48 protein-coding genes and 1 pseudogene (1 of these 49 running past the window's edge) are annotated in these 57,671 nt (G+C 61.3%); 27 read left to right on the top strand and 22 right to left on the bottom strand.

Translation table 11 applies throughout. The features are described from left to right. The 3 genes from QWI20_RS09235 to QWI20_RS09225 all read left to right on the top strand — a co-directional run. Positions 1–128, top strand: partial view of a histidine phosphatase family protein gene (locus QWI20_RS09235; RefSeq protein ID WP_369305202.1) — the final stretch only. It extends 472 nt beyond the left edge of the window; only the last 128 of its 600 coding nucleotides appear in the window; its start codon lies off the left edge, out of view; it ends in the stop codon at positions 126–128. Between the two features lie 202 nt (positions 129–330). Further along, positions 331–777 (top strand): NUDIX hydrolase, encoded by a 447-nt coding sequence (locus QWI20_RS09230; RefSeq protein WP_369305201.1) that lies wholly within the window; start codon positions 331–333, stop codon positions 775–777. 110 nt (positions 778–887) lie between these two features. Next, entirely contained in the window at positions 888–1,928 is a 1,041-nt protein-coding gene (locus QWI20_RS09225) for an alpha/beta fold hydrolase (RefSeq protein WP_369305200.1), read from the top strand. 87 nt (positions 1,929–2,015) lie between these two features. On the opposite strand, the gene QWI20_RS09220 is transcribed toward QWI20_RS09225, so the two are convergent. Further along, positions 2,016–3,185, bottom strand: a complete 1,170-nt coding sequence (locus tag QWI20_RS09220; RefSeq protein ID WP_369305199.1) for a mandelate racemase/muconate lactonizing enzyme family protein — start codon at positions 3,183–3,185, stop codon at positions 2,016–2,018. Between the two features lie 113 nt (positions 3,186–3,298). Here QWI20_RS09220 and QWI20_RS09215 point away from each other — a divergent pair, with 113 nt between their 5' ends. Further along, positions 3,299–4,207 carry a LysR family transcriptional regulator gene (locus tag QWI20_RS09215; RefSeq protein ID WP_369305198.1) on the top strand — a complete coding sequence of 303 codons (909 nt, stop codon included), beginning with the start codon at positions 3,299–3,301 and terminating at the stop codon, positions 4,205–4,207. A gap of 60 nt (positions 4,208–4,267) precedes the next feature. On the opposite strand, the gene QWI20_RS09210 is transcribed toward QWI20_RS09215, so the two are convergent. Then, entirely contained in the window at positions 4,268–5,812 is a 1,545-nt protein-coding gene (locus QWI20_RS09210; RefSeq protein ID WP_369305197.1) for a Fic family protein, read from the bottom strand. A 360-nt stretch (positions 5,813–6,172) separates the two neighbouring features. Between QWI20_RS09210 and QWI20_RS09205 the strand changes: the two genes are divergently transcribed. Beyond that, positions 6,173–6,256: a hypothetical protein gene (locus tag QWI20_RS09205; protein ID WP_369305407.1), complete on the top strand. Its 84-nt coding sequence runs from the start codon at positions 6,173–6,175 to the stop codon at positions 6,254–6,256. 103 nt (positions 6,257–6,359) lie between these two features. Here the strand turns inward: QWI20_RS09205 and QWI20_RS09200 are convergent, their stop codons facing one another. The 3 genes from QWI20_RS09200 to QWI20_RS09190 form a co-directional block, all read right to left on the bottom strand. Next, positions 6,360–6,968 (bottom strand): SMI1/KNR4 family protein, encoded by a 609-nt coding sequence (locus QWI20_RS09200; protein ID WP_369305196.1) that lies wholly within the window; start codon positions 6,966–6,968, stop codon positions 6,360–6,362. Positions 6,969–7,025: 57 nt separating this feature from the next. Then, entirely contained in the window at positions 7,026–7,532 is a 507-nt protein-coding gene (locus QWI20_RS09195; RefSeq protein ID WP_369305195.1) for a DUF4303 domain-containing protein, read from the bottom strand. A gap of 246 nt (positions 7,533–7,778) precedes the next feature. Beyond that, positions 7,779–8,228, bottom strand: a complete 450-nt coding sequence (locus QWI20_RS09190) for a hypothetical protein (protein WP_369305194.1) — start codon at positions 8,226–8,228, stop codon at positions 7,779–7,781. Positions 8,229–8,536: 308 nt separating this feature from the next. Between QWI20_RS09190 and QWI20_RS09185 the strand changes: the two genes are divergently transcribed. Next, positions 8,537–9,784 (top strand): DUF4303 domain-containing protein, encoded by a 1,248-nt coding sequence (locus QWI20_RS09185; RefSeq protein ID WP_369305193.1) that lies wholly within the window; start codon positions 8,537–8,539, stop codon positions 9,782–9,784. Positions 9,785–9,791: 7 nt separating this feature from the next. Here the strand turns inward: QWI20_RS09185 and QWI20_RS09180 are convergent, their stop codons facing one another. From QWI20_RS09180 to QWI20_RS09170, 3 genes are read right to left on the bottom strand one after another with little or no spacing between them, the layout of a single operon-like run. Beyond that, positions 9,792–10,589, bottom strand: a complete 798-nt coding sequence (locus QWI20_RS09180) for a hypothetical protein (RefSeq protein ID WP_369305192.1) — start codon at positions 10,587–10,589, stop codon at positions 9,792–9,794. Positions 10,590–10,592: 3 nt separating this feature from the next. Beyond that, entirely contained in the window at positions 10,593–10,970 is a 378-nt protein-coding gene (locus QWI20_RS09175; protein WP_369305191.1) for a hypothetical protein, read from the bottom strand. Positions 10,971–11,009: 39 nt separating this feature from the next. Beyond that, positions 11,010–11,924: a LysR family transcriptional regulator gene (locus QWI20_RS09170; RefSeq protein WP_192173641.1), complete on the bottom strand. Its 915-nt coding sequence runs from the start codon at positions 11,922–11,924 to the stop codon at positions 11,010–11,012. 460 nt (positions 11,925–12,384) lie between these two features. On the opposite strand from QWI20_RS09170, the gene QWI20_RS09165 reads away from it, so the two are divergent. Beyond that, positions 12,385–13,407 carry a zinc-dependent alcohol dehydrogenase family protein gene (locus QWI20_RS09165; RefSeq protein ID WP_192173642.1) on the top strand — a complete coding sequence of 341 codons (1,023 nt, stop codon included), beginning with the start codon at positions 12,385–12,387 and terminating at the stop codon, positions 13,405–13,407. Between the two features lie 246 nt (positions 13,408–13,653). On the opposite strand, the gene QWI20_RS09160 is transcribed toward QWI20_RS09165, so the two are convergent. Beyond that, complete coding sequence (locus QWI20_RS09160; protein ID WP_369305190.1) at positions 13,654–13,842, bottom strand: hypothetical protein; 189 nt, start codon at positions 13,840–13,842, stop codon at positions 13,654–13,656. A gap of 87 nt (positions 13,843–13,929) precedes the next feature. Between QWI20_RS09160 and QWI20_RS09155 the strand changes: the two genes are divergently transcribed. The 4 genes from QWI20_RS09155 (at position 13,930) to pgm (ending at position 21,719) form a co-directional block, all read left to right on the top strand. After that, positions 13,930–15,432: a hypothetical protein gene (locus QWI20_RS09155; protein WP_369305189.1), complete on the top strand. Its 1,503-nt coding sequence runs from the start codon at positions 13,930–13,932 to the stop codon at positions 15,430–15,432. 102 nt (positions 15,433–15,534) lie between these two features. Further along, the gene (locus tag QWI20_RS09150) at positions 15,535–16,932 is read left to right on the top strand and encodes a PLP-dependent aminotransferase family protein (RefSeq protein ID WP_369305188.1); all 1,398 of its coding nucleotides are present in this window, start codon (positions 15,535–15,537) and stop codon (positions 16,930–16,932) included. 730 nt (positions 16,933–17,662) lie between these two features. Continuing rightward, a complete protein-coding gene (locus QWI20_RS09145) occupies positions 17,663–19,900 on the top strand; it encodes an ATP-dependent DNA helicase (RefSeq protein ID WP_369305406.1) in 2,238 nt (745 codons plus the stop codon). A gap of 175 nt (positions 19,901–20,075) precedes the next feature. Next, entirely contained in the window at positions 20,076–21,719 is a 1,644-nt protein-coding gene (gene pgm, locus QWI20_RS09140) for a phosphoglucomutase (alpha-D-glucose-1,6-bisphosphate-dependent) (protein ID WP_369305187.1), read from the top strand. Between the two features lie 76 nt (positions 21,720–21,795). Here the strand turns inward: pgm and QWI20_RS09135 are convergent, their stop codons facing one another. Then, positions 21,796–22,491 carry a pirin family protein gene (locus QWI20_RS09135; RefSeq protein WP_369305186.1) on the bottom strand — a complete coding sequence of 232 codons (696 nt, stop codon included), beginning with the start codon at positions 22,489–22,491 and terminating at the stop codon, positions 21,796–21,798. A gap of 277 nt (positions 22,492–22,768) precedes the next feature. Between QWI20_RS09135 and QWI20_RS09130 the strand changes: the two genes are divergently transcribed. After that, a complete protein-coding gene (locus QWI20_RS09130; RefSeq protein WP_369305185.1) occupies positions 22,769–25,327 on the top strand; it encodes a UvrD-helicase domain-containing protein in 2,559 nt (852 codons plus the stop codon). On the opposite strand, the gene QWI20_RS09125 is transcribed toward QWI20_RS09130, so the two are convergent. Continuing rightward, entirely contained in the window at positions 25,314–25,577 is a 264-nt protein-coding gene (locus QWI20_RS09125; protein ID WP_197983975.1) for a DUF1652 domain-containing protein, read from the bottom strand. The two genes, QWI20_RS09130 and QWI20_RS09125, sit on opposite strands and share 14 nt — an antisense overlap. 408 nt (positions 25,578–25,985) lie before the next feature. On the opposite strand from QWI20_RS09125, the pseudogene QWI20_RS09120 reads away from it, so the two are divergent. Beyond that, a pseudogene (locus tag QWI20_RS09120) lies at positions 25,986–27,610 on the top strand (methyl-accepting chemotaxis protein). A 953-nt stretch (positions 27,611–28,563) separates the two neighbouring features. On the opposite strand, the gene QWI20_RS09115 reads toward QWI20_RS09120, so the two are convergent. From QWI20_RS09115 to QWI20_RS09085, 7 genes are all read right to left on the bottom strand, one after another. Next, the gene (locus tag QWI20_RS09115) at positions 28,564–29,544 is read right to left on the bottom strand and encodes a 2-hydroxyacid dehydrogenase (RefSeq protein ID WP_369305184.1); all 981 of its coding nucleotides are present in this window, start codon (positions 29,542–29,544) and stop codon (positions 28,564–28,566) included. 15 nt (positions 29,545–29,559) lie between these two features. Beyond that, positions 29,560–30,876 carry an MFS transporter gene (locus tag QWI20_RS09110; protein WP_192173651.1) on the bottom strand — a complete coding sequence of 439 codons (1,317 nt, stop codon included), beginning with the start codon at positions 30,874–30,876 and terminating at the stop codon, positions 29,560–29,562. Positions 30,877–30,947: 71 nt separating this feature from the next. Further along, on the bottom strand, positions 30,948–31,913 hold the full coding sequence (locus QWI20_RS09105; protein ID WP_369305183.1) for a sugar kinase: 966 nt from the start codon (positions 31,911–31,913) through the stop codon (positions 30,948–30,950). Further along, positions 31,906–32,727: a sugar phosphate isomerase/epimerase family protein gene (locus QWI20_RS09100; RefSeq protein WP_369305182.1), complete on the bottom strand. Its 822-nt coding sequence runs from the start codon at positions 32,725–32,727 to the stop codon at positions 31,906–31,908. Before QWI20_RS09100 ends, QWI20_RS09105 begins: the two co-directional genes overlap by 8 nt. A 107-nt stretch (positions 32,728–32,834) precedes the next feature. Then, positions 32,835–33,818 carry a LacI family DNA-binding transcriptional regulator gene (locus QWI20_RS09095; RefSeq protein ID WP_369305405.1) on the bottom strand — a complete coding sequence of 328 codons (984 nt, stop codon included), beginning with the start codon at positions 33,816–33,818 and terminating at the stop codon, positions 32,835–32,837. A gap of 1,010 nt (positions 33,819–34,828) precedes the next feature. Then, the gene (locus QWI20_RS09090; RefSeq protein WP_369305404.1) at positions 34,829–35,620 is read right to left on the bottom strand and encodes an ABC transporter permease; all 792 of its coding nucleotides are present in this window, start codon (positions 35,618–35,620) and stop codon (positions 34,829–34,831) included. 83 nt (positions 35,621–35,703) lie between these two features. Then, the gene (locus QWI20_RS09085) at positions 35,704–36,690 is read right to left on the bottom strand and encodes an aliphatic sulfonate ABC transporter substrate-binding protein (protein ID WP_369305181.1); all 987 of its coding nucleotides are present in this window, start codon (positions 36,688–36,690) and stop codon (positions 35,704–35,706) included. Positions 36,691–37,010: 320 nt separating this feature from the next. On the opposite strand from QWI20_RS09085, the gene QWI20_RS09080 reads away from it, so the two are divergent. From QWI20_RS09080 to QWI20_RS09040, 9 genes are all read left to right on the top strand, one after another. Continuing rightward, positions 37,011–38,156, top strand: coding sequence for an MFS transporter (locus tag QWI20_RS09080; protein WP_369305180.1), 1,146 nt, complete (start codon positions 37,011–37,013; stop codon positions 38,154–38,156). Between the two features lie 180 nt (positions 38,157–38,336). Continuing rightward, positions 38,337–39,017 (top strand): hypothetical protein, encoded by a 681-nt coding sequence (locus QWI20_RS09075; protein WP_369305179.1) that lies wholly within the window; start codon positions 38,337–38,339, stop codon positions 39,015–39,017. Between the two features lie 261 nt (positions 39,018–39,278). Then, complete coding sequence (locus QWI20_RS09070) at positions 39,279–40,199, top strand: DNA-3-methyladenine glycosylase (RefSeq protein WP_369305178.1); 921 nt, start codon at positions 39,279–39,281, stop codon at positions 40,197–40,199. Positions 40,200–40,328: 129 nt separating this feature from the next. Continuing rightward, on the top strand, positions 40,329–40,868 hold the full coding sequence (locus QWI20_RS09065; protein WP_369305177.1) for a methylated-DNA--[protein]-cysteine S-methyltransferase: 540 nt from the start codon (positions 40,329–40,331) through the stop codon (positions 40,866–40,868). 91 nt (positions 40,869–40,959) lie between these two features. Next, entirely contained in the window at positions 40,960–41,763 is an 804-nt protein-coding gene (locus tag QWI20_RS09060) for an isocitrate lyase/phosphoenolpyruvate mutase family protein (protein ID WP_369305176.1), read from the top strand. 108 nt (positions 41,764–41,871) lie between these two features. Then, on the top strand, positions 41,872–42,489 hold the full coding sequence (gene lexA, locus QWI20_RS09055) for a transcriptional repressor LexA (RefSeq protein ID WP_369305175.1): 618 nt from the start codon (positions 41,872–41,874) through the stop codon (positions 42,487–42,489). After that, complete coding sequence (gene imuA / locus QWI20_RS09050) at positions 42,489–43,106, top strand: translesion DNA synthesis-associated protein ImuA (protein WP_369305403.1); 618 nt, start codon at positions 42,489–42,491, stop codon at positions 43,104–43,106. Before lexA ends, imuA begins: the two co-directional genes overlap by 1 nt. Positions 43,107–43,113: 7 nt before the next feature. Then, positions 43,114–44,541: a DNA polymerase Y family protein gene (locus QWI20_RS09045; RefSeq protein WP_369305174.1), complete on the top strand. Its 1,428-nt coding sequence runs from the start codon at positions 43,114–43,116 to the stop codon at positions 44,539–44,541. Further along, positions 44,538–47,639, top strand: coding sequence for an error-prone DNA polymerase (locus QWI20_RS09040; protein ID WP_369305173.1), 3,102 nt, complete (start codon positions 44,538–44,540; stop codon positions 47,637–47,639). Before QWI20_RS09045 ends, QWI20_RS09040 begins: the two co-directional genes overlap by 4 nt. Positions 47,640–47,694: 55 nt before the next feature. Here QWI20_RS09040 and iolG read toward each other — a convergent pair whose 3' ends face one another. Continuing rightward, positions 47,695–48,693, bottom strand: a complete 999-nt coding sequence (iolG, locus tag QWI20_RS09035) for an inositol 2-dehydrogenase (protein ID WP_369305172.1) — start codon at positions 48,691–48,693, stop codon at positions 47,695–47,697. 58 nt (positions 48,694–48,751) lie between these two features. Then, the gene (locus tag QWI20_RS09030; RefSeq protein WP_369305171.1) at positions 48,752–49,777 is read right to left on the bottom strand and encodes a LacI family DNA-binding transcriptional regulator; all 1,026 of its coding nucleotides are present in this window, start codon (positions 49,775–49,777) and stop codon (positions 48,752–48,754) included. Positions 49,778–49,984: 207 nt separating this feature from the next. Here QWI20_RS09030 and QWI20_RS09025 point away from each other — a divergent pair, with 207 nt between their 5' ends. Beyond that, complete coding sequence (locus QWI20_RS09025) at positions 49,985–50,836, top strand: urea carboxylase-associated family protein (RefSeq protein ID WP_369305170.1); 852 nt, start codon at positions 49,985–49,987, stop codon at positions 50,834–50,836. 54 nt (positions 50,837–50,890) lie between these two features. Here the strand turns inward: QWI20_RS09025 and QWI20_RS09020 are convergent, their stop codons facing one another. After that, entirely contained in the window at positions 50,891–51,292 is a 402-nt protein-coding gene (locus tag QWI20_RS09020; protein WP_369305168.1) for a hypothetical protein, read from the bottom strand. A 300-nt stretch (positions 51,293–51,592) separates the two neighbouring features. Between QWI20_RS09020 and QWI20_RS09015 the strand changes: the two genes are divergently transcribed. The 3 genes from QWI20_RS09015 to QWI20_RS09005 all read left to right on the top strand — a co-directional run bounded on the left by QWI20_RS09015 (position 51,593) and on the right by QWI20_RS09005 (position 54,796). Continuing rightward, complete coding sequence (locus tag QWI20_RS09015; RefSeq protein ID WP_369305167.1) at positions 51,593–52,603, top strand: zinc-binding alcohol dehydrogenase family protein; 1,011 nt, start codon at positions 51,593–51,595, stop codon at positions 52,601–52,603. 11 nt (positions 52,604–52,614) lie between these two features. Then, positions 52,615–53,745 (top strand): mannitol dehydrogenase family protein, encoded by a 1,131-nt coding sequence (locus QWI20_RS09010; RefSeq protein WP_369305166.1) that lies wholly within the window; start codon positions 52,615–52,617, stop codon positions 53,743–53,745. 343 nt (positions 53,746–54,088) lie between these two features. After that, a complete protein-coding gene (locus QWI20_RS09005) occupies positions 54,089–54,796 on the top strand; it encodes a FadR/GntR family transcriptional regulator (protein WP_192173670.1) in 708 nt (235 codons plus the stop codon). 43 nt (positions 54,797–54,839) lie between these two features. Here QWI20_RS09005 and uxuA read toward each other — a convergent pair whose 3' ends face one another. Further along, the gene (gene uxuA, locus QWI20_RS09000; protein WP_369305165.1) at positions 54,840–55,883 is read right to left on the bottom strand and encodes a mannonate dehydratase; all 1,044 of its coding nucleotides are present in this window, start codon (positions 55,881–55,883) and stop codon (positions 54,840–54,842) included. 338 nt (positions 55,884–56,221) lie between these two features. Here uxuA and QWI20_RS08995 point away from each other — a divergent pair, with 338 nt between their 5' ends. After that, the gene (locus QWI20_RS08995; protein ID WP_369305164.1) at positions 56,222–57,511 is read left to right on the top strand and encodes an MFS transporter; all 1,290 of its coding nucleotides are present in this window, start codon (positions 56,222–56,224) and stop codon (positions 57,509–57,511) included. The last annotated feature ends 160 nt before the right edge of the window (positions 57,512–57,671 follow it).

The raw sequence follows: 57,671 nt of genomic DNA, 5'->3' as shown, positions 1-57,671 counted from the left end.
TGGTGAACCGGGAGTTCTCGGACTTTTTTGACTGGCAACTGGGCAATGGACACTGGCTGGTGCTGGACCATGTCGAGCGGGTTGCCGATTACAGAGTGCCGGTGGCAAGTCCGTTGCCAGGTGCGTGACGGGGCTTACATTTGCGGCGTGACGCCTGACGCTTTCCCGGCTAAAGCCAGTCCTACCGGGATGCACGGTGCTTCTAGTGGGACCGGCTTCAGCCGGGAAGAGGCCGGCATGAACACCAGCACATTTGCAGTTGACCCCCGACGTCTTCCCGGCTAAAGCCGGTCGTACATTAGAGTTCAGCATTCACACACTGGAAACCCCATGTCGCCACCTCGCATTCGCAACATCGCCATCTGCGTCTTTCATCGCCAAGGCAAGATTCTCGTCAATGCGTTTCCCGATCCGATAAAGCAGCAAACGCTTTTTCGTCCTCTGGGCGGCGGCATCGAGTTCGGAGAAAGACGTGCCGATGCTATCGTCCGGGAAATCCGCGAAGAGCTGAATCTTCCCATCCGTAACATTCGTCTGCTCGGCACCCTGGAAAGCCTGTTCACCTACCTCGGTAACCCCTGCCATGAAGTGGTTCAGGTGTATGACGCCGAATTCGCAGACCCTGAACTCTACGAACAAAACAGCCTGGAAGGGCAGGAGAGTAACGGTGAAAAATTCACCGCCGTGTGGCTGGACAGCGTCGAGTTGAGTCATGACGGCGTGCTGGTGCCGGAAGGATTGCATGAGTTGCTGCGATCGCTGTCGTTGCTAGCCTGACCTCTACCAGCATTGCAAAAATCGCAATGGTGAGTTGAGTTTCCTGGTGATTCACGGCCTTTGCAGTAGCCAATAGGATTCAGCATGAACTCACTCATGCAGGTCTCCTAATGACTACTTTCGATTCGGCCAACGCCTCGAACAGCAAACCCGGCGTCAGTCGCCGCGGCATCTTGCAAGCGTCTGCGGTTGGAGCAGCGTCTGCGTTGGCTGCTTCACTCGTGAGCGCTGCACCCGCCAGCGCACAGCCTTCTGCCCGGCTCAGTAGCGTCGAGTTCGATGATGCCTTCCGGATCAGGTTCCACACGCAAAAGGTCGGCGACGTCGAGGTGTTCTACCGCGAAGCCGGCGCGAAGAATGCGCCAGTGCTTTTGCTGCTCCACGGCTTCCCGACCGCCAGCCACATGTTCCGTAACCTCATGCCGCTGCTGGCCAGCCAATACCGCCTGATTGCCCCGGATTTGCCCGGTTTCGGCAACACCCTGGCGCCGCCGCGGGGCCAGTTCGATTACACCTTCGACAACCTCTACAAAGTGGTCGAGGGCTTTACCGAAGCCCTGGGGCTGACCCGATACGCGCTGTACATCTTCGACTACGGGGCGCCCACCGGCCTGCGCCTCGCGGCCGCGAACCCGGAAAAGGTGACGGCCATCATCAGCCAGAACGGCAACGCCTACCTGGAAGGCTTCAGTGATCAGTGGGACCCGTGGCAGGCCTTTTGGCGTGATCCTTCGCCGGCCAATCGCGAAGCCTGTCGCCCGTCGCTGTCGCCCAAGACCATCCGCGAGTGGCAATACGGCACCGGTGCTGATCCCGAGAAGCTCTCGCCCGACGGGTACAACCTGGACATTTTTTACATGGCCCGGCCCGGCGCGGACGAAATACAGCTGGATCTGATTCTCGACTACCGCAGCAACGTCGCGGCGTATCCCGCGTTCCAGGCGTATCTGCGCAAGCATCAACCGCCATTGCTGGCGGTGTGGGGCAAGCACGACCCGGCCTTTATCCCGCCGGGTGCGCTGGCGTTTCGCAAGGACATCCCGACTGCCGAAGTGCATTTTCTTGAGACCGGCCACTTCGCCCTGGAGACCCATGCGGCCGAGATTGCGCAGTACATTCGGGATTTCCTGTCGCGAAAGCTGCAGGCGTGAAGACGCCGGTCATGTCACGTCTGAGGTGCAATGACCGGAGCATTTCGCGGATCAGCTGTGGGGCAAGAGGGCTGACGCGATCGCCAATCAGCCTTCACCCAACTCGCGCATCACGGCGTACAGCGCGGACTTCGCTTCAAACCCGACACCCGGGATATCCGGCAATCCGACGTAGCTGTTTTCCACCCTGATCCCGTCAGCGAAACCGCCGAAAGGCTGGAACACGTCCGGGTACGACTCATTCCCGCCCAGGTGCAGACCGGCGGCGATGTTTAAGGACATCTGGTGACCACCGTGTGGCACCACGCGGCGTGACGACCAGCCCATGTCTTCCATCACCTTCAGCGTGCGCATGTATTCCACCAGTCCGTAGGACAGCGCACAGTCGAACTGCAGGAAGTCGCGATCAGGGCGCATGCCGCCGTGGCGCAGCAGGTTGCGGGCGTCCTGGTGGGAGAACAGGTTTTCACCGGTGGCCATGGGCAGTTCGTAGTGATTGGCGAGCTCGGCCTGAAGCGCGTAGTCCAGCGGGTCACCGACTTCTTCGTACCAGAAGAGGTTGTACGGCTTGATGGCTTCGGCATACTCAATGCCGGTTTCCAGATCGAAACGGCCGTTGGCATCAACCGCCAGACGACGACCGTCCCCGACCACCTCAAGGACTGCTTCGATTCGGCGGATGTCTTCGTCCAGTGGCACCGCGCCGATCTTCATTTTGACCACGTCATAACCGCGATCCAGGTAGCTCTGCATCTCTGCCTTGAGCTTGGTCTGGTCTTTGCCGGGGTAGTAATAGCCGCCTGCCGCATAGACCCAGACTTTGTCATCGGCCACGCCGTTACGGTAGCGGTCAGCCAGCAGCCGATAGAGCGGTTTGCCTTCGATTTTGGCGACTGCGTCCCAGACCGCCATGTCGAGGGTACCGACGGCGACCGAGCGCTCACCGTGACCGCCCGGCTTTTCGTTGGTCATCAGGGCTTTCCAGATGGCGAACGGGTCCAGGTTATTGTTTTGGTGATCGACAAGGGTGTCGGGGTCCGCTTCGGTGATGCGTGCCAGAAAGCGATCACGCATCAGCGCGCCCTGGCCGTAGCGACCGTTGGAATTGAAGCCATAGCCGATAACCGGTTTGCCGTCGCGAATCACGTCGGTGATCACTGCAACGACCGAGCAGGTCATCTTGGAAAAATCGATGTAGGCGTTGGCAATGGGCGAGGCGATGGAGACGGTTTTTTCACGGATGTCGACGATGCGCATGACGGGGCTCCTCTTGTCGTTCGTGGTGTTGTTCGTGGCCCAACGTTAGGCTTTGCGACGCCACCCGCCCAATGCTATTAATGCCGCACCCTATGCACAGGAGGCATGGCCCTTTGGAACTCGTCTGGCTCGAAGACCTTTCAGCGCTGGCGGAGTACGGCAGTTTTGTCCGTGCCGCCGAAGCCCGGCACGTCACCCAGCCGGCCTTTAGCCGCAGGGTTCGCTCGCTGGAAAACTGGATGGGGGTGGAGTTGTTCGTGCGCACACCCCAAGGCGCAACGCTGACGGAAGCCGGCCGGCAGATTTTGCCCAGCGCTCAGGAGGCCGCCCGGCACCTGTACCGGATGCGCAACCAGGCTCAGGAAGTGGCCGGCATGGCAGCGCGGTCACTCAAGTTCGCGGCGACGCATTCTCTGTCGTTCACCTTCTTTCCCAAGTGGCTGCGAAGCTCGGAAAACGGCGCGCTCATTGAGGCCGTGCAGCTGCACTCCGACAGCATGGCCGTCTGCGAGCAGATGCTGATCCACGGTCAGGTGCAGTTCATGCTCTGCCATCGCCACCCGGACGTCCCTCCGTTGCTGGCGCCTGATCAGTTCATCAGCAAAAAAGTGGGTGAGGACGTGCTGGTGCCCCTGGCGAGCACGTCGACCCGATTCGGAACCGCGCCGGCGGCATTGCCGTATCTGGCTTACACCCATGAATCCGGGCTGGGCCGTATCGTCGCGCACCGACTGCGGGGCAAGGAAGATTACCTTCACCTCAAACCCCTGTTCAGCAGCCATCTTGCCGCGGTCCTCATGTCCATGACCCTGGAAAGTAAAGGCGTGGCGTGGTTGCCGGAAAGCCTCACCGAGCAGGAAGTGCTGGAAGGGCGACTGGTCCGAGCGCTCGATGAGAGCTGGGACATTCCGCTGGAAATTCACCTGACCCGGCCAAAGGCGCAGTTGAGTCAGGCGGCAGAGGCATTCTGGGGCGAGGCGGGCAGCGGTGGCGGGCTGGCGTTGGGTGGACGGGCTGGCTGAATCAATCAGCGTTGTGTACCGGCACCGAGCGTGTAAAAGGCCGAGACATCAGGTTGGAGATCACTCCTCGCTGCGGCCCGATTCTCGTTCTTCGAATGCCGAGCGCACGGCCTCCACAACTCGTTCCGCCCGATCAGTGTCGTCCAGGAGCGGATACGCTTTCTTCAATTTGCCGGAAACCTGCCAGCCGTTCTCCTTGAGAGAGCGAATGATGCGGTTCGCGTCCTGATCCGGCATTTCAAGGACCTCTTTGAGGCGCTCCTGAGCACGCTGGAATACAACCAGCACACGAGCCTCATCGGCCATCTCGGTACGGATCGTATGGGCCACGACCTGTGCCGTGTATAAGACGTGTTCGGTCAAATCGAGATAGCGCCATGCAAATTGCGCGTCGGCATAGTCATCAAACACCAGGTTACTTGAGGTGCCGTCCTCGTAGGTGACGAGCTCGCCAAACCGATAGGACGATGCGTAGCGCTGCATGAAGGGACGCGAAAACACTTCCAGTGTCCGGTCGTAGCGCGCCCGAAAATCGATTGAGCTCGTGATGGTCGCAGATACCGGCAGGATTACTCCGTCCGGTACGGCCTTATCGCGGATAAGGGTGTCATTGATCAGGAACCGGTGGATCCGGCCATTACCGTCTCGCATGGGGTGGATATACACAAAAGCGAACGCAATCGCCGCTGCTCGTGCCAGCGGCTCGGCGCCCCGTGTGGCGAGCTCGAATGCTTTCAGACCGTCGAGCAATTGGTCCAGCGCCTCAAATGGTGGCGCAATGTAGTGCACGATGTCCTCGCGCAGGGTCGCCTGCCCAACGAATACCGGCGAGCGACGCAAACCCAGTCCCAGGGACTCGTGCCCCAAAATACCGGCCTGTAAAGTGTGGAGGCTGTTGTTGCTCAAAGGATCGTTGATCTGTCCACAGTACCTGGCGATCACGTGGGCAAACCGCTGGATCCTGTCGGCCTGGTCCGCTTCTTTCTCGATCAGAAAGCTTGCACGTGATTCCTTGAACGTCAGCCAACTTGCCGTGCGCATCAGGATGTCAGCGCCGAAGGTCTGGTTCAGCTCGCGCAGTGCCGCATCCAGGTCAAATTGCAGCGCTTGCTGTACGGCATCGGTACGACGGACCAGAGGGCAGAACGCCGGCGTGCCGGGTAGATTGTCGTTGATGCGCCACCGCCGTACCCGCAGTGGCTCAACGCGAGTCAGGTACTGTTGCGATGAAACGGCATCGACATAACCGCCATTGCTCACATCGGGTACATCCAGTTTTTGGCCTGTCAGCCACTCGTACAAAAAACCGGTCCGACGGGCGTATTGGCCAAAAGGCGCTTGTCGGCACCAGGCTTCGATGGGCTCCGGTCCGACGGCAGCAAACAGACGGGCGAAAAACTCGAGGTGAATTTCTTCGTACTTGAGCCCGAACTCGAAATGTCCCGCAAACGTGTCCATTGGCTGGTAGCTGGCGGGATACCTGTTTTCGGCGTGGCCATTGCTCTCGCGGCTCATGCGCGTCTTGCTGATCACAGATTCGACACGCAGGGGTTGTGCAAGGGCGATGGCATAGCGATCGGCGAGTGTCTTGAAGCCTACCTGCATGGTCGAATCCCCTAACGAGCGCTAAAAAACGATAACGAAAAAGGGATATTACGCGAAAACAGTAACGATGCAGTGTTTGACAGTCGCCATAGGCGGGACCCTTGCCCATCTTGATACCGCCGGAACTGCAGTCCATCAGATCAGCACCTTGCTCTTTCATTCAGCGACCGTATTCAAGGAACGACTCCGGCGTATTTCCGCCTTCCGCATAATCAGAGCTGGATATGCGAACGAACAGTGCGCGATTTCCCCAATGGGCTTTGACTTCTTCCTGCACGTCTTGAAGCGTTCGCTTGCCCCGTCGCGTTTACGGTTGATGTCATTGGCGGAAAGTGGAAATCGCTCATCCTGTTCCACCCGATGTCAGGCACGCAGCGCTTCAATGAGCTGCATCGCTCGATGCCATGCGCGAATGGGGAGCAGTGCATGAGCGCATTATTCTGAAACTGCGGCGGTCCGCGGTCGCCGCCGATGGGCTATAAGGCCATGGATTGAAGTCGCTGCGTTTGCCTTTCAGGAGGGCGCAGATCCCTAGCGGCACGCGGACTTAATCTTCGTCGTCGAACACGAAGGCGTAGTCGTCATCGATCAGCTGTTGCAGGTAGTGATCGAAGCTCGGCGCAATCACTTCATAGTTATCGGGGTCATGCAGGAAGCGCATGACCTGACCCACTGTGCCGCCTGGGCCGGGATTGAAGTCGATATACAGCTTTGAAGTGCCCCCGTTGTTCATGCAATGTGAGAAACATAGCCGCTCATTCATGCCCACCGTAGGGTCAATGCCTTGACCGATCAGATCGATTTCCTGATCCAGCCAGCCTTTTTCGAACCAACCTTCATAGAGTTCTACGATGCTTTCAGTATCATGGCCGTCCGCCTCGGCAAGTATGTTTTCTACCGAACTCAGGTAGTAGGGATAGCCGGGCAGGTCGGAGCCCAGCATCAGCACCATGACCTCACCGTTCGGGTAATCCCGATAATGTGTGCCGTCGATCCGGCCTAGCAATTCCACCAAGCTCGCGGGACACAACGGATAACGCTCGGTTAGCCGCTGCACGTCTGCTGCACAAGCCCCGTGAGCATGTTTCAGCTCATCGAGTTTTTCGGCTGGCAAGGCCTTGCGCAGGCCGGTGAGGTAAGTATCGACGAGGCTCATGATTGGAGTCCTTGCAAACGTAGTGAATATCCAGTGATCCGAGTTTCCAGCCGACGCTTATTTTAGCCATGTCCTGAATTCGTTGGCCTGTTCCGGAGTGTTGAGAGCAGTCACCCAGGCAATCTCGTCCTCCACGCATTCAAAGTCAGAAACCGAAAATACATAAATGGCAGTGTCGAACGTCGCTGTCAGCTTTTTCAGAGCGATTACACATTGCTCAAATATATGCCTGCGATGCGCCACGAAATTGTTTTCGGTGGTCGCGTCGGCCATGTTCCAGAGCGTTTTCGACAGATCGTTAAAGAATTCCACGCCGTAGGCTTCGTGGCTCCATTCGGCGGGAGACCACTTGAAGTATTGCTCCTCACCCGGGTATTCGGTTTGGACACGGGCCAGATGGTCTTGAGTGTTGAAAGAGGGTGCCAGTGTTCGTGCATCGGCGTCGGAATACAGCGCGAATCCACAGACCTGAGTGTTCGGAAAGTCCGCTCGAAACTGTTCGATGGCGCTCATGGACGCACTGAGGACATCTTGTTGAAACTGCTCGATATTCAAAGTGGACATGGGTTTCTCGTCGCAGGTTTGGCTAACGATTATTGGGGCATCAGCGCGAGTCTGGGCGTTATTTCAGAAACGTAGCGTCTTTCCATAGCGCCTCACGTCGGGCTCTTCAGTCAAGCGCCAAACCACCCCATCAGGTAGACAACATTCACAGCCTATGGGGTGAGAACAGTGATGCGATCAGCTCAAAGCGCGGGCACTGCCGAAGGGGTTGCTGCCACCTGCGCCAGCAGGTCATCGAAAGCACGTTCAAATAATATATTCGGGCCGCCCGACTGCATTCCAGGCCGCAAAGCGCGCATCCATCACCCCAGACAGCTGGTCGTAATTAGTCCAGCTGTCCTCAACGCTGTAAAGGGTTTCAAGGCCGACGCCAAAGGTCAGCAGGTAGTCGTCGACGTAACGACTGTCGTTGTTCAAACCTTCGTAATAGGCAACGGCAAATGCATTGCCCGCTTCAGAGAACTCCTGGTCAGTCAGTTTTTCGTCCAGCACGGTCATTACGAACTGTGCCCCGGTGAGCGTGCGATCTTTGAAGTGGGCGAGTTCGCTCTCGGCGTCTTCCTCCAGTTCTTCGCTGGCCAGATCATTGATCAGCATCCACGCGAGAAACATACCGATATGCGTGGCGCCAGCTGACCTTGGTAGATGTTTGGGGAAGATGCCCCCGTAGTGCCAGGAGGCATCGTCGTATTTCATGTGTGCTCCAGTGATAGGGGGTAGATGTTCTTCAGTGACTGGATGATGATGCCCGCAGCGAGTCTCTTCAGAGCACTTGGTGGTCGGCAGACCGCAGCACCTGGCTAAGCCCGACCCGGGTTGAACTCAAGCTGCGTAAATACCCGGGCCACCGGGGACGTCTGGAACTCATGGTGATCATTGAGTGTACGCGGCGGACCGCCGAATATGGCGATGGCATCCACATCGACTTGCCCCGCCTGGAGAGCACCCTTGAGGGCATGCTCGACCTGCTCGGCTGAACCCAGTAGTCAGCAAGGAGCTGAATGATGAATTGGAAAGCTCTGGAACAGGCGCTGTTCGATGCCGCCAGACATACATTGCAAACACTCCTCGATGAAGGTGTCATCCCGCTGTACGCCGCGGCGTTTCACGCGAGCTACCGGGAAGAAGAGGCGATTCTGTCTCTGCCCAGCTTTGCCGCAAACAGCCTGCAAGCGCTCAGCGAGGACTGTCCCGATGAGGAAGATGAAAGCTTCAGCTCGGTGAAGTGGAACCCGGCGGACTGGCGCTGGGATTGGGAGATCTACGCTGCTGCACAGTTCACGCCGCTTGATGACGAGCTGCAAGCCCATGCCAATCGGCTTGGCCCGCGTCAATGGCAAGCGGCTGAGCGGCGCTTTCTGGTCACCGTTAGCCGTGCCGCCAGGGCGCTCGGCCGACATTTCAGTCAGCACCCTGGTGTGACGCCTGGCTTCGTGGTGATTTTCCATGACTTTGCTGGCGATATTGCCTTGGCCAAGCGCAGCATGACCCGCCAGCAGTTCAAGGATAATTTCCCGGTCGAATGGGCCATTGAAAATACCCTGCGGGAAGTCTCTGTCTGGCCGCACGACGAGCAGGCCGCGTTCTATGTCAGCCGCTTACACTGTTCGCATGGCATTTCGGGGGAAGACGCTGAGCGCTGGTTGATTGCCAACGGCCGTCTCGCACAGGCAGCGCTTATCGAGCAGCTCAACGGCCATAAAAAACCTACACCGGCAGCGCGCATTCTCGGGCTGGCCGGCATTGCTGATGAGCCCGTCGTCCAGACCCTGCGCCGACAGGCGATTACGGCCAGTGAGCAGCCGACTCGCCACTGGTGCGCGAAGGCCTTGGGGTATCTCGAGGATGTCGACTGGCTGATGCAGCAAGCGCCCGACGTCGCTGTCGCGGGCATCTGCGCGAACTTCGACAGTTTCCGCTGGCGGAGCGTGAACCCACCGGTGCTGAACTACAGGCCCCTGGAGCGTCTGCTTGATCAGCGTCCTGAACTGCGTGCTGCGGTTGAAGAGACCCTGGAAGACGCCTGCGGCCAAATCGACACCACCTCTACCGATGTCAGCGAAGCTTTGCGCGGCCTGGCTTCACCCCACGTGGTAATTCGTCGTCATGCTGCGAGTGGATTGAATAACCGTGGCCTGCTGCCCGACGACGCGCTTCGGGCAGTCGAGGCCCTACACCGGGCAACACAGGATACTGATGAGCAGGTGTGTTACCTCGCGGGCGTTGGTCTTGAGGCCATGCAACGTCGCTGATTGCTGTTCAATCGTGACCAAACGCGTGCTGGATGTCTTGCAGAAGGGTGAACGGGTCACTGACGGCGAACAGCCCAATCGACGGTTGCAAATGATCAACACGGGGCGCGGGCAAGCCGCTGGCGATGATCTGAAACTGCCTGGCCCTGTCTGGCACATCCCGCAGCCCATAAGGCGCGTGACGGTCGATATGCATCACGCCATCATTGTAGCGCTGCCCCTTGGCCTTGCAGTGCTTTAGGTCTTCAGGCTCCGGGCGCTGGCGTGAGGTGAAGTCGTATATCTCGACTATCGGGGCTTCGTGGTTCCCCAGAATCTCATGGACGTAGATCGCATAGAACCATTCGCCAATCTGTACGGACGCGGCGTCGCCCTCTCGCCAGAACGTAAGGTTTTTGGATATAGGCGGGCGTCGTACCAAGGGGGTCGGTGGCGAAGCCAGCAGTGCCTTGATGGCGTTGCTGTTGCGTTCGAAGGCGTCGCTCAGCACGACATGCTCATTCAGCCTGTCGACCGCGTCCAGCGCAGTCCGGGTCAACGGCTCATCGCAAAATCCGTGACGATGAAGCACTGCCGCCATGGTTAGGCACACCAGGTCTTTGTAGTGTGAGTTCGCCTCATCACAGGGCTCCTTCAACACACAACCCCAACGCAGGAACACCCACTTGAGCACTTGCGCAGTCAGAACCTCATGTGGGATTTTCTCAGGGGAAAGCATCTCCCTTCCAGTCAAACGCGCAACGTCATGGGTGATCGGCTCAACCAGATCGCGCGGAAGATAGCCCAGTAGTTTTTTATGATTCAACGTTCAATCCCTTGGCAGGGAGTAGTGCTGGATGCGGCAGGGATGGCTGTTACCGTCGCCTTTACAGATGCCATCCAGATATCGGTAGTCAATGCGCACCACTTGCCCTTTCTTAGGCCAGCTTCGGCGTGGAAGTACCGCCTGATAGTCCGACGTTTCCGGCGTAAACATGAGAGTCGTCCCTTGTTCGGGACAGATAACCGTGGCCGTCTTTACGCTTACTTTCAGGATCTCGGCCTGCAACTTGGGAAATGGGTTTGTCACAAGATCAGTAATGCGCAACTGTAGCCTGCAGATTTGCCACGATGATGCCAGGGCGGGCTGGCACAACAGTGAAAGCATCACAGTAAACAGCACATAGTAGGGGGCCCGATTTTTCATGGTTGGGATTGCTCTTCAATCAATGTGTCGGGCCATTCATTACAAACTATCCGGATCCCCAAAAAACATTTGAATCCGCGACCGCAACCATCTTTCCCCCGGGTCATTGTCCTGTGACCCGCGCCAGGCCATGTGCAGCTCAAACGTACGCGATTCAATCGGCAACTCTTCCGAGCGCACACCACCCGCAGCCGTCAGCACGGCAGCCGCGTAGTCCGGCACGGTCGCCACAATGTCGGTCCCGGCGATCAGCGTCGCCAGCCCGTTGAACTGGGGAACCGCCAGCACGACGTGGCGTTTGCGGCCGATTTTTTCCAGGTGTTCGTCGATGAAGCCGCCCAGGTCGCCGGCGAAGGACACCAGGGCGTGGGGGCGGGCGCAGAAGTCGTCCAGAGTGATCGGCCCCGGCATGGTGTCGGCCCGCAGCAGTTTGGGTTTGCTGCGGCGCAGCACTTTGCGCTTGGCATTGGCGGGGAGGTCGTCGGTGTAGCTGACGCCGATGGAGATTTCGCCGGACGAAAGCAGCGCCGGCATGAGGATGTAGTTGGTGCGACGCACCACCAGCACGATGCCGGGCGACTCCGAGCGCAGGCGCTTGAGCAGCGAGGGCAGCAGGGCGAACTCGACCTCATCGGACAGGCCGATGCGAAACACTGCGGTGCTGGTGGCCGGGTCGAAGTCGGCAGCGCGGCTGACGGCGGTGGAAATGGAGTCAAGGGCAGGGGACAACAGGCCAAAGATCTCGATGGCCCGCGCCGTGGGTTCCATGCTGCGTCCGGTGCGCACGAACAGCGGATCGTCGAACAGCCCGCGCAATCGCGACAGCGCCGCACTGATTGCCGGCTGACCGAGGAACAGCTTCTCGGCAGCGCGGGTGACGCTGCGTTCGTGCATCAGTGTTTCGAAAACGATGAGCAGATTGAGGTCGACGCGACGCAGGTCGTTGCGATTCATGACGGGGGTCTCGGGGGCATTGGTCGATACATTGGCGGCCCAGACGCGCGCCACGTGTTCAGCTCAGGCAGGGATATTACGGGTAAATACCGGTTGTCTGCATCGTTGAATTTTCCTGCATCCCTGTAAGTGAGCTTCGTGCCATTCCCGCCGACAGGCGCCGATGCAACCTTGACGGGTAAAAACACACCAATGTCTACATACTGGCCCTTTGTAATCCGGGCCGGCGCAGCCAGCGTGGAACAAGGGATTCATCGATATTTGGCCTCCGGGTTGCAATGTCGCGGTGCGCACCCAACAATGTGCGCCTTGCAGGCCCGGGACGGCCGCTTGAGATTGAGCGCTGCCTGCACCATCAGAATCGATGGCAGGCATGTCGACTATTAATAGCCACTGATAGTGTTACCGGCGGCGCCCGGATAGAGTTCATGGCATCAAGGTTCATAAGGCGAGGTTCGAAATGTCCCGCACGATCCGTTTTCATCAGTTCGGTCCGGCCGAGGTGCTCAAAGTAGAAGAGCTGCCGGTCGCGTTGCCTGCACCCGGTGAGGTGCAAGTGCGCGTCCAGGCGATCGGCGTCACCTGGTACGACGTGCTGTGGCGACAAAATCTGGCTTCATCCCAAGCTCGCCTGCCGGCCGGTCTGGGTTCCGAAATGGCGGGCGTCATTACCGCCATCGGCGATGGCGTGACCGACCTGAAAGTCGGCGACAAGGTTGCCAGCTTCCCTTCGGCTGACGTCAATGTGTACCCCGTCTACGGCGAGCTGATCCTGTTGCCTCGCACCTCCGTGACTCATTACCCGGACGTGCTGACGCCCAATCAGGCGGCCGTTCACTACACGCCGATGCTGGTGGCGTACTTTGCTTTCGTTGAACTGGCACGGTCCAAACCCGGGCAAACGGCGCTGGTCACCGATGCCAGCCACTGCGCGGGCCCTGCGTTTCTGCAACTGGGCAAGGCGCTCGGCATCAAGGTTATTGCCGCGACCAAGACCGACGCGTGCCGCGAATACCTGCTGAAAATGGGTGCGGACAAGGTGATCGTCACCGAAGAAGAGGATCTGCTTCTGACGATCAACCGCTATACCGACAACCGCGGCGTGGACATTGTCCTCGACGGTCTGGGCGGCCCGCAGATGTCGATTCTGGGTGATGTGCTGGCGCCACGTGGCAGTTTGATTCTCTATGGCCTGCAAGGCGGCAACCAGACGCCATTCCCGGCGTGTGCAGCGTTCCAGAAGAACATTCAGTTCTTTGTGCACTGCGTTGGCAACTTCACCGGCAAGCCTGAGCTGGGCATCAAGCAGGACGAAGAAGCGATCAAGCGTGCATTGCGCGACATCAACCAGATGACCGCAGATGGCATGCTGGTACCGCAGATCACCAAGGTGTTCCCCTTCGATCAACTGGTCGAGGCGCACCGTTTGATGGACGGTTGCCCGGTGGGCGGTCGCGTGGTGGTTGAGGTTGATCCATCCTGAGTGCAGACCATCGCGCTCATTGAATGCTCGACGCTTTTGACCTGGCGTCGGGATTGAGGTGTCGGAGACCGGGTTTCAGGTATCCGCCCTGTCAGTCACGGGTCACGTTGTATCACTCAAGCCTTCCCGAATGTTCTGGAAGGCTTTTTTGTTTATGGGGTGTTTAATTGATTGATCAATCCGCCAAGTGTGTGTGGTTGATAAATCTTTTCGAATCAATGGACTGTTCGTTGTAATAAACCTTATTTAAACATCCTCGTTTAATGCCTGTTCGGATTTGTCGAAAAGAGAACCTTCACGTGTCGGCAGTGGCTGGCTTGTAATTGTTACGGATGCGTCGATAATAGTTTCAACAATTACATGCTCAAGGAACGAGTCGATGCCTGTTGACCTGCCGCCCTCTGCTTTGCCTGATAATCGGCTTGCTGCACCCATCACTATTGGAACTCCCTCATGTATGGATATCAAGCCAACAATAGGGAACAGTGTTGCCGCGCTGATCAGTCGTCGGGTATTGAAGCCATGAGTTCAATGCACGAACAAGCCATGAATTACGTCTATCAGCAAGTGCTGCAACGCCTCTCGGGTTATTTGAATCGCAACGAACGAACCGCACTTCAGTTATTGATCCAGCGTTTGATCGTCGCTGCGGGCGGGATAGACAGGATCGGCGGTTATAAAGTGCTGGTTGCATTCAGCGGCGGGAAGGACAGCGCCTATACCGTGGCCATGTTGCGTGCCGCTCAATTGAGCATCGCCGCACGGGGGCCGGCAACGTTCAGGCTGCGGGTGGCCAATATGCGCCATGCAGGTATTACTTCGGCGGTGATGGGCAACATCGACCGCTGTTATTCGGCGCTGTTTCTGCACGACGACCCGAGGGTCGAGCTATTGGTGATCGATCATCAGTACGTGCAGATTTTCGAGCCCGATTTGCCCTTTTCGACCGCGGGTCGTGAGCAGAATCGCTCCGACGTGCTGCTGGGCGGGCATCTGACGGCTGGCGATGCGCGGACCACCTTCTGCAACAGCTGCTACCTGGGCATGGCGGACTTCATGGTTCGCGCAGCCAACTGGGGGAATGGCGTCAACGCGGTGATCAGCGGCGACTCGCTCAAGGAACAGAAGCAATACGCGACGTGGATCATGCGTCTGGCGCGCCATGGCGGGCAGAAAATCGAGCCCTGGCACACCTTGGGTTTCAGCGGGGCATTAAGCGTCATCGACAGTGTCGGGCGCGCCTATTACGAGGAGCTGTACGGCGAGTCGGCGGAAGCGTCGGGCTGCTGCCGGCCCCCGGTCTACCCGAATAGAACCATTGCCCCTACCTTGCTGACCGCCGCGGACCTCATCGGCTTTCGCACGGAGGAACACTGGGGGCTGCTCACTGATTTTCTGGGCTTTCGCTTTGATGACCTGGCGTTCAGCTTCAGTGAATCGGACTGCGCCAATCCGCTGCTGATGGCCCATCTGCGCGGCCTCAAGGCCGAATTTATTGAAGGGCGTGCCTACAGCGATGGCATCGCCGAGTACCTGGAGCTGGCGGCGGCCATGATGCGCCGCAAACGCATGCCTGCCCGATTGATTGCCCAGGCCATGGCCGCCTACGACAGCCCGGAAAAAATCGACGATCGCCGGCAGCTTGCCGAAGGCTACGGTCAGGAGGCTTTCGGCCTGGGCGAGACCCAATGGGTGTGCCTGCTGTTCTCGCCCTTTGTGGACGCCGGCGCACGGCTCGAGGATTTCCTGCGCCGCTATCACCCCGGCATGCTGGTGGGGCTCAGTGATCTGCACAAGACCCTCGCCGGGCAACTCGTCCCGGACCTGGTGCCGCACTGGCTGGTGGAAGTCAGCGGCCTGAGCCTGAAGGGGCTGCAATCGCTCTACGCCAAGCGCCACGTGGACTTCAACGACGACCGCTCGATCATCGCCCGGGTCCGCGCCAGCGATCCCGACAAGCGTCGGGTGGCGACGGTCGATCCGCACACCGGCGCCCTGACCACGGAACTGATTTCGGGGCGTTGAACCCTGCGAGGCGAACTGACGCGACGTGCTGCGTTGAGCCTCGGGCAGTCGACGCGGCGCTTTCTCAATGACCCTGCGCTTGGCGCACGGATGGGGTGTTCGATGAATAACAACAAGACCGACTTTGCCTATCAGATGGTGTACCGCTACCTGCTGAGGCTGACCAACGAACTGTCCGCCGGACCGGCCGTGCGCTTGCCCTCGTTGAGGCTCCTGGCGCGGCGGCTGCGGGTGTCGATTTCCACGGTGCAGAACGCCTACAGCCTGCTCGAAAAGGAAGGGCGCATCTGCTCCGTGCCCAAGTCCGGTTATTTCGCGCTGCCCAACCCCTACAACGACATGCCGCTGGAAGGCGATGACGTGTTCACGCGTTTTCATGCCAGCGCCCGGCGCCCGGACATGTTCGTCTTCGGCGCCGATGAACCGACGCTGTTGCTGTCGCTTCACGGCGCGTTGTTGAGCGTTGAGCGCGACCTCATGCGTCATTATCCCTGCCAGCCCGACCCGCGATTCCAGCCCTTCGGTGATGTCGAGTTGCGCACGGCGCTGGCCGGCCACTACACCTCGTCCACCGAGCATTGCTGGCACCCGGACAACGTGTTTATCGGGCCGGACAAGACCGGCGTGCTGAAGACGGTGATTGAAGCGCTGCAACTGCGCGACGGCGCCGTGCTGGTGGAGTCGCCGTGCGGCTGGAGCATTCTGCGCACGCTGCAGACGTACGGGATTCGGGTGATTGAAGTCTGCACCGACGCGCAAGGGGCCATCGACGTCGATGAGCTGGGCGCGGTGATCCAGCGGGAAGCGGTGACGATGGCGATTGTGTCGTCGCAGATGGACCCGATTCGCGGGCAATTGATGCCTTGCGCTCAGCGGGCGCGGTTGGCGCAGCTATTGAATCTGCATGGGTTGTGGGTGCTGGAGAACGATACCCATGGGGCCTTGTGTTTCGAGGAGGACCGTTCGCCGTTTCGGGATTTGATTGATCCAGAGCGGCTGTTGGTGGTGGGTGCGTTCGACAAGATGATCGGGCTGGAGGCGCCGTTCGGGTATCTGTTGAGCCGGCATTCGCGAGCGCTGTTGCATCAGCAGTGGGTGTTGCGTTCGTTCCGTTTGCCGCCGGTTCGGCAGAAGGCGATTGCGCGGTTGTATGCGTCGGGGCAGCTTGATCGGCACATGCGGGAGTTGCGTGGCTGTCTTGAGCAGCGGGTCGGCGAGTTGGCAAGCGGGGTGGAGGCGTATCTGGGGGATGAGGTGGCGTTTGTGCGTCCTCGGGGTGGTGCTTCGCTCTGGCTGGAGAGTGTGCATCGGGTGGATACGGCGCGGGTGTTCAATCGCTTGCTGGAGCAGCGGATTGTGGTGGCGCCGGGGGAGTTGTTCAGTGTGCGGGGGTTGCATCAGCAGTGTGTGCGGATCAGCGGGACGGTGGATTGGGATCAGAATATTGAGTCGATGCTGGTGGTTGTTCGCAATGCGTTGGTGCAAGAGCGGCTGGGGTAGGGTTCTTTTCAGATCAAGATCGTTAAGATCACAAGCGTCTGCCTGGGGGCAGACTGTTTCGCCTTCGGCACCTTACTTTTGAAAAGCACCAAAAGTAAGCAAAAGTGCCTGCTCTCGGTTGGGCCCTTCCTTCGTCAGGGTTCCTTCACTCCGGTCCCGCTCCGTGGGCCCGCCGCCATCCGCCATCCATGGCGGGGGGCGGCTCTCGCGGCATCCATGCCGCTCGGCCCACGGAGCGAGACCTGCGTTCAGCCTGCACCCAAGTCGCGATTGGCGGTGTCTGGGCTTTTTGTGCATGAAGATCAAAAGCGCTGCGCAGATCAACAGCTTCCCTGGTAGGACCGGCTTCAGCCGGGAAGAGGCCGGTGTGACCACCACCAATTTCACTGACTACACGCGCTGCTTTTTAGTGGGACCGGCTTTAGCCGGGAAGAGGCCGGTAGGTGCGCTATCAATCTGGATGGTTAAAACCAGCTCCTGACTGCACGTGTAAATCGTCCCCACGTTCTGCGTGGGAATGCATCCCCTGGCGCTCTGCGCCGAAATCCGTCCGCCAATCCATTTCCGTTTGCCTCGACGGCATTGAGCTGTTATCTGTACGTCCGTCCAGTGTTCCGATCGACGGCCAGCCTTTTCAGTGACTTCCATTTCCGCTATTTCCCCCGATACCCGCGCAGCTCCTGTCGAGCCTGTGGCGGTGGCGGCTGTCGATCCGGAAACGGGTTACCGGGTGGCGGTGCGGGAGTTGTGTGAGTTTACGGCGAAGGCGGGGGATCTGGATTTACGGTTTACGCCGTCGCCCACGGCGCAGGAGGGGATTGCCGGGCATCGCACGGTGGCGGTGCGGCGGGGGCCGCAGTATCAGGCTGAGGTGGCGTTGAGCGGGGTGTTTCATGAGCTGAGGATTCGGGGCAGGGCGGATGGCTACGATGCTGCGCTGAACCAGCTTGAGGAGATCAAGACCTATCGCGGCGATCTGAGCAGTCTGCCCGCCAATCATCGGCAGCTGCACTGGGCCCAGGCGAAGGTGTATGGCTGGCTGCTGTGCCAGCAGTTGCAGCTGGCCGAGGTCAATCTGGCGCTGGTGTACTTCAACATCATCAGCGAGCAGGAAACCCTCATTCAGCAGCGTTTCACGGCAGCCGAGTTACAGGGTTTTTTCGAAGCCCAGGCGGGAATCTTTCTGCAGTGGGCGCGGCAGGAACTGGCCCACCGCGATGCCCGAGACCATGAGCTCAGGGCTCTGAAGTTTCCCCATGCCGAGTTCCGCACCGGGCAGCGGGCGTTGGCCGAGTCGGTCTACAAGGCGGTCAGCACCGGGCGCTGTCTGATGGCCCAGGCGCCCACCGGCATTGGCAAAACCATCGGCACGGTGTTTCCGATGCTCAAGGCCGCCCCGACGCGCAAACTGGACAAGGTGTTTTTCCTGACCGCCAAGACCCCGGGGCGCAAGCTGGCGCTGGATGCCCTGAGTGTGATTGGTCGAAGCGCGCCGGAGCTGAGCCTGCGCGTGCTGGAAATGGTCGCGCGGGACAAGGCCTGCGAGTACCCGGACAAGGCGTGCAACGGGGATTCATGCCCGCTCGCCAAAGGTTTTTACGACCGGCTACCGGCGGCGCGCAGCGAGGCGATGATCAAGCCGTGGCTCGATCAGGCCGGCGTGCGTGAGGTCGCGCTGGGCCATCAGGTCTGCCCGTATTACCTGAGCCAGGAATTGGCGCGCTGGTCGGACGTGGTGATCGCCGACTACAACTATTATTTCGACCTCAGCGGCATGCTGTTCGGGCTGTGTCAGTTCAATCAGTGGCGGGTCGCGGTGCTGGTGGACGAGGCGCACAACATGGTCGAGCGGGCGCGGTCGATGTACAGCGCGACCCTCGATCAGCACAGCATGAATCAGGTCCGGCAGAGCGCGCCGGAGCCGGTGAAAAAAGCCTTGCAGCGGCTCAACCGCGACTGGAATGCCCTGCACAAGGAGCAAGTCGCGCCGTATCAGGCCTACGCTGCAACGCCGGGCAAATTTCTGAACAGCCTCAGCCTGTGCATCACGGCGTTTGGCGACTACTTCAACGAGCATCCCCACGCGGCCAATGGCGAGCTGCAGAGCTTCTATTTCGAGGCGATCCAGTTCGGTCGCATTGCCGAGCTGTTCGACGAGCATTTCCTGTTCGATATCAGCAAGCGTGAATTGGGCAGCAAGTCGCTGTCCCGGCTGTGCCTGCGCAATGTCGTGCCCGCGGGTTTTGTGCGTCCGCGCCTGACCGCTGCGATCAGTGCGGTGCTGTTTTCGGCAACCCTCAATCCTCGGCATTTCTATCGCGATTTGCTGGGCCTGCCCGACACCACGGCGTGGGTCGACGTGGAGTCGCCCTTTCAACGCTCGCAACTGGACGTGGAAATCGTCAGCCGCATTTCCACCCGCTACACCCATCGGCAGGCCTCGCTGGCGCCCATCGTCGAGCTGATGGCGCAGCAGTTCGAAGCGCGGCCGGGCAACTATCTGGCGTTTTTCAGCAGCTTCGATTATCTCCAGCAAGTCGCCGAGTTGATGGAGCGCAGCCACCCGGCTGTTCCTGTCTGGAAACAATCCCGGGGCATGGCCGAGGCCGAACGGCAGGCCTTTCTCGACCGCTTTACCCCAGCCAGTCAAGGCATCGGTTTTGCCGTGCTGGGCGGGGCGTTCGGCGAGGGCATCGACTTGCCGGGGGCGCGGTTGATCGGGGCGTTCATCGCGACCCTGGGCCTGGCGCAGATCAACCCGGTCAACGAGCAACTTAAACAGCGCATGAGCCTGTTGTTCGGCGCCGGTTACGACTACACCTATTTGTACCCTGGCATGCAGAAAGTGGTGCAGGCCGCCGGGCGGGTGATTCGGGGTGTGGAGGATCGCGGTGTGGTGGTGCTGATCGACGACCGCTTCGCCGAGCGCAAGATTCAGCAGCTGTTGCCGGCGTGGTGGCAGCTATGATGTGGGTGAGCTAATTGTCTCAAGGCGTTACGGATCGATAGCCGAGCGCCACGGTCCAACTGCCAGTAAACTGCCGCGCTGATGGCATTTCAGGCGAAGTTTCAGGCTGATTCCCGCCTGGTCGGGACCTTTTCTTTTTGTCTTTCCCCTATTTTTTCATCCACGGAGGTTTCGCATGAGTATCAGTCCATTCGCGGGCAAACTGGCGCCTGCAGAATTGCTGGTCGATCTTCCTCGGCTGGTCACGGCCTATTACACCGGCCAGCCCGACGCATCGGTGGCGACCCAGCGTGTTGCCTTCGGTACCTCCGGGCACCGCGGCAGTTCTTTCGAATTAAGCTTCAACGAGTGGCACGTGCTGGCCATCAGTCAGGCGATCTGTCTGTATCGCCAGGCCAATGGCATTGACGGCCCGCTGTTCCTCGGCGCCGACACCCACGCATTGTCGACCCCGGCGGCCGCTTCGGCGCTGGAAGTGCTGGCGGCCAACGGCGTCAACGTGATGATCTCCGAGGGTGACGAATACACCCCGACGCCGGCGATCTCCCACGCCATCATCTGCTACAACCGCGGGCGCACGACCGGTCTGGCCGACGGCATCGTCATCACGCCTTCGCACAACCCGCCGGAAAGCGGTGGCTTCAAGTACAACCCCACCAACGGCGGCCCGGCTGACTCGCACATCACCAAATGGATCGAGAACAAAGCCAACGAATTGCTCGCCGAGCGCATCGTTAACGTCCAGCGCATCACCCACGAAAAAGCCCTGCGCGCCGACACCACCCATCGCCATGACTACATCAACACGTACGTGGCGGATCTGAAAAACGTTATCGACATGGACGCCATTCGCGGCGCGAACCTGCACTTGGGCGTTGACCCGCTGGGCGGGGCGGGCGTGCGTTACTGGTCGGCGATTGGTGAGCACTACGGCCTGAATCTGGAAGTGGTGAACAAGTTCGTCGATCCGACCTTCCGCTTCATGAGCGTGGACTGGGACGGCAAGATCCGCATGGACCCGTCGTCCAGTTTCGCGATGCAGAGCCTGATCGGTCTGAAGGACCGCTTCCAGGTGGCCTTCGCCTGCGACCCGGACCACGACCGCCACGGCATAGTGACGCCGACCGGTGGCCTGTTGGCGCCGAACAATTACCTAGCGGTGTCGATCGATTACCTGTTTCAGAACCGGCCTGACTGGCGCGCCGATGCGGCCGTCGGCAAGACCGTGGTCAGCAGCGGCATGATTGATCGCGTCACCCGGCGTCTGGGCCGCCGCCTTTATGAAGTACCGGTGGGCTTCAAGTTTTTCGCCGAAGGTTTGTACGAGGGTTCGCTGGGCTTTGGCGGCGAGGAGAGTGCCGGTGCGTCGTTCCTGCGTCGCGACGGGACGGTCTGGACGACGGACAAGGATGGTTTGATTCCGGCACTGCTGGCCGCAGAAATCCGCGCGCGCAAAGGTCGTGACCCGAGCGAGATGTACAAGGCGTTGACCGATGAGCTGGGCGAACCGGTGTCGACCCGCGTCGAGGCGAAGGCCAACTTCGAGCAGAAGGCGCTGTTGAGCAAGCTGTCGCCGGAGCAGGTCACGTCCACTGAGCTGGCGGGGGAGAAGATCGAAAGCATCCTGAGCAAGGCGCCGGGCAATGATCAGGCGATTGGCGGTTTGAAGGTCATTACCGAGAACGGCTGGTTCGCTGCGCGGCCGTCGGGGACTGAGGATATCTACAAGATCTATGCCGAGAGCTTCAAGGGCGAGGAGCATCTGAAGCGTCTAGTGGCTGAGGCGCAGGTGCTTGTTGACGGCGCGATAGCGCCTTGAAGGTACGAAGATCAAGAGCGTCTGCCCATAGGCAGACGCCCTTGATCTTAAAGACCTTGATCTTGATCTACCGCTTCTAAGCCACATCCACCAACACAATCTCGCTGTCTTCGAGGGCCGTTACCCGCAACACACGCTCCTCCTCAACCGCCACACCATCACGGGCTTCGGCACGCAGGCCGTTGACCTCGATAACACCCGTTGCAGGCACCAGATACGCCCGGCGGCCTGCATCCAGCACGTACTCAGCCGTCTCACCGGCCTTCAGATTCGCCGCCACCAACCGGGCATTGGCCCGAATCCGCAGTTCGATATCGTCGTCCGCCTTGCCGCTCGCCAAGGTCACAAAACCCTCCCGGTCGCCTTTCGGGAAGGGCTTGGCACCCCACGAAGGCGGAGCACCGACCTCGTCCGGCATGATCCAGATCTGGAAAATCCGCGTTTCCTTCGACTCCAGATTGTATTCACTGTGCGCCACACCCGTGCCGGCACTCATCACCTGCACATCGCCCGCTTCGGTGCGGCCCCGGTTGCCCAGGCTGTCCTCGTGAGTGATGGCGCCCTCACGGACATAGGTAATGATCTCCATGTCGCGGTGCGGGTGACGCGGGAACCCAGTGCCGGCTTCGATCACGTCATCGTTCCACACCCGGAGTTGGCCCCAGTTCATCCGGCTTTCGTCGTAGTAACTGGCGAACGAGAAATGGTGATGGGCGTTCAGCCAGCCGTGGTCTGCGCCGCCAAGGGATTTGAAAGGTCGAAGTTGCAGCATGATCAGTTCCTCCGTAGCAGGGCCGGGCCTGTGGCAGGGCGCCGCTGGTGATGACTTGTCAGTCGATGGAGCAATGATCTATCAGGTAAGTATCGATAAAAAGCGTAAGTTCTCCATCAATGCAATCGGTTAATTCGATACTTACCCCGTTATAGAGCCTAGAAACACGCTGCCCTTTATCGGCTAACTCCCTGACGGCAAAGCATTTCACTGGAGCTGAAACACGAATGCGGCGACCATAGGCGTCCCGTCGAAAACGCTGATACCCGGAGCCCGCGTGCCGCACGATTTTTCCGCCGAGCTACCCAACGAGCCAAACCAACTGCCTCCCGACCTGAATACCCCTGAACGCTTGCCGTTCTTCAAGCGGCTCGTTGCACGCATGATGGGCAGCGGCTTGTCGCGCCTGCAGGCGCAGCACGTGCCGTCATGGCACCAGGGCCACGCCGATGGCTACCTCAACGGCCATGCCGAGGGCATGAACGAGGGTTACGCGGAAGGTCATCTGGATGGCATCGAAGAAGGCCGTCAGGTGCTGGTGATTCGTGACACCCGGCCCCTGGAGCACCGCGGCCCGCGGGTTGACGATCATCTGTTCGACGACTGGCGCCTGCCCCTGACCAACGAGCTGAAAAAGCGCATCAAGGCGGACGTCGCCGAGAAGCTGCCCCCTCACGCACAACCCACCACCGCGCAGTGGAAGATGATTTTCAGCGACACACCCTCGACCTATGTGATTGCCGGCGCCGGGGCGGGCAAGTCGACGTCGCTGGTGTTGCGCGTGCTGCTGCTCAACCACTACCTGGGCTTTGAGCTGGACTCGATGACCGTAGTGACCTTCACCCGCGAATCACGCAAGGATTTCATCAACAAACTCATCGAAATCATGGCGCTGTGGGGCCATGAACTGACCCTGCGTCAGGCCCGCGAGGTGGTGCGCACTTTCCATTCGCGCATCCTGCCGCTGGTGCGCAGCCTGCCGGGGTTCGAACAATTGCAGGCCTTCGAGAACCTCAGCAGCCAGTCCGGGCAGTTGTTCGACGACAGCGCCGACAGCAATCCTTTCGACCTGCGCATCAATGACGCCCAGCGCCAACAGCTGAACCTGTGCTACCGGGATCTGTACGCCGCCAATCCGCGTTTTCGCGAGGTCATGGCGCCCTTGTACCGGCAGTCGCTGCAACTCAAGGAGCTGGACCGCGATCACCCGGACGTGCAGAAGCGCATCACCGTGATGGGCCTTTCCTCCAAGCGCGACGAAGAGCTGTGCGACGTCATCGAAGACCTGTGGATTCGCGCGGGCGCGTGGCCGATTCAGGGCGTCGAGCCGATGCGCCAGACCGTCGAAGTCAGCGGCCTGACCTTCCACGTCCACGGTTATGCGGCCGAGCTGGATGCCTGGATTGTCCTGGGTTTCGACCCGAGCGAAGACCAGCACCTGCGCCGTCCGGACGCCAAGTTGCCAGTGTGGGCCGAGTGGGTGATCAAGCGCACGCTGTTTCAGGCGTTTTGCCGCAAGCCGGTCATCTGGCTGGAAAACTACCAGGCATCGCGGGGCATGATGCAGTCATTGTCTGGCGCGGCCGTGGCGGGTCCGGGTTTCGATTACAAAGTCAAAGGCGAGCTGAGCGCGGCGCCGTTGCTGGACTGTTTTGTTGCCGCTGCCAGCTTCATCGAGAACCTGGGTCTGGACGTGCCGGACGCCGTGACGCAGATGAGCTTTTCCGATCAGGACCCCGACCGGTTTTTCTTCGAAGCGCTGAGCCTGTTCTGGAAGGCCTTCGAGAATCACCTGCTGGACCAGTCACCGCCCGTGATGACCTACAACCGGATGTTTTCGCTGTTCGGTGAAAACTCGCCGGAGAACCTCAAGCTGGTCAGCGACGCAGGCCTGCGTCCGCTGTCGCATCTGATGATCGATGAGTTCCAGGACGTCTCGCCGCAGATCGTCTCGTGGATCCGCGCCAGTCTGCGGGAGATCCGCAGTCGCGGCCCGGCGCTGCATGTGGGCCGCGGTGCCCAGCGTTCATCGCTGCTGTGCGTCGGCGATGACTGGCAGTCGATCTACGGCTGGCGCGGCAGTTCGCCGAAATTCTTTATGGAATTTCCGAAGGAGTTTTCGTCGCCCGCGACCACTAAGGTCATGCTCAGCGACAACTTCCGCAGCCACCAGCACATCATTGACGCTGCCGAGCACATCGTGCGCGCCGCGCCGGCCATCAGTGGCAAGAAGGCGCGCGCCAGTGGCCCGGAGCAGGAGCTGCTGCCGGTGATCGTGCTGGACCGCGACGATGACCGATTGCTGACCAGCCTGACCGAGCATTACCACGCCGGCGATTCGGTGCTTCTGCTGTACCGCAAAGGCAGCGAACGCAGCCGCTTGCCGGAAGCCTTGCAGCACCTAGCCGATGCCGATTACAGATTGCCGCCCCAGGAACGTCGTCTGAAACAGCTGACTTATCACAGCGCCAAGGGACTACAGGCCAACGCGGTATTTCTGCTGGGAGATTGTCAGCATCTGACGCAGTCCCCGTACAAGAATCAGGTCTATCAGCTGGCGGGGCTGGGGCGGGAAGGGGATCTGGAAGCGTTCGACAACGCGCAGAAAGATGAGGTGTTGCGCCTGGCCTACGTGGCGATTACACGCGCGGTTCGCCATTGCTACTGGTTCATTGACGCTGCGGGCAATGATGATGGGAACATGCCGCGCGCCTCGGCACGGGTTGCAGGGGACAAGGCATTTTTCGACGATCGCCGAGGGGCTGCGGCACTCGGTACTTCACTCGGCGCATCAGTCGAACAGGGGCAGTACGCCCAGGTGGTCAGGCCCGATTGAGGTACAGAGAGCGCCTTGGAATGAAGGTCTCGACCTCCAGTTCAATGGCCTCGATGATGCGCTCCACGTCTGTCGCATTCATCACGGTGGCGCACGGAATGGCGGCGATGGCGATCACGGTCTCGCCGCTGGCCCGGTCAAAAAGACGGGCCACCATACTGCCGGGCGCGTCCATGTTGGCTTCGAAGCCCACCGGATGAAAATGCCAGCGCATCAGCTGGCAGGCGTTCGGAAATGTCACTTTATTCATGGACCCACCTCATTCAATCGAGCACTTCACAAGCTCCGCAGGGTAGGAAAACGGCAGGTCTGTCCAGACTTCGGCAGCGATCGACACGTCGCATGAGGAAGCCTGGCCCGCAGACCACGAGTCAGGTAAAGGTAGCACCCAGTTCTGACAATGTCGGGAAATAAATCCTGCACGATGAGAATTTCATGTTTCGTTGATCTTAGTCATGAATCGCTTATATCCAGGCGCATGGTTTAAACAAGCGCTGAATCGTTATAGCCATCTAAAAGCGCTGTGACCCAGTTAGTTACCGCACATATATGTCTCTCAATGATTAAAGTTTCCGCATGAAAGTTAATGCGCGGCCGATAGCAGGGCGAGCGTCAATAAAAAGACTCGTCGCCGCCCCCGCCTTTAAAGAGCTCATCCATGTCGATAAGAAACATGAATATTGCGCCTCGCGCATTCCTGGGATTCGCGTTCATTGCCTTACTGGTGATTGGTTTGAGCGTGTTCTCGGTCAACCGGATGGCGGTGATTCGCCAGGCCACCCTCGACATGGAGTCCAACCAACTGCCCAGTATTGGCTATTTAAGCGGGATGCTGGAGAACAGTTTGCGGTTACGCATCACTTCCTTCCGCACCTTGGTCAACCGTGAACCGGCCTCCCTGCGTGAAACCGATGCGCGTATTGCCGAGCTGATCGGCAAGTTGCAGAGCGCCAAAAAAGCCTACGCCGCGCTGCCTGCGGAGGGCGAAGAGCTAACGGTGTACAACCAGTTTGAAGCGACACTTGCAACGTTCCTTGATGTTCAATCCAAGGTGCTGGACTTGTCTCGGCAGGACAAGACTGACGACATGCGCGCGATGATCAACACCCGTATGAAAGAGGCCACCGACCTCATGGGTGTTCAGATCAATCAATTGATTGCTATTAACAAAAAAAGCGCCAGTGACGCAGCGGCTATTTCGAGGCAGCAATATGAGAGTGCCAACCAGAGCATCAGTGCAGTTTCAGTGTTCGCCGTTCTGCTGACGATACTGCTGGCGTGGTTGCTCACCCGCAGTATCGTCAGCCCGCTCACCCGCGCGGTGCGCGCGGCAGAGGAAATTGCCTCCGGTGATCTGACCCGGCCCATCGAGGTCGACGGCAAGGACGAAGCGGGGCAGCTGTTGCGTGCCCTGGTAACGATGCAACGCAACCTGCGTCAGACCATTGAGCTGATTTCCGGCTCGTCCACCCAACTGGCGTCGGCGGCTGAAGAGCTGAGCGCGGTGACCGAAGAGTCCTCGCGCGGCTTGCAGCAGCAGAACAACGAGATCGAGCAGGCCGCAACGGCCGTCAACGAGATGACCGCAGCGGTCGAGGAAGTCGCGCGCAACGCGGTGTCGACGTCCGAAGCGTCACAGCAGTCCAACCAGACCGCGCGCCAGGGCCGTGATCGGGTGGTCGAGACCGTGAAGTCGATCCAGGACATGACCCAGCAGCTCCAGGCCACTTCCGGGTTGGTCGAAGGCCTACGGCCCAGGGCCGTGACATCGGCAAGGTGCTGGACGTGATTCGCTCAATCGCCGAACAGACCAACCTGTTGGCACTGAACGCCGCCATCGAAGCCGCCCGTGCGGGGGAGGCCGGTCGCGGGTTTGCCGTGGTCGCCGACGAGGTTCGCGCGCTGGCCCACCGCACCGCAGAATCGACCAAGGAAATCGAACAGATGGTCGCCGGCATCCAGACGCGGACCGGCGAGGCCGTGCATTCGATGTCACGCAACACCGAGAGCACCCGCACCACGCTGAGCTTGGCCAGTTCAGCGGGTGATGCACTGGAGTTGATCACTGAAGCCATTTCGCAGATCAACGAACGCAACCTGGTCATCGCCAGTGCATCGGAAGAACAGGCGCAGGTGTCGAGGGAGGTGGACCGCAATCTGGTCAACATCCGCGACCTCGCCGCGCAGACGGCAGCGGGCGCGAATCAGACCAGCGCAGCCAGCCATGAGCTGTCGCGACTGGCCGTGGATTTGAAAGCGATGGTGGCGCGGTTTGTGATTTAAGCGGTGCGGTCTGTTCGGGGCGCGCAGGCCTGAAGGGCCGGTGCAATCTTGCTCGCGAAGACTTCCGTACATCCGCTAAATCTCTCGCGACTGTACTTCAGTCTTCGTGAGCAAGCTCACTCCCACAAGTCCTTCGCCGGGAGCAAAATCCTCAGTTCACCTCAATCCTGTGGAAGCGAGCTTGCTCGCGAAGGGGCTGGCAAAGCCGCCAGATCTCCAGCGGACGACCCTCCGTCTTCGTGAGCAAGCTCACTCCAACACGTCCCTTGGCGTGCCCGAAATCGTGTGTTCACTTCAATTCTGTGGGAGCGAGCTTACTCGCGAAGGGGCTGGCAGAGCCGCTAAATCTGTAGCGACTGGACCTCCGTCTTCGTGAGCAAGCTCACTCCCACAGGTCCTGCGGCGTGCCCGAAATCGTGTGTTCACCTCAATCCTGTGGGAGCGAGCTTGCTCGCGAAGGGGCTGGCAGAGCCGCTAAATTCTCAGCGGCTGCACCTCCGTCTTCGTGAGCAAGCTCACTCCAACACGTCCCTTGGCGTGCCCGAAATCGTGTGTTCACTTCAATTCTGTGGGAGCGAGCTTGCTCGCGAAGGGGCTGGCAGAGCTGCTAAATCTGTAGCGACTGAACCTCAGTCTTCGTGAGCAAGCTCACTCCCACACGTCCCTTGGCGTGCCCGAAATCTTGAATTCACCTCAATCCTGTGGAAGCGAGCTTGCTCGCGAAGGGGCTGGCAGAGCTGCTAAATCTGTAGCGACTGAACCTCAGTCTTCGTGAGCAAGCTCACTCCCACAGGTCCTGCGGCGTGCCTGAAATCGTGTTTTCACCTCAATCCTGTGGGAGCGAGCTTGCTCGCGAAGGGGCTGGCAGAGCCGCTAAATTCTCAGCGGCTGGACCTCAATCTTCGCAAGCAAGGTGGAGCTCCACCCCGGTCACTCCCACATTTGGTTGCTGTTCAGTCCTTCCAGGCAACGGGGTTGACCAGATCCTTCGGTCGCTTGCCCGCCAGGGCCGCCAGCAGGTTGTCCACGGCACAGCGGGCCATGGCCTCGCGGGTCTCGTGGGTCGCCGAGCCCATGTGCGGGGTCGCCACCACGTTGTCCATCCTCAACAGCGGCGAGTCCGGGTTCACGGGCTCCTGTTCAAATACATCCAGCCCGGCCGCACGAATCTGGCCGTTCTGCAGGGCGGCAATCAGCGCCTGCTCGTCCACCACCTTGCCCCGGGCGATGTTGATGAAGATCGTCTCCGGGCGCATCAGCGCAAACTGCTCGGCACTGATCAGCCCCTCGGTTTCAGCGGTCAGCGGCACGGTCAGGCAGACGAAATCAGCCTCGCGCAACAGGTCTTCCAAGCTGCGATAGCGGGCATCAAACCGCGCTTCCACCGCCGGTTTGGGTGAGTGACTGTGGTAAATCACCGGCATCCCGAAACCGAAATGGCCCCGTTGCGCCACCGCTTCGCCAATCCGGCCCATGCCGATGATGCCCAGCGTCTTGCCATGAACGTCGGAACCAAAATGCTGCGGCCCGATGTTCTGCTTCCACTGGCCGTCGCGGACCATGTTGGCCAGCTCCACCACCCGACGGGCCGTGGCCATGATCAGGGCGAAGCCGGTGTCGGCCGTGGTTTCGGTGAGCACATCCGGCGTGTTGGTCAGCAGAATGCCGCGCCGGGTCAGGTACTCGATGTCGTAGTTATCGACCCCCACCGAGACGCTGGACACCGCTTTCAGCTTTGGCGCCAGGTCCAGCAGTTCGGCGTCCAGCTTCACGCTCGCGCCCAATAAAGCATCGGCGTGGGGCAGGGCGTCGCGCAGGCGGGCCAGGCCATCACTGGATTTCGGATCATCGATCAGCGTGACCTCGGCGTGGGCTTGCAGGCGCTCCATCAAGGGCGCCGATAGTTTTTTGTACAGCACAACATGGTGAGTCATCGAAAGGCTTCCCGATCAGGAGTGGGCAGGCGCAGGACCCACGCCAGGCTTGTCGCTCAGCGGGCGGGCCTTGCTGTCCGGTTTAAGCAGCAGCGTCAGCACCACCGACACCAGCAGCGCGCCGCTCATGAACAGGTACGAAGCGCTCAAGGTGCCGGTGACGCCATTCAGGTAACCGACGAGGTAGGAACCGGCGAACGATCCCAGCGCACCGAGGCTGTTGATCAACGCCATGGCGCCGCCCGCGACGTTGGCCGGGAGGATTTCCGGGACGATCGCGAAGAACGGACCGTAAGGCGCGTACATGCAGGCGCCGGCAATGACCAGCAGCGAGTAGGACCACCAGAAATGCTCGGTGCCCAGCGCGTAGGAGCCGTAGAACGCGACGGCGGCCAGCAGAAGTGGCGGCCAGACGAAGGCTTTGCGCTTCTGGGTTTTGTCAGAGGCCCAGGACACCAGCACCATGCCGATGACCGCCGCCAGATACGGCAGGGCCGAGAGCCAGCCGGCTTCGACCATGTCCATCTGCATGCCTTTCTTGATGATGGTCGGCAGCCACAGCACGAAGCCGTAGACGCCGATGCTCCAGCAGAAATACTGGGCGGCCAGCAGCAGCACGCGTGGGGACCGAAAGGCTTCGGCGTAGTTCTTCACCGGCTTGATGCCGACCTGTTCGGCGTCGAGGCGCGCTTGCAGTTCGGTCTTTTCTTCAGCGGTCAGCCATTTGGCCTGGGCCGGACGTTCGTCCACCAGACGCCACCAGATAAACGCCCAGATCACCGCCGGCAGGCCTTCGACGATGAACATCCAGCGCCAGCTGAAGTGCGCCACCAGATAGCCGGAAACGACCGACATCCACAGCATCGTCACCGGGTTGCCGAGGATCAGCACGGTGTTGGCGCGGGAGCGTTCGGCTTTGGTGAACCAGTAGCAGAGGTACACCAGCATGGCCGGCATCACGGCCGCTTCGACCACCCCGAGCATGAAGCGGATGCCGATCAGCATGTAGGCGTTGGAAACGATGCCGGTGAGGGTGGCCAGGCCGCCCCACAGGATCAGGCTGACGAAGATGAGTTTCTTGACGCTCTTCTTCTGCGCGTAGATGGCGCCGGGCACTTGGAAGAAAAAGTAACCGAGGAAGAACAATGCGCCGAGCAAGGACGACATGCCCGGCGTGATGTGCAGGTCTTCCGCCATCCCCGAGGCGGCAGCGAAGCCATAGTTGGCGCGGTCCAGGTACGCCAGGCTGTAGGTGATGAAGACGATGGGCATGATCAACAGCCAGCGACGTTTGAGGCCGGCGTGTTTCACGGATTCGAGCAGCTTTTCCATTTCAGGCTCCCTGAGCATGTTGTTTTTGTCGCAGCAGGTGATGGAGGTTCGGTGTGTGTGGAAGCGAGGGTTCAGGCGCTCTGTCGTCGGGCGCCGGCCGAGACGTTGGCGGCATCCAGTGCGGCGCGGGTGGGCAGGCCTTCCATGTCGCCACGGCTTTGCACGGCCTGGCTACCGACCCAGTTGCCCCGGGCAGTGGCTTGCTCGAACCCGAGGTTTTCCAGCAGTGCGCTGATCACGCCGACCGCAAAGCCGTCGCCTGCGCCCACCGTGTCGACCACGTTGGCCACCGGCACGCCGGGCAAGAACGCCTCATTGAGCTGGGTGCGGTAATACGCGCCCTTGGCGCCGAGTTTGATGATCACCGCCTCGACGCCCATGTCCAGGTAGAAGCGGGCGATGTCCGCCGGGGTGTCGAAACCGGTTAGCAGTTCACCCTCGGCCAGTCCCGGCATGACCCAGTGGGCGTGGCTGGCAAGGTGATTGACTTCGCGGATCATCGTCGCCTGGCTCGACCACAGCGAAGGCCGCAGGTTGGGGTCGAACGACACGCTGCGTCCGGCCTCGCGCATTTGCGTCATCAGCACGTGGGAAAGCTCCCGGCAGGTGTCGGACAGCGCCGCCGGAATACCGGTGGCGTGCAGGTGCCGGGCCTTGAGCAGCTCGGGAACGATGTCGTTGACCGACAGATGACTGGCCGCCGAGCCGCGACGGAAGTACTCGACCACCGGGTCGGCGCCGTCCAGCTCCAGGGATTTGAACTGAAACCCGGTGGGGTGCGCGGCGTCCACGGTAACGTGAGCGCAGTCGACGCCTTCCTGTTGCAGGCTGTCAGTGACGAAGCGGCCCATTGAATCGTTGCCGACCCGGCTCAGCCACGCCACTTTGAAGCCCAGCCGCGAGAGGCCGATCGCGACATTGCTGTCGGCGCCGGCAATGCGTTTCTCGAAATGGCGAACCTGGGCCAGATCACCTGTCTGCTCGGCCACCAACATGGTCATGGTTTCGCCGAACGAGAGAATATCGATCTCAGACATGGCTCAGCGCCTCCGTTTCTTTGGGGTGGGTCTGCGCTGATTGCCACTGGCCGAGGCGGGCGAGCAGGGCAGCCTGTTCGCGGGTCACCTGCAGCAGATCGTCGCCTTGCAGCGGGTACTCGATGGCGCGGGGCAGGTTCACCGGCATGTGCTGGATGAGCAATTCCCACTGTTGCAGGTCGATTGAAGCAGGCGGCACGGCGATGAGCTTGCCTGATGCGCTCCGGGTGATTGCTTTGCAGTGCAAATATTCGACGTAACGGCCCAACTGCTGGGCTGCGTCGCGGGCGGACTGCTCCTGCCAGCGCCAGTTGCCGATGTCGAAGGTCATGCCGATGGGCATTTGCAGCGCGGTGATCTGCGCGAAGAACTGCACGAAGGGCTCGATGCGGCCACCCTGTTCGGTCTGATCGTTCTCCACCAGCAAGTGAACGTCGTAGGGCGCCAGGCGAACGGCCAGCGCGGTGACGTCGCAGTGCTCGCCAAAATGGCCCAGCGACACCTTGAGCCAGAACGCACCGCACGCGCTCGCGCGCTCCAGGGTCGGTCTCAATTCAGGATTCGGTTGCGTGTCGCCTTCGAGCCACAACTCAAGGGGCGCTGAGTACAGGCACTCCAGGCCTTGAGCCTGAATGGCGCGGGCGAGGGCAGGGAGGTCTTCGTCATCGACGCTGGGGCTGAACAGCTCTTCGCGCAGCTCGATGCGCTTGACGCCGGCATCCACGAGCAGGGTGATGAAACTGGCCTGGCCTTGGGCACGTACACGATCGGCACCGAAGGCGCCCAGGCTGATGGCAACGGATGGTAGGGTCATTATTGTTGTCCTCTGAAACCGGTTACATTTTTGTTCGAACGAGCGAACCGGGTAAAAGTTCGCGTCGGCGTGCAGGGTCTGACCTGCGGTATCTGCGTTGTTGGGCGTCAGGGCTGTCGTCGGGTCGAGCCCCGCGCGATCAACTGCGCGGGGAAGTCGTACAAACGCACCGGCTCCTGATCGCCACGCAGTCGATTGAGCAGGCACTCGAAGGCGGTGATGCCCATCTCATGGGTGGGTTGGGCCAGCGACGTGATGCCGCTGCCAACCAGCGGGTACCAGTCCAACTCGTCAAGGGCGATCAGGCCGATGTCGTTGAACAAGTGACAGCCCAGCTCATGGAGTTGGCGGGTGGTGATCAGGGTAGCGACGCCGTTGGCGGTGAACAGCGCTTTGGGGCCGGGGCCTTGTTGCGCGAGGAAGTGGCGCAACCGATCGCGCAATGATTCGCCGGTTTCGCAGACCTGCCCATGCATGTCGGTTCGCTCGGCGATCTGTTTCTTGAAGGCGTCCATCCGCTCGATCCGCGAACTGGTGCCGTCCTGGGGTTCAGTGACCATGAGCACGTCGCGAAAGCCTGCGTCATGCAGATGGTCCAGCGCCTGCCGGACTGCCGTGACGTTGTCGAGCCCGACGAGATCGCTGTGCAGTTCATCGACCTTGCGGTCCACCAGCACCATCGGCAGTTCGCGGTGCAGTTCGCGCAGTTCGTCGAGGTGATGGCCGAGGGTGTTCACGATCAGGCCTTCGATGTTGTACGAGCGCAGGGCCGCGAGGTGCAGGCGTTCCTGTTCGTCGTCGCGGTCGGTGTTGCAGACGACGAGGCTGTAGCCGTGTTTGCGGCAGGCGGTTTCGACGCCGTGCATGACGGCGATGGAGTAGGGGTTGCGGATGTCGGCGACGAGCATGCCGATCAGGCGGGTGCGGCCGCGTTTGAGGCCGCGGGCCATTTGGTTGGGGCGATAGCCGAGGGTGTCGATGGCCTGTTCGATGCGTTTGGCGATGGCATCAGACAGCAGTTGCCGGTCATCGCCGATGAAGCGCGAGACGCTGGCCTTGGAGACGCCGGCGAGGTCGGCGACGTCGTTCATGGTGACGCGTGTGCGCGTCGGGGTGGAAATGCTGTTCACGGCCTGGACCTTATTGGATTTATCAGCAGGCTTATGGGGAGAGCGGTTGGGCTCTGAAACCGGTTTCAGGAAACACCAGATCTTTGTGGGCGTCAATACGCCGTGAAGGGCATCTGCCTAACGGCAGATATTTCGCCTTCGGCGAGTTACTTGGAAAAGTCGAAAGTCGCACCATCCCCAAGTAACCAAGGGTGCTTGCTCCTGGTTTGGCCCTTCGTTCCTCAGGGTTCCTTCACTCCGGTCTCGCTCCGTGGGCCCGCGCCGAACGGACATCCATGTCCTGACGGCGCTCTCGCCGCATCCATGCGGCTCGGCCCACTCCGCGAAACCTTCGTTCAGCCTGCACCCAAGTCGCGATGGGTGTCGTCTGGGCTTTTTGCGTATGAAGATCAAAAGCAGATCAGAGGCGAAGCAAAGCAGATCAAAGGCTTCGCGGCTGAAGCCGGTCTACAAGTCGGCGCCCATCCCGCTGGATGCATGCGATTTCTTGGTAGGACCGGCTTTAGCCGGGAAGAGGCCAGCTCAGGCGCCGACATTTTTGCTGATAGCACGCCCTCCCTGTGGGAGCGAGCTTGCTCGCGAATGCTTTATCTCAAACACCAGATATCCGTTGAATGTACCGACCCCTTCGTGAGCAAGCTCACTCCCACAAGTCCTTGGCGCATGACCCGCCGTTGATCTGCTTTTGATCTTCGTACACAAAAGGTCCGGTCACCGCGAAACGCGACTTTGGTGCAGGCTGAACGGAGGTTTCGCGGAGTGGGCCGAGCCGCATGGATGCGGCGAGAGCTGCCCCCCGCCATGGATGGCGGATGGCAGCGGGCCCACGGAGCGAGACCGCAGTGAAGGTACCCTGACGAAGGAAGGGCCCAACCGAGAGCAGGCACTTTTGGTTACTTTTAGTGCTTTTTAAAAGTAACTCGCCGAAGGCGAAACCCGAGGCCGTTAGGCCGACGCCCTTGATCTTGATCTTAGCCCTTAAAAGCATCCCGCCAGGCCAGGAACCGCCGTTCCAGCATCGCCAACACCCCATCGGTCAACTTGCCCAACACCGCCAGCACAATGATCGCCGCCAGCATAATATCGGGCCTCGACGTCTCGCGCCCGTCACTGAGCAAATAACCCAACCCCTTCGTCGCAGCGATCAACTCCGCCGCCACCAGAAACATCCACGCCAGACTCAGCCCCGAGCGCAACCCGGTAAACAGACCGGGCAGGGCGGCGGGCAAAAACACATGCACAATCATCTGCCGTTGACTGAAACGAAATATCTGCCCGACCTCCACCAGCTTGCGGTCGATGTTGCGAATCGCCGCCACGCCGTTCAGGTACACCGGGAAAAACGCGCCGATGGCAATCAGGACAATCTTGGAAGTCTCGCCAATCCCCAGCCACAACAGCAACAGCGGCACCCAGGCCAGGCTCGGAATCGAACGCAGCCCCGCGAACGTCGGCTCCAGATACGCTTCCGCCTCGCGACTGAGCCCGACCCACGCCGCGAACACCAGCGCCAGACCCGCACCGATCACGAACCCCGACAGCACCCGCGTCAAACTGGCGCCGATGTGTTTCCACAGCGCGCCGTCCGCCAGATCCGTCAGCGTCGTAGCGATCTCGCTGGGCGCCGGCATCTGGTAGGACTGCACCCAGCCCACGCGGACGGCAATTTCCAGCAACAGCAAAATGGCCACCGGCACGGCAAGCCCCTTCAAACGGGTTCGCCCATTCCCACGTGCACGCCGCACAACCGGTTGCGCGTCCAACGCCTCGTCCTTTAACACCTGAGCCCCGGGGCTGACGCTGCTTCCGATACTGCCGCCACTGACTTCGCTGCCCCGCGCGTTGCTCATGGCTTGGCGACGACCGTGTTGCCGAAGCTCGGGTCGATCAACTGATCAATGACCTGGTCGACGTTCGTCCCTTTGCGCACCAGCGCTTCGGAAACCAGAATCAGCGCGGCGGCCTTCGACGCGGAGACGTCCTTGTCGGTCAGCCGCGGGCTGCCGAGGTCAGTGCGGGTCAGCTGCAACTTGGCGACATCCAGCGGCAGGCCTGACTCGTTGGCGAGCAATTGCGCCAGCTCGTCCGGATTTTTCAGCGACCATTCCCGGGCTTTTTCGTACGCGCCAAGGACGGTTTTGATGGCTTCAGGGTGTTCCTTCGCATAACGCTCGGTCACGCTGACCACGCCGAAGCTGTTGAAGTCCTTGTTGCGATACAACAAGCGCGAGCCGGCCTGTATTTCGCTCGCGGCCATGTGCGGATCGAGCCCGGCCCAGGCGTCGACGTCGCCTTTTTCCAGCGCAATACGGCCGTCCGGGTGTTGCAGGTGCAAGAGTTCGACGTCGTCCTTGGTCAGCTTCGCCTGCTGCAAGGCGCGCAGGGTAAACAGGTAAGGGTCGGTGCCTTTGGTGGCGGCGATTTTCTTGCCCTTGAGGTCGGCAACGCTGTGCAGGGTCGAGTCCTTGCGCACCACCAGCGCGGTCCACTCGGCGCGGCTGTAGACATAAACCGATTTGATCGGACTGCCGTTGGCCCGTGCCAGCACCGCCGAGAGACTGGCGGAGGAGGCGAAGTCGACGCCGCCGCTGTTGAGGTATTCCAGCGAGCGGTTGCTGCCCTGGCTGAACACCCAGCTGACTTTGCTTTGGGGCAGCGCTTTTTCCAGCCAGCCGAAGTGCTTGAGCACCAGACTGACCGGCGAGTAGTAAGCGTAATCCAGGTGCACCTCGGCCGGTGGCGCTTCGGCAGCCTGGGCCAGCGGCTGTAACGTCAGTGCGAGAGCGCCGGCGAGTAGTTTAAAGGACGTCGGCAGACGGGAAAGTGCGGTCATGGGTGAGTGTCCAATCAAGGGGCGGAAGCTGCGCACGGCTGCTTATGACGAAATCAGCAGTCAGAGCGAATCGATCTGCTTGATTGGAATATTGCAGGCTTTGTGCCATTGGCGAGGCGCCGCCCATGTCCCGTGTTTGCGGGGCCAGGCAAGTGAGAAAGTGCTACGGATGCAACAGTCTGCTGATCGACTGTTGCTGGGCAAACAGCGGCAACTTCCGCCGTCCAAAGACTCAGCACTCTGCGCAGCGGTGCGGGTTGTCAGCCGACGCGCAGAACCGCATGCTGGTGCTCCACCGTTGCAACAGGGCCTCTCCGAGCATGTCTGCCGTCACTGCCCGTTCCGCCGATTCCGCATCGCGCCGTTCTGCGATCATTCTCGGTTTGTGCCTGCCCAGCGACGTGCTTCTGTATCTGTTGCTGCCGATGAACGCCGGGGCCTTCGGCATCAGTCTCGCCCAGGCGGGGATCCTGCTGGCGGCCAACCGGCTGGTCCGGATTTTCGGCTACAGCTATGTCGTACGTTTCTACGCGGCGCGGGGCGACCGCGCGTCCTTGACGCTGGCGGCCCTGGCGTCGGCGGTCTGTGCGTTTGGCAATAGCTTCATCAGCGGTTTCTGGTGGTTGCTGATCCTGCGACTGGGCTGGGGCCTGAGTTACGCGGCGCTGAACCTGTCGACCCAGGCATTGGCTACCTCGGAGCCGGGCGGAGCGGCACGTCGGGCCGGACGATCCCGCGCGATTATCGCCATCGGCCCTATGCTGGCGCTGCCCATCGGCGCGCTGATCAGCCTGCATTACGGTCCGCGGCTTATCTTTTTCATCCTCGCGCTGTGTTCCCTTGGAGCGGTGTGGTTTGCGCGGGGACTGCCCGCTGCGCCGCATTCTCTGTCCAGTGCGACCGGGCGCCGCTTCAAGCGGCCGGACAGTGTGGCGCTGTGGTCGTTCGTCGAAGGCGTGGCGCTGGACGGGCTGTTCATCTTCGGGTTGTCGCTTCAGGCGCAGACGGTGCTCGGCGGCAATGCGGTCTTTATCGCCGGCGTGTTGCTGGCCCTGCGCTACGCCTCGGAGATGCTTCTCAGCCCGTTGGGCGGGCGCGCGGCTGACAGCTTCGGCGCTGTGTGCATGCTGGTGGTGCTTTCCGCCGCGACCGCACTGGCGTTGACGGCATTCGGCTTTCACTGGCTGATCGTCGGCGCCGGCGCGATTCTGATCCTGCGGGCGTTGCAATTGCCATTGGTGACGACCCTGGTTGCCGAACGCAATCCGGGGCCGGGCAGGGTTCAGGCGCTGGCGGGCAATGCGGTGTGGCGCGACGTCGGTGCAGGCGTCGGGCCGCTGCTCGCCGGGGTGCTGCTGCCGTGGGCGTCTCCTGCATGGATCTACACCACAGCGGGTGTCGCCGTGCTGCTCAGCGCGGTGGTCTGCAGTCGATACAAACCGGTGCCCCAAAACAAGACTCTCTGACCGTTCAGCGATTAATTCGGCAAATCAGGTGCTTGCGTGCAACCTCTTGAGCGTTTTCTGATCTGATGCGCATTCGTTATACGGAAATATTTGCTCGCCATACTGCACCGAGCCGCACGCTGACAAGGACGTTGCATCGGGCATCACGCCCATCACGAACCATCAGAACTCCATGCCGATATGAGCCTTTCAACACCTCCTCTGTGGTCCCGCGCGATGCAGCGCATGGCCTATTTTCTGTTTCCGACCCTCCTGATCGCTTCCGCCATTTTCTGGTTCGCCGCCGGTAAGGGTGTTCATGCCGAGGCCAAGAACGGCACCCAGACCCTGGTGTTCCTGCGCCACGCCGAGAAGCCCGAAACCGGACTGGGTCAGCTGAACTGTCAGGGCCTCAATCGGGCCATCGACCTGTCCACGGTGCTGCCGAATACCTTCGGCAAAGCCGACTTCATCTTCGCGGCCAACCCGAGCCGTCATGTGGAAGAGGGCGAGCACGATCATTCCTACAGCTACCTTCGCCCACTGATGACCGTTGGCCCTAGCGCGATCAAGCTGGGTTTGCCGGTCAATATCGACTTCGCCGCCAACGACACCGGTGATCTGGCCGATGAGCTGATGCGCGACAAATACCACGACGCCACCATCTACACCGCCTGGTCCCACGGCTACTTGCCGGAGCTGATCAACAAGGTCGCCGAAGAAGCGTCTGGCGAGAAGGTCAAACTGGTCAACGACTGGGTCGCCGAGGACTTCGATTCCGTGCTGGTGCTGACCCTCAAATGGAACGACGGCAAAGCCACGCTGCAGTATGAAAACTACAAGCAGAACCTTGACGGCGGTGATGTGGGCTGCCCGAGCTGATGGGAATGCCCGCGATTTATGAGTGGGACCGGCTTCAGCCGGCAAGCGGCCAGTGTGATCACCCTCAATCCTGCGGTGTGACGACTGACGCTTTCCCGGCTAAAGCCAGTCCTACAGTTAGAACGCGATCCCCTGTGGGACCGGCTTTAGCCGGGAAGAGGCCAGTGTGATCACCCTCACTATGCGTTCACGCCCGAAAAATTTGTGCGCCTCCATCGATTACGCTAGCGTCAGCCGACCCTGACTGCCGGCAGTTCCCCCATGCTTCAACCTCTCCACCCCCACGCCTCGCGCCTGATCCCTTTTCACCCACCGTTCGACTGGCAGCGCATGCTCGATTTCTTCGCGGCACGGATGACTGCGGGTGTCGAGGCGGTGGTCGATGGGGTGTACCTGCGTAACATCGACTTCAAGGGCAACCACGGTGCCTTGACGGTTGAGCTGGCGCCGGACGGTCAGCATTTGCTGGCGACCGCCCACGGCGAGGTGAGCCAGCACATTGATGAGCTGATCGTGCAGGTGTCGCACATGTTCGATCTGTACGCCGAACCTCACATCATCGACCACGCTCTGTCGCAAGACCCGTGGCTGGCAGCGCTGGTGCAGCGCCGCCCGGGGCTGCGCGTGCCGGGGGCGTTTTCCGGGTTCGAGCTGGCGGTGCGCACGGTCGTCGGGCAGCAGGTCAGCGTCAAGGGTGCAACCACGATTGTCGGTCGCCTGGTGCAGCGCGCCGGGGCTCAGGTCAGCGAGGGTCTGCATGAACAGCTGGGGTGGCGATTCCCGACGCCGGATGCCCTGGCGCAGGCCAACCTGGACAAGATCGGCATGCCCGGCAAGCGCGTCGACACCCTGCAGCGTCTCGCCGCAGCGGTGGCCAGTGGCGAGCTGTCCCTTGACGTGCGCCATGGGGACATTGGCGATGTGCGGCGACAGTTGCTGGCCATGCCCGGCATCGGCCCCTGGACCGTGGAATACATCGCCATGCGCGCCTGGCGTGACCCGGACGCCTGGCCCGCCGCCGATCTGGTGCTGATGAATCTGATGACCCTGCAGGACCCGACCCTGCTGCGCCTGCCGCAGCACAAGGTGCGGGCCGACGCCTGGAAACCCTGGCGCGCCTACGCCGCGATGCACATCTGGAATTCCGCGGCGGATGCGGCGGGCAGGCAGAAGGGCGGTTAACCGGCGAATTCGAGCGCAAGAACCGTGTGGTTCGGGAAGGGCGCGCGAGTAGTATGTCGGCGTACGGACGATTCCAGATAATCCCGGCACGGCCGTATCGAGAGCAAAAACCAGAGCAGGAGCCAGACGATGACCTTCACCTACCGTTTCATCGATTCCCCGGTTGGGCAGCTGAAACTGATCGCCAAGGGTCCGCGTCTGGCCGCCGTGCTGTGGGAAAACGACCGCCCGAATCGCGTGCTGCTCGGAGCCATGAGCGAAGATGACGGCAGCGACATTCTTGACCGGACCGAGCTTCAGCTCGCTGAATACTTCGCCGGGCAGCGTCAGCGCTTCGAGCTTGAGCTCGAATTCCATGGGACGGATTTTCAGCAGACAGTCTGGCAGGCCTTGCTGAATATTCCCTTTGGCGAAACCCGCAGTTATCTCGACATTGCCCTGCAGATCGGTAACCCCGCCGCTGTGCGCGCGGTCGGTGCCGCCAACGGCAAAAACCCCATTTCGATCATCGCCCCCTGCCACCGGGTGATCGGCAGCTCCGGTGCGCTGACCGGTTTTGCGGGTGGCCTCGACGCCAAGCACCTGCTGCTGACCCTGGAGGGGTATCAACCGGTACAGCGGGGAAGGCGCGTCATGGCGGCGGCTTCGACCCAGGCGTCACTGTTCTGAATCAATCGCTGCACAGTTTACGCAAAGCTCCACGCAACACGCCGCTTGAAAACGTACGCAACGGCCGACCCTTAAATCAATGGAGATGATCATGCCCGGTTCCGCTCAGACGTTTCGCTCACTGCACCACCAATCCACTGTGTTGCGCCTGCCCAACGCGTGGGACGCGGGCAGCGCGCGGCTGTTCGAAAGCCTCGGCGCCACGGCCATTGCGACCACCAGCGCCGGGGTCGCTTGGGCCCAGGGCTATGCGGATGGCCGGGTGTTTCCGGTCGACATTGCGGTCAGCGTCGCGGCCAGCATCGCGCGGTTGATCAAGGTGCCGCTGTCGGTGGACATGGAAAACGGCTACTCGGACGACCCGCAAACCGTTGCGGAGAACGTCAAGCGGGTGCTGGACGTTGGCGCGATCGGGATCAATATCGAGGACGGTTCCGACGCGCCGGATCTGCTGGCCCGCAAGATCGAGGCAATCAAAAGCATGGCGGCCCGTAACGGGCTGGACGTCTTTATCAATGCCCGCACGGACGTTTACCTGGCGAGTCTGGTCCCTGATGAGTTGCGCCTGGAGGAAACCCTGAAGCGAGGCCAGCTTTACCGGGAGGCGGGGGCGGACGGCCTCTTCGTCGCGGCCCTGGTGGATGTCGAGCAGATCAACGCCGTCGTTGCCGGCATCGATCTGCCCATCAATCTGCTGGCGCGACAGGGACTGCCCGCCGCCGATGCGTTGGCCGCATTGGGCGTTCGCCGGTTGAGTGCCGGATCCAGCATTGCCCAGACCTTGTGGGGACAGGCCGAGCAACTGGCACGGGGCTTTCTGGAGGAAGGGCGCTCGGAAACGGTCATCGAAACCAGCCTCGCGTATCCGCAGATTCAGGCGCTGTTTGAGCGCTAGGCAGGGCTTTTGAGCAGGGTGGCGATTCCCCGGATTCGCCGCTCTGTTACAAAGATTGCAGCCGGATCGACAAGAGGCGCTGGTCAGATTTAGTCGAGAAGAGTACAAATGTGCTCCATGACGACCCTATCCCCAAAACGCGCTGCCATCCTCACGTTCATTCGAGATCGCATCGCCCAGAACGGCCAGCCTCCCAGCCTGGCTGAAATTTCCGAAGCCTTCGGTTTTGCTTCCCGCAGTGTCGCGCGCAAGCACATCGTGGCGCTGACCGACGCTGGCTTGATCGAAGTCACCGCCAATCAGGCCCGCGGCATCCGGCTGGTGGACGCCCGTCCGCGGCCACAGATGCTCGACATTCCCGTGCTCGGCCGGGTAGCCGCCGGTGCGCCGATCGGCCCTGACCTCGATAACCACGACACCTTCACGCTGGACAGCCGCACCTTCATGCGCGTCCCGGATTACCTGCTGCGGGTGAGCGGGGACTCGATGATCGACGACGGCATTTTCGATGGCGATCTGGTGGGCATCCTGCAGAGCGCCGAGGCCCGCGACGGGCAGATCATCGTGGCCCGGCTGGACGGCGAAGTGACCATCAAGCGCCTGGAGCGCGGCGATGATCAGCTGCGTTTGCTGCCGCGCAACCCGGCGTATCAACCCATCATTGTTCGGCCCGACCAGGACTTCGCCATCGAAGGCGTGTTCTGTGGCCTGGTGCGCCGGGAATGATGGGCGCGGTGGTCAGCCTCGACGCGCTGCTGGACGAGCGGCGCGTCTGGAAGGGGCGTCAGCAGACGCCTTCGGTGGCCGCGCAGCCCACCGGCCATGGGGCCCTCGACGCGGCGTTGCCCATGGGAGGCTGGCCCCCTGCGGCGATGACCGAAGTGCTGGTGGCGGCGAACGGCAGTGGCGAGTTGCGGCTGATGTGGCCGACCCTGGCGCGGCTCGCTGACAGCGGCGAACGCATCGTGCTGGTCGCGCCTCCTTTTTTACCCTACGCCCAGGCCTGGCAGATGGCGGGCATCGACCTGAGGCAGTTGTCGATCATTCACGCCAACGAGCGCGATGCCTTGTGGGCGGTCGAGCAATGCCTGCGTTCGGGCAGTTGCGGCGCAGTGTTGTGCTGGCCCACCAAGGTCGATGACCGCGCCCTGCGTCGGTTGCAGGTGGCGGCCGAAACCGGTGAAACCCTGGCCTTTGCTTGTCGCGGGCACGAGGCGGCCGCCAATCCGTCACCGGCTGCGCTGCGCATTGCCATCGATGCGCGCCCCAGTCAGTTGCGGGTGCTCAAGTGTCGCGGCGGGCTGGCGCCTGCTTCCCCCGTTCCGTTCACTGCTGACGCTTGAGGTTGCCATGCTCTGGGCCTGTGTCCTCCTGCCGCAGCTGGCGCTGGACGGCGTCATGCGTCGTCGCGAAAACCCTGAAGAACCGCTGGCGCTGATCAGCGGCACGGCGCAGCGCCGGGTGCTGCAGACGGTCAACCCTGCAGCCCAGGCAATAGGCTTGCGTGCCGGCCAGTCGTTGACCGCAGCCCACGCCATGACCCGTGAATTCGCCACGGTTGAATACGACCCCGACGAAACCGAGCGCTGGCATCGTCTGCTGGCGGCCTGGGCCTACCGTTTCAGTTCACACGTCAGCCTCAAATACCCGCGCGTGCTGTTGATGGAGGTTGAATCCAGCTTTGGCCTGTTCGGGCCGTGGCCGGTGTTCGAAGCGCGTCTGCGTCAGGAACTCACCGAGTTGGGCTTCACCCATCGCATCGTTGCGGCGCCCAATCCGCTGGCGGCCCGCATGCTCGCCAACGCCCATGATGGTCTGGCCGTGACCGATGGCGACGTACTGCATGAGGTGCTGGCACAGATGCCGGTCAACCGCATCGGCCTGCCAACCGAAGTCGCCACGGCCCTGGCGCGCATGGGCCTGCACCGCGTGCGACAGGTTCAGGCGTTGCCCCGTGACACCCTGGCCCGGCGTTTCCCGGCGGCGGTGCTGCAACACCTCGACACGCTGTTCGGGCGCAGGCCCATGGGGCTGGAGTGTTATGTGCCGCCGGACCGTTTCGATACCCGTATCGAGCTGAATTTCGACGTCGAATCCCATCAGGCGCTGCTGTTCCCGCTCAAGCGCATGATTGCCGATCTAGCGGTGTTTCTGGCCGGGCGCGACAGCGGCGTTCAGCGTTTCGTGATTCATCTGGAGCACGTGCCAAGCGTGGGCAGCGTGGCGCCGGACACGCAGATTCCCGTCGGCCTGCTCAGTGCCGAGCGCGAAGCCAACATGCTGTTCGAGCTGGCGCGGGGCCGTCTGGAGCAAGTCGAAGTGCCGTCGCCGGTGCGCGCGTTGCGATTGCAGGCCAAGGATCTGCCGGCGTTCGTGCCCACTCACCGCGAGCTGTTCGACGACCGTCCGCAGCAGACCATGCCCTGGGAGCAACTGCGCGAGCGTCTGCGTGCACGGCTTGGGGATGAAGCGGTCGCCGGCCTGGGCTTCAATGCCGATCATCGTCCCGAACACGCCTCGCTGCCCGCATCCCCGAACAAACCGCTGGCGCTGACCCATAAAGTCCCGCGCCCCGGCTGGCTGTTGCCTGAGCCCGAGTTACTGACCGAGCCCGGCCTGCGCGTGCTGGCCGGGCCGGAGCGCATCGAGTCGGGCTGGTGGGACGGCGGCGACGTGCGCCGCGACTATTATCTGGTCGAAACCCGCAACGGCCAGCGCGGCTGGGCGTTCCGCAGCGTCGGCGACAGCAGCCTGTTGCTGCACGGCTGGTTCGCATGAGCGGGGGATACGCCGAGCTGCATTGCCTGTCGAACTTTAGCTTTCAGCGCGGGGCGTCGAGTGCGAAGGAACTGTTTGAGCGCGCCAAACTGCATGGCTATCAAGCGCTGGCGGTTACCGATGAATGCACACTGGCGGGCATTGTGCGGGCGTGGCAGGCGGCGAAGGAATGTGAGCTGCCGCTGATCATCGGCAGCGAAATCACCGTCGAGAACGGGCCTAAAATCGTCTTGCTGGTGGAGAATCTCGCCGGTTACCAGGCCTTGTGTCGCTTGATCACCCAGGGTCGGCGCCGTAGCAAGAAAGGCGAATACCGCTTGCTGCGCGAGGACTTCCAGCCGCCGCTCTCGGGACTTTTGGCGCTGTGGCTGCCGGATCTTGATCAGGACGTTCCGACGCGGCGGGAACAAGGCGAATGGCTGCGTGGGATCTTTCAGCAGAGCCTGTGGCTGAGTGTCGAGTTGCATTGCGGTCCGGACGACCGAAAGCGCCTCAATACCTTGCTCGGTATGGCACGGGCCATGGCGATTCCTGCCGTTGCCAGTGGCGACGTGCACATGCACGCCCGCGGTCGTCGGGCCTTGCAGGACACCATGAGCGCCGTTCGCCATCACACCACCGTGGCGGAGGCAGGCCATCGGCTGTTTGCCAACGGCGAGCGGCATTTGCGACCGCTGTCGGTGCTGGGCGAGCTTTATCCGGCGAGCCTGCTGATTGAAACCCTGAACATCGCCCGGCGCTGCACCTTCGACCTCAGTGAGTTGCGCTACGAATACCCTCACGAACTGGTGCCGCCGGACCAGTCCCCCAGCAGCTGGATGCGGCACCTGACCGAGCAGGGCGCCAGCCGTCGTTGGCCTCAGGGCGTGCCGGAGGTCGCCCGCAGCAACATCGAAAAAGAGCTGAAAGTGATTGCGGCCAAGCGGTATGAAAGTTACTTCCTCACGGTGCATGACATCGTCAGCTTCGCCCGCGAGCAGCACATCCTTTGCCAGGGCCGAGGCTCAGCGGCCAACTCCACGGTGTGTTTCGCCCTGGGCATCACCGAGCTGGACCCGTCAAAAAGCAATCTGCTGTTCGAGCGTTTCATCTCCGAAGAGCGCGACGAGCCCCCGGACATCGACGTGGATTTCGAGCACGAACGGCGCGAGGAAGTGCTGCAATACGTGTTCCGTCGATACGGCCGGGGCAGGGCGGCGCTCACGGCGGTTGCCAGTACCTACCACGGTGCGGGGGCCGTCCGGGATGTGGCGCGGGTCCTCGGTTTGCCGCCGGACCAGATCAACGCTCTGGCCGACTGCTTCAGCCGCTGGAGCGACAGCATGCCGCCCGCCGAACGCCTGCGCGAATGCGGTTTCGAACCCGACAGCCCGATCCTGCGGCGGGTACTGACGCTGACCGGCGAACTCATCGGCTTTCCCCGGCATCTGTCCCAGCACCCCGGCGGTTTTGTGATTTCCGAGCATCCGCTGGAAACCCTGGTGCCCGTGGAAAACGCCGCCATGGCGGACCGCACCATCATTCAGTGGGACAAGGACGACCTCGATCTGGTGGGACTGCTCAAGGTTGATATCCTCGCCTTGGGCATGCTCAGCGCGCTGCGCCGGACCTTCGATCTGGTCAGGGGTTATCGCGGTTACGACCTGACCCTCGCGACCATCCCCGCCGAGGACAAACCGACCTACGACATGATCACCCGCGCCGACACCATCGGCGTGTTCCAGATCGAGTCGCGGGCGCAGATGTCCATGTTGCCGCGCTTGAAACCCAACACCTTCTATGACCTGGTGATCGAGGTGGCCATCGTCCGCCCCGGGCCGATTCAGGGCGGCATGGTCCATCCGTACCTGCGCCGCAAGAACGGCGAGGAGGAAGTGACCTACCCATCCGATGAACTGAAAGTGGTGTTCGAGCGCACGTTGGGCGTGCCCCTGTTCCAGGAACAGGTCATGCAACTGGCGATCGTCGCTGCTGATTATTCCCCCGGCGAGGCGGATCAACTGCGTCGTTCCATGGCAGCGTGGAAACGCCACGGCGGTCTTGAGCCCCATCGCATTCGCCTCAGCGAGCGCATGAAGGAAAAGGGTTACCCGGACGAATTCATCCAGCGCATTTTCGAGCAGATCAAGGGCTTCGGCAGTTACGGCTTCCCGGAATCCCATGCCGCCAGTTTCGCCTTGCTGACCTACGCCAGTTGCTGGCTCAAGTGCCACGAACCGGCAGCTTTTACCTGTGCGCTGATCAACAGCTGGCCGATGGGCTTTTACAGCCCGGATCAATTGCTGCAGGACGCCCGCCGCCACCAGATCGACGTGCACCCGGTAGACGTGCGTTACAGCAACTGGGACTGTTCGCTCGAGCCAGTCGCCGGCCGCGAATACAAACAGAACCTGGCCATTCGCATGGGCCTGCGCATGATTAAGGGGTTCCGCGAGGAGGACGCCACGCGCATCGAACAGGCCCGTGGTGTACGAGATTTCAAGGACGTGGCCGACCTGTGCATTCGCGCCGAACTGGACAACCGGGCCCGTGCTGCGCTGGCGGATTCCGGCGCCCTGCGCGGGCTGGTGGGGCATCGGCACCGGGCGCGCTGGGAGATCGCCGGCGTCGAGATGCAACGGCCGTTGTTCGGCGACGACTGTTTTGGCGAAGAGGCCCAGGTCGCGCTGCCGTTGCCGAGTGTCGCCCAGGACCTTGCAGCCGATTACGACACCCTCGGCACGACACTCGGCCCGCACCCGCTGGCCTTGCTGCGCCATAAACTGGCGGCGAAGCGTTTTCGCAGTTCAAAGGATTTGCTGGATGAAGAGCACGGCCGCAGTTTCAGCGTCGCCGGGCTTGTCGTCGGTCGACAACGGCCCGGCACCGCCAGCGGCGTGACGTTTGTCACCCTGGAAGACGAACACGGAATGATCAACGTCGTGGTCTGGCGTGATTTGGCCGAGCGTCAGCGCAAAGTGTTGATGGGGTCGCAGTTGATGCAGGTGTTCGGCAAGTTCGAATTCCAGAAGGGCGTGCGCCACGTCATCGCCCAGCGATTGTTCGACCTCACGCCAATGCTCACCGGGCTTGATGTGCGCAGTCGGGATTTCAAGTGACAGGCAGGCTGTCAATCTGCCCGCACCTGAGTACGGGCGATCAACACCGCGCAACTTACAGCTCCACCTTCACCGCCCGCCCGGTCTTGATCGACTCGATGGCGCAATTGGCCAGATGCAGGGCTCTCAAGCCGTCGCGGGCATTGGTGGGCAGGGTTTCGTTGCCCCGCACCGCGTCGATGAACTGGTTCAGCTCGATGCGATACGAAGCGGCATAACGCTCGAGAAAGAAATTCTCCAGCGGCTCACGCACTTCGGTCTGCGTGGCGCTGTAGCTGCGCACGGTGCTCGGGCGATGGTTGTCGTTGAGGATCATCCCCTTGGAACCGAACACTTCCAGGCGCTGGTCATAGCCGTACACGGCTTCACGGCAGCAATTGATGTGGCACTGTTTGCCGGAGGCGGTGCGCAGCAGCACCATCACGCTGTCGTAGTCGTCGATTTGCGCGAGCGCGGGCTCCACGAGGCGGCTGGCGATGGCGATGACCTCAATGGGTTCTTCGCCGAGCAGCGTACGTGCTGTGTCGAAGTCATGGATGGTCATGTCGCGGAAGATGCCGCCGGAGTGGGTCAGGTATTCCACAGGCGCCAGACCCGGATCCCGGCTGGTGATCACCACCTGGCGCACTTCGCCGATGTCCCCGCTGGCAATGGACTTGCGCATCTGCAGGGTGTCGGGGTCGAAGCGGCGGTTGAACCCCAGCATCACTTTGCCGTTCAGGCGCTCGATCTCTTCCACCGCGCGGGCGGCTTTGGCGAAATCCAGATCAATGGGTTTCTCGCACAGTACGGGTTTGCCTAGCTTGACCGCCCGCAGCATCAGGTCGATGTGGGTGTCGGTCGGCGTGCCGATGACAATCGCATCCACGTCGTCACGGGCAATGGCTTCGGCGCAGTCGTAGGCCGCGGCGCAGCCCAGCTTGCCGGCGAGGGTGTCAACGCCTTCGCGCCAGGGGTCAGCGATCACCGTGAGTTGCACGTTGGGATTGGCGGCCACGTTGGCTGCGTGAATGTTGGCGATACGGCCTGCGCCGAGGATTGCAATGCGTAGCATGGGAGGATCTCCGGGATTGTTGTTATGGGGTGATCGGCGTAGCAGGTGCGGCTGCACATCAGTGCGTCAGGTTGAACGGTGTGACCACCTGCACGTGGGAAACGGGAATCGGCACCGCCTTCCACAGACGATGAAACTGCAGGATGTGCAGAAACGCGTTGCGGGCGTCGACCTGCAGGTTGTGATCGATGATCGCGGCAATCTTTTCTTCCGCCAGCAGTTGGCGGTTTTCTTGATCGAGGTCGTGGCCGATGAACACCTCCAGGGGGCGATCCAGTGCGGCGAAGGCGTCGACGATCGCGCGATTGCCGCCGCCGACGCTGTAAATGGCCTTGATCGACGGATTGTCCTGCAGCGCTCGAGTCACTTTCTCGAAAGTCGGTTCATGCACCCCGAATCCTCCGGTCACGTCGACGACCCGCAAATGCGCCGCACGGCTGCGCAGCCAAGTGCGAAAACCCATTTCCCGCTCTTCCTCGCCACGAAACAGCTCACTGCTGATCACCACGGCCACGTCTTGTGCCTCATCGTCGAGCCAGCGCGACATCAGGTACGCCGCGGTTTGGCCGGCGGTGCGATTGTCCATGCCGATGTAACCAATGCGCTCACTCTGGGGCAGATCGGAAACAAAGGTCACCACCGGTACACCCGCCGCCGTCGCTTGATTGACTGCTTCGTTGATCGGCACCTCATCCGCGGCCTTGATGATCAGGCCCTGACTGCCTTTTTCGACGCAGCGCAGAATCAGGTCGTGCATCTGCTGCGTGCCGATGGATTGATAAAGGTGAAAGCGCGGAAAGATCCGAAACGGCGCCAGACTGCCGAGCTGCGCGAGAATCGCCTCCTGCACGGCATCGCTGAAGCGCTTGGGCGTGTGCAGGATGACGTCGATATGAAAGGTGCGGCCCACCGCAGGCCCGGACTTTTCCTGGGCTTCGAGTTCTTCGAGGGCTTGATGAATGCGGCGGTGGGTCTGGTAGTGCACGCTGCCGCGCTGATGCAGGACGCGATCGACCGTCGCCTTGCTCACGCCGGCCTGGGTTGCGATCTGCTTGATGGAAAAACGTCTGGCGCGGTCGAGCATGTGAATCCCCTGAAGCCTCTCGATGAGGTCTTGTTGAGGTCGATTCGGGGCCTCGGTGAGGCTGTCGCAATGCTAGCCGCAGTTCTATTGCTTGTACAGATGGAAATTAAATTCCAAATCAGGGAGATTCGTTAATCTCTGAACGCCCTTGGCACGGGCTGTGCTGTGCTCAATTCCTCAGATAAAAATCACTCGCCAGGAGCACCCATGTACAAAGACTATCCCGCTGCTTATCAGGTCAGCAAAGGCTCGGCCCTACAGGTCGACACGGCGTTTTATCAACGCATCCGTGAGGCGCAGGACAGCCGCACCCTGATCGAGCAGTTCGAAGTGCCGATCCGTACCGGACGGGCGTGGAAGGTCAAGGCCGGGCAGGTGTTCCGCGTGACCACACCGGTGGGCCCGCAAGTGGGCGACTTCAATGTCTGGAGCGCCGATGATCCGCGCGAGCGCATGTGGGCCGCGCGCACCCGGCAATTGCAGGGCGCCCACGTCACGACCCATGACCGGTTGTGGTCGAACCTGCCGTTCCTGCGGCCGATGGTCACCATCACCGACGACAGCCTCGCCAGTTACGGCATCGACGAACATGGCGGTCGGCTGCATGACCTGCTCGGCACCCGCTGCGATCCCTACGTGAACAAGATGCTCACCGGCGAAGACTTTCACCATCATTGCCATTCCAACCTGACCCGCGCCGTGTTGCCCCACGGCCTGACCGAATTCGACGTGCACGATGTGCTGAACATCTTCCAGTGCACCGGCTTGAATCACGACGACCTGTATTTCATGAAAGCCTGCCCGGCCAAACAGGGCGATTACCTGGAGTTCTTCGCCGAGATCGACCTGCTTTGCGCGCTGTCGACATGCCCCGGCGGCGACCTTTCATTGCCGATGTGGGGCCCGGATGCCCAGGACCCGCTGACCGTGTGCCGGCCGTTGGGTGTCGAAATTTACGACCTTGATGCGGCGTTGCTGCAAGGCTGGGAGCAGCCCAAACGCGCGGCCTACAACGGTCTGCACGGGTTGAAGATCGAAAAGGCGGACTGGGAGAAGTAAGGCTGTACTGATGCGGTTTTTCCAGTGACAGGCCCTGCGGGCCTGGCACCGCATTCAGGCATCCCGCAACAAGTCGTGGGCGTTGAGCAGGCGCCAGGCGATCTCGGGGTTCTTTTCGAGTCCCCGGCGTATGGCCGCAGGGATGGCGGCGCGGGTCTTGCGGCACATGCCGGGCAATTCGGCGATGTCGATGACCATGCCGCGCATGCTGCGCACTTCATTGAAGCCGGGGGCGATATCCAGGCGGATGCCGAGCTGCTCGAACATCCGCTGTTGCAGGCGCTGCAGATCTTCCACACTGGCGATATTTTCCAGGCGCTCGAGCAGGCGTTTCTCCTCCTGACGGGTCAGGCGAAGGATGCGCACGTCCGCGCCCTCCAGCTCTAACAGTCGGTCGCGGTCGCATTGACAGGCGCCGGGCGGGCAGGGCGAGCGGATTGGCAATGGGGAGTTCATGGGCTCCGATCATAACCATGGGCTGTGGGGATTTACAGCCGTCGTGCTGGCGATCGCGGCGAAAACTCAAATGGCTCATTTGGTAAGGCCAATAGCTTAATTATCCAATTGGTCTTGCCAATGATCCGGCGGCTGTGTAGTTTTTTCCTGCAGCGCCGCACTGTGATGGCCCGAGCCACTGCAATTGCGGTCCGCGCTTCCAGAATCCATCAGCCACCTCACAACAACAAGATCACTGCCCGGTAACCTGCGGCTCTGGCCGTTTCAGCGGCGCCGGCGTGCCTGGTCTGGAGAGAGAAGATGCTCACCGTCGTCTGCGAAAAACCCGGTTCCCTGCTGGCCCTCGACCGTCCGAAACCCGAACGCGCACCCGGCGAGACGCTGGTCCGCATCAAGCGGGTCGGGGTCTGTGGCACTGATCTTCACATCTTCAACGGCAATCAGCCGTTTCTTGAATACCCTCGGGTCATGGGCCACGAATTTTCCGGCATCGTCGAGCAAAGCGAGGCGGGCAGCGGGCTTGAGCCCGGCGACGTGGTGTACGTGATGCCGTACCTGTCCTGTGGCGACTGCATCGCCTGTCGTCAGGGCAAGACCAATTGCTGCGTGCGCATTCAAGTGCTGGGCGTCCACCGCGACGGCGCGTTCACCGAATACCTGAGCCTGCCCCACGGCTTCGTGCTCAAGGCCGACGGCGTGACGCTGGATCAGGCGGCCATGATCGAGTTTCTGTCCATTGGCGCCCATGCGGTGCGTCGCTCGGACGTGCAATCCGGCCAGCGCGCGCTGGTGGTTGGCACCGGCCCGATCGGCATGGCGGTGGCGATTTTCTCCCGACTGCGGGGGGCGAACGTCACCGTGCTCGACACCCGTGAAGACCGCCTGGCGTTCTGCAAGCAACACCTGCAGATCGACTCGGCCGTGCTGATCGGCGCAGACGACAAGCAGCAACTGGAGCAGCTGACCCAGGGCGAGTTCTTCGATGTGGTGTACGACGCCACCGGCAACGCCAAGGCCATGGAGCGCGGTTTCGAATTCATCGCCCACGGCGGCAAATACGTGCTGGTGTCCATCGTCCGCGACACCATCAGCTTCTCCGACCCTGAATTTCACAAGCGCGAAGCGACCCTGATGGGCAGCCGCAACGCCACCGTCGAAGACTTCCGCTACGTCGAGCAATGCCTGCGCGACGGCCTGATCCCCGACGCTGCGCTCAACACCCACCGCATGGCCCTGAGCGAAGTGACCGAACGCTTCACCACGCTGCTCGACCCTGCGCAGCGGGTCGTCAAAGCCATCGTCGAATGCTAGGAGGCGCGGGCATGCACGCGACCCCGTTCACCCCCATTCTGCAGTTCGGCACCAGCCGTTTTCTTCAGGCCCATGCTGACCTGTTCATCTCCCAGGCTCTGGAAAAGGGCGAAGCGCTGGGCAGAATCACCGTCGTGCAAACCACCGGCAGCGCTGACAGCGCGCAGCGGGTGCAGGCGCTGGCCAGTGGCACGGGGTATCCGGTGCGCATTCAGGGCGCGGAAAACGGTCGCACGGTGGATGAAGAGCATTGGTCGACATCGATTGCCGGCGCGCTGCAAGCCGGTCCCTACTGGGCGTTGATTCGTCAGGCGATACGGCACGACGTGCAGGTGGTCATCTCCAACACGGGCGACAAAGGCTACGTGCTGGATGCGGCGGACACGGCGTCTTGCCTGGCCGCCGAGGCGCCGACGCCCCATAGTTTTCCGGCGAAACTGCTGGTGTTGCTCCATGACCGCTGGCAGGCGAATCCTGAGGCGCCGTTGTCCCTGTTCCCCTGTGAGCTTGTGTCGCGCAATGGTGATGTGCTGCGCGACCTGATCATTGCGCTGGGAGCGGAGTGGGGCATCGATAGCGGGTTTGCCCACTACCTGCGCGGCACCTGTCGTTGGGCGAATTCCCTGGTGGATCGCATCGTCTCGCAGCCGATTCAGCCGGTGGGTGCCATTGCCGAGCCGTACGCCATCTGGGCCATTGAGCGTCAGCCGGGGCTGGTGCTGCCGTGTACGCACCCTTGCGTGGTGGTGACGGATCAGCTTGAGCAGTATGAGCAGTTCAAATTGTTCATGCTCAATCTCGGGCACACCTGGCTGGCCGAGCGGTGGTTGAAGGATGGCCGGCCTGAGAGTGAAACGGTGTTTCAGGCGATGAACGACCCAGTGCTGCGCAGGAGCCTGGAGGACGTGTGGGAGCGGGAGGTGCTACCGATGTTTGCGGCGAAGGGCCAAGGGGATCAGGCGCGGGATTATCTGGCGAGTGTCCGTGACCGCTTTCTCAACCCGTTTTTGCAGCACCGCATTGCCGATATCGCGCAGAACCACGAGGAGAAAAAACGCCGCAGGTTCTTGCCGGTGGTGGAGATGGGGCGGGGGATTGCCGGGTTGGAGCAGCCGAAGCTTCAGGGCGCACTGGCGGATTGATTCCCACCTGACACCCCGAGATTCCATAGTAGGACCGGCTTCAGCCGGGAAGGCGTCAATTGGCACACCGCAAAATTGAGGGTGAACGCACTGGCCTCTTCCCGGCTAAAGCCGGTCCCACTAAAGCTCGCCTCCGTGGCGGCGACGCAGAGCGTCAGGGGATGTGTTCCCACGCGGAGCGTGGTAACAATCATGCCGCGCACTCATAGTGGGACCGGCTTCAGCCGGGAAAGCGTCGGTAGCCACACCGCAAAATTGAAGTGGCTCACCGACTGTAAGGCCACGCCACAAGGCGCCCCAACGCCTGTGATATCCTCCGGCGCATCCTGATGGAACGTGATTGATGACCGCGCCAAGCCCAGCCCCCGAACGCCGCCTTTACCAGATCACCGCCGACCGATTGCGCGAGCACATTCGCAAGCATGGCATCGCCCCCGGCGCGCGGCTGCCGCCAGAACGTGATCTGGCGCAGTTACTCGGCGTCTCTCGTCCGTCCCTGCGCGAAGCCCTGATTGCCCTGGAAATCGAAGGCAGCGTCGAGATTCGCATGGGTTCCGGCATCTACGTCTGTGAGCACCTGCTGGGCGTCAAAGGCAAAACCCGCACGCTGGGAGAGAGCCCGTCCGAGTTGATGCAGGCCCGGGCGTTGATCGAAGGCGAGAGCGTGATGCTGGCCTGTCTGCACGGCAGCAAAGCCGATTTTCGCTACCTGCAGGGGTGCATCGACAAGATGCGCGAGGGTGCGCTCAAAGGCGTGCCGGCGCTGGACGACGACCGCAAATTTCACCAGCGGCTGGCGAAAATGAGCGGCAACTCGACCCTGGTGCGCATCATCACCTCCCTGTTCGAAGAGCGTTACAGCCCGCTCACCGCCCACGTCAGCGAACATTCCGAAACCCGCGAAACCTGGGCCATGGCGGTGGCCGAGCACGAAGCCATCCTGCACGCCGTTCAGACCCGCGACCTGATCGGCGCCCAAACCGCCATGCGCGAACACCTGCGCCGGTCCGAAGCGCGCTGGCTGGACGGGATGGATGCGGAGTTGCGTTAACAGTCGCCCGCCGCAAGGCGGTGCTGTTCAACGGTCCTCAGCCTCACGCGATGGTCTTGCGAATCCCTTCCCACAAGCCATTCAGGTACACCGCGCCCAGTGCACGGTCATACAGGCCGTAGCCCGGTTTGCCGGTTTCGCCCCAGATCATGCGCCCGTGGTCGGGCCGGTAATAACCTTCGAATCCGGTCTCGACGTAGGCCTTGACGATCTCGGCCATGTCCAGCGAGCCGTCTTCGGAGCGGTGCGCGGTTTCATAAAAATCACCGGCTTCGTTGACTTTCACATTGCGCAGATGGGCGAAGTGAATGCGCCCCTGACCGCCGAACTCGCGAACCAGCGAGGGGATGTCGTTGCCCAGATCTGCGCCGAGGGAGCCTGAACACAGGGTCAATCCGTTGGCCGGGTCATCGACCATGGCCAGAATGTGCGCCAGGTCCTCGCGGTTCTTCACCACCCGTGGCATGCCGAACATCGAGCGCGGCGGGTCGTCCGGGTGCAGGGCCATCTTGATGCCCGCGTCCTTCGCCACCGGAATGATGCGCTCTAGAAAATACGCCAGCCGCTCACGCAGGGTGGCTTCATCCACCTGAGCGTATTCGTTGATCAGCGCGCGCAGGACTTCCGGCTCATAGCTGACGTCCCAGCCGGGCAGGCTGATGCCGTTGTCCAGATTCGCCTGCTCGATCACCGCCACGTCGAACGCCAGGGTGGTCGAACCGTCGGGCAGCTCCATGGCCAGGGTCGAGCGGGTCCAGTCGAACACCGGCATGAAGTTGTAGCAGACCACCTTGATCCCGCAGGCCGCCAGGTTGCGCAGGGTCTGGCCGTAGTTGTCGATCAATTGATCGCGGGAAGGCAGGCCGCGCTTGATGTCTTCGTGGACTGGCACGCTCTCGATGACCTCCAGCTCCAGGCCGTGGGCATTCACCGTGGCTTTCAGGGCTGCGATCTTCTCCAGCGGCCAGACCTCGCCCACCGGAATGTCGTAGATGGCGGAGACCACGCCGGTCATGCCGGGGATCTGGCGGATGTAAGGCAGGGTGACGGGATCGCTGTCGCCGTACCAACGGAAGGTCATCTTCATTGCGCAGTCCTTGTTGTTATGGAGGGCGGGCCGCTCAAGACCATGGGTGCTTCACCGAAAGTGGGCCAAGAGTGGCGTGCGCAGCAGCATAGATTGGTCAGGCCAAATTATGCAAATGCCGACCGTCGAGCCAGAAATCAGCAAATAAATCGCCGTTTCGATTTCCCTAACCCGGTATGCGGGTCTAGTATCGGCTGCATTCGGATATTTGGTCAGGCCAATTCTGCGGTTCTCGAGAGATGCTTTATCCCTCGCTGACAAGTGCGTGAATCACGGGCTGGGCGCTATACGAAGCTCTAACGATGTCTTACTCATAAAAATAATTAGGAGGACTCGCCATGCAGAAAGGGCGCTGGTTGGTAATTTTTCTGTGCTTCCTCGCGGTGGCCATCAACTACATCGACAGGGCCAACCTCGCGGTTGCCGCCCCCTATATCCAGAAAGAACTCGGTCTGGGCTCAGGGCAAATGGGCCTGCTGCTCAGTGGTTTCTTCTGGACCTACGCACTCATGCAAATGCCGTTTGGCTGGTTCGTCGACAAGGTCGGCGCGCGCATCGCGCTGCCCCTCGCGGTGGCCTGGTGGTCGCTGTTCACGGCGGCTACGGCGGCGGCCGGCAGCCTGGCGTCGATGTTCGGTTGCCGGCTGATGCTCGGCGTGGGGGAGGCGGGGGCGTATCCGTCCTGCGCGAAAATCGTCAGCCAGTGGTTCGACGTCAAAGAGCGCGGCTTCGCCACCAGCATCTTCGACAGCGGTTCGCGGGTCGGCTCGGCGCTGTCCATCCCGCTGGTCGCGTTGATCATCGAACTCTGGGGCTGGCGCGCGTCGTTCGTCATCACCGGCGCGGTGGGCCTGATCTGGGTCGTCGGCTGGTTCCTGATCTACAAAGAGCCTCAGGCCGTGGCGGCCATCGAGCAGCACGAAGCGGGCAAGGCGGCGACCCTCGCCGCTCGGCCGAAAGTCAAATGGGCGTCGCTGTTTCGTCACCGCACCCTGTGGGGGATGATGCTGGGCTTCTTCTGCCTCAACTTCGTGATCTATTTCTTCATCACCTGGTTCCCGACGTACCTGGTCACCGAACGCGGTTTCTCGCTGAAATCCCTCGGTACGCTGGGCACCATTCCGGCGATCGCGTCCATCGTCGGCGGCTGGATCGGCGGACTCACCTCCGACGCGCTGTACCGTCGTGGCTGGAGCCTGACCGCTGCGCGCAAGACCTGCATCGTCGGCGGCATGCTGATGTCGTCGAGCATTTCCCTGTCGGTGTTCGTCGATGGCACCTACGCGATGCTCGGCTTTTTCAGCCTGGCCTATGCGAGCCTGGCATTTGCCGGCGCGAGCATCTGGTGCCTGCCGGCTGACGTCGCGCCGACCCCGGCCCATGTGGCGTCGATTGGCGGTATTCAAAACTTCGCGTCGAACACCGCCGGGATCTTCATCACCACCTTTACCGGCTTCATGCTGGTGATCGGCAACGGCTCGTTCACCGCGCCGCTGCTCACCGCCGGGGCGTTTGCGCTGTTGGGGGCGTTCAGCTACCTGTTCATTGTCGGCAAGATCGAGCCGTTTTCGACCACGCCGGAGGATGCCGCGCCTCTGGATGCGCCAGCGGTCGCCCAGCGCACCTGAGTATTGAAATGGATGCGGGCCTCACTTCTGTGGTGTGCCGACCGACGCTTTCCCGGCTGAAGCCGGTCCCACAAGTCGGCGTTCCAGCCAGTCCCATTGAATGCACGCGGATGGTTTAGTGCAGGCTGTGTGAAAACCCCGAACGCCGATGCACTGCTCA

The organism is Pseudomonas sp. W2-17, from assembly GCF_041060445.1.
GTDB lineage: Bacteria > Pseudomonadota > Gammaproteobacteria > Pseudomonadales > Pseudomonadaceae > Aquipseudomonas.
This window is presented reverse-complemented; position numbering and strand designations above follow the sequence as displayed.

Coding starts and splice junctions, on each gene's coding strand:
- QWI20_RS09095 (WP_369305405.1), bottom strand. CDS start 33,818: ATGAACGACGTCGCCGACCTCGCCGGCGTCTCCAAGGCCAGCGTCTCG.
- QWI20_RS09075 (WP_369305179.1), top strand. CDS start 38,337: ATGAGCCTTTCAACACCTCCTCTGTGGTCCCGCGCGATGCAGCGCATG.
- QWI20_RS09190 (WP_369305194.1), bottom strand. CDS start 8,228: ATGAAATACGACGATGCCTCCTGGCACTACGGGGGCATCTTCCCCAAA.
- QWI20_RS08995 (WP_369305164.1), top strand. CDS start 56,222: ATGCAGAAAGGGCGCTGGTTGGTAATTTTTCTGTGCTTCCTCGCGGTG.
- QWI20_RS09110 (WP_192173651.1), bottom strand. CDS start 30,876: ATGGAAAAGCTGCTCGAATCCGTGAAACACGCCGGCCTCAAACGTCGC.
- QWI20_RS09085 (WP_369305181.1), bottom strand. CDS start 36,690: ATGACCGCACTTTCCCGTCTGCCGACGTCCTTTAAACTACTCGCCGGC.
- imuA (WP_369305403.1), top strand. CDS start 42,489: ATGGGCGCGGTGGTCAGCCTCGACGCGCTGCTGGACGAGCGGCGCGTC.
- QWI20_RS09230 (WP_369305201.1), top strand. CDS start 331: ATGTCGCCACCTCGCATTCGCAACATCGCCATCTGCGTCTTTCATCGC.
- QWI20_RS09115 (WP_369305184.1), bottom strand. CDS start 29,544: ATGACTCACCATGTTGTGCTGTACAAAAAACTATCGGCGCCCTTGATG.
- iolG (WP_369305172.1), bottom strand. CDS start 48,693: ATGCTACGCATTGCAATCCTCGGCGCAGGCCGTATCGCCAACATTCAC.
- QWI20_RS09100 (WP_369305182.1), bottom strand. CDS start 32,727: ATGACCCTACCATCCGTTGCCATCAGCCTGGGCGCCTTCGGTGCCGAT.
- QWI20_RS09155 (WP_369305189.1), top strand. CDS start 13,930: ATGAGTTCAATGCACGAACAAGCCATGAATTACGTCTATCAGCAAGTG.
- QWI20_RS09200 (WP_369305196.1), bottom strand. CDS start 6,968: ATGAGCCTCGTCGATACTTACCTCACCGGCCTGCGCAAGGCCTTGCCA.
- QWI20_RS09170 (WP_192173641.1), bottom strand. CDS start 11,924: ATGAATCGCAACGACCTGCGTCGCGTCGACCTCAATCTGCTCATCGTT.
- lexA (WP_369305175.1), top strand. CDS start 41,872: ATGTGCTCCATGACGACCCTATCCCCAAAACGCGCTGCCATCCTCACG.
- QWI20_RS09060 (WP_369305176.1), top strand. CDS start 40,960: ATGCCCGGTTCCGCTCAGACGTTTCGCTCACTGCACCACCAATCCACT.
- QWI20_RS09105 (WP_369305183.1), bottom strand. CDS start 31,913: ATGTCTGAGATCGATATTCTCTCGTTCGGCGAAACCATGACCATGTTG.
- QWI20_RS09205 (WP_369305407.1), top strand. CDS start 6,173: ATGTCAGGCACGCAGCGCTTCAATGAGCTGCATCGCTCGATGCCATGC.
- QWI20_RS09195 (WP_369305195.1), bottom strand. CDS start 7,532: ATGTCCACTTTGAATATCGAGCAGTTTCAACAAGATGTCCTCAGTGCG.
- QWI20_RS09175 (WP_369305191.1), bottom strand. CDS start 10,970: ATGAAAAATCGGGCCCCCTACTATGTGCTGTTTACTGTGATGCTTTCA.
- QWI20_RS09065 (WP_369305177.1), top strand. CDS start 40,329: ATGACCTTCACCTACCGTTTCATCGATTCCCCGGTTGGGCAGCTGAAA.
- QWI20_RS09005 (WP_192173670.1), top strand. CDS start 54,089: ATGACCGCGCCAAGCCCAGCCCCCGAACGCCGCCTTTACCAGATCACC.
- QWI20_RS09010 (WP_369305166.1), top strand. CDS start 52,615: ATGCACGCGACCCCGTTCACCCCCATTCTGCAGTTCGGCACCAGCCGT.
- QWI20_RS09150 (WP_369305188.1), top strand. CDS start 15,535: ATGAATAACAACAAGACCGACTTTGCCTATCAGATGGTGTACCGCTAC.
- QWI20_RS09025 (WP_369305170.1), top strand. CDS start 49,985: ATGTACAAAGACTATCCCGCTGCTTATCAGGTCAGCAAAGGCTCGGCC.
- QWI20_RS09185 (WP_369305193.1), top strand. CDS start 8,537: ATGAATTGGAAAGCTCTGGAACAGGCGCTGTTCGATGCCGCCAGACAT.
- QWI20_RS09125 (WP_197983975.1), bottom strand. CDS start 25,577: ATGAATAAAGTGACATTTCCGAACGCCTGCCAGCTGATGCGCTGGCAT.
- QWI20_RS09220 (WP_369305199.1), bottom strand. CDS start 3,185: ATGCGCATCGTCGACATCCGTGAAAAAACCGTCTCCATCGCCTCGCCC.
- QWI20_RS09020 (WP_369305168.1), bottom strand. CDS start 51,292: ATGAACTCCCCATTGCCAATCCGCTCGCCCTGCCCGCCCGGCGCCTGT.
- QWI20_RS09030 (WP_369305171.1), bottom strand. CDS start 49,777: ATGCTCGACCGCGCCAGACGTTTTTCCATCAAGCAGATCGCAACCCAG.
- QWI20_RS09210 (WP_369305197.1), bottom strand. CDS start 5,812: ATGCAGGTAGGCTTCAAGACACTCGCCGATCGCTATGCCATCGCCCTT.
- QWI20_RS09015 (WP_369305167.1), top strand. CDS start 51,593: ATGCTCACCGTCGTCTGCGAAAAACCCGGTTCCCTGCTGGCCCTCGAC.
- QWI20_RS09135 (WP_369305186.1), bottom strand. CDS start 22,491: ATGCTGCAACTTCGACCTTTCAAATCCCTTGGCGGCGCAGACCACGGC.
- QWI20_RS09045 (WP_369305174.1), top strand. CDS start 43,114: ATGCTCTGGGCCTGTGTCCTCCTGCCGCAGCTGGCGCTGGACGGCGTC.
- uxuA (WP_369305165.1), bottom strand. CDS start 55,883: ATGAAGATGACCTTCCGTTGGTACGGCGACAGCGATCCCGTCACCCTG.
- QWI20_RS09040 (WP_369305173.1), top strand. CDS start 44,538: ATGAGCGGGGGATACGCCGAGCTGCATTGCCTGTCGAACTTTAGCTTT.
- QWI20_RS09160 (WP_369305190.1), bottom strand. CDS start 13,842: ATGGGTGCAGCAAGCCGATTATCAGGCAAAGCAGAGGGCGGCAGGTCA.
- QWI20_RS09070 (WP_369305178.1), top strand. CDS start 39,279: ATGCTTCAACCTCTCCACCCCCACGCCTCGCGCCTGATCCCTTTTCAC.
- QWI20_RS09080 (WP_369305180.1), top strand. CDS start 37,011: ATGTCTGCCGTCACTGCCCGTTCCGCCGATTCCGCATCGCGCCGTTCT.
- QWI20_RS09165 (WP_192173642.1), top strand. CDS start 12,385: ATGTCCCGCACGATCCGTTTTCATCAGTTCGGTCCGGCCGAGGTGCTC.
- pgm (WP_369305187.1), top strand. CDS start 20,076: ATGAGTATCAGTCCATTCGCGGGCAAACTGGCGCCTGCAGAATTGCTG.
- QWI20_RS09225 (WP_369305200.1), top strand. CDS start 888: ATGACTACTTTCGATTCGGCCAACGCCTCGAACAGCAAACCCGGCGTC.